This window comes from Bradyrhizobium sp. RD5-C2 (assembly GCF_019972155.1).
Classification (GTDB): Bacteria; Pseudomonadota; Alphaproteobacteria; order Rhizobiales; family Xanthobacteraceae; genus Bradyrhizobium.
Window position 1 is genome coordinate 253,174 of the sequence record NZ_BOVL01000011.1, and the last position, 56,728, is coordinate 309,901.

49 protein-coding genes and 1 pseudogene (2 of these 50 running past the window's edge) are annotated in these 56,728 nt (G+C 64.1%); 29 read left to right on the plus strand and 21 right to left on the minus strand.

Annotated features, from left to right (window positions below):
• From asnB to BraRD5C2_RS13960, 5 genes are all read left to right on the plus strand, one after another.
• A protein-coding gene (gene asnB / locus BraRD5C2_RS13940; RefSeq protein ID WP_223969184.1) for an asparagine synthase (glutamine-hydrolyzing) crosses the window boundary here: on the plus strand, positions 1-1,102 show its 3' portion. It extends 761 nt beyond the left edge of the window; 1,102 of the gene's 1,863 nt are visible here — the last part of the coding sequence; its start codon lies beyond the left edge, outside the window; its stop codon occupies positions 1,100-1,102.
• Positions 1,063-2,250, plus strand: coding sequence for a class I SAM-dependent methyltransferase (locus BraRD5C2_RS13945; RefSeq protein WP_223969185.1), 1,188 nt, complete (start codon positions 1,063-1,065; stop codon positions 2,248-2,250). The genes asnB and BraRD5C2_RS13945 overlap by 40 nt, the downstream gene beginning before the upstream one ends.
• A 7-nt stretch (positions 2,251-2,257) precedes the next feature.
• Complete coding sequence (locus tag BraRD5C2_RS13950; RefSeq protein WP_223969187.1) at positions 2,258-3,169, plus strand: NAD-dependent epimerase/dehydratase family protein; 912 nt, start codon at positions 2,258-2,260, stop codon at positions 3,167-3,169.
• Between the two features lie 8 nt (positions 3,170-3,177).
• Complete coding sequence (wecB, locus tag BraRD5C2_RS13955; protein WP_263009976.1) at positions 3,178-4,227, plus strand: non-hydrolyzing UDP-N-acetylglucosamine 2-epimerase; 1,050 nt, start codon at positions 3,178-3,180, stop codon at positions 4,225-4,227.
• Positions 4,228-4,433: 206 nt separating this feature from the next.
• A complete protein-coding gene (locus BraRD5C2_RS13960) occupies positions 4,434-5,738 on the plus strand; it encodes a nucleotide sugar dehydrogenase (protein WP_223969189.1) in 1,305 nt (434 codons plus the stop codon).
• A gap of 34 nt (positions 5,739-5,772) precedes the next feature.
• Here the strand turns inward: BraRD5C2_RS13960 and BraRD5C2_RS13965 are convergent, their stop codons facing one another.
• Positions 5,773-7,134, minus strand: a complete 1,362-nt coding sequence (locus BraRD5C2_RS13965; RefSeq protein WP_223969190.1) for a hypothetical protein — start codon at positions 7,132-7,134, stop codon at positions 5,773-5,775.
• A 364-nt stretch (positions 7,135-7,498) separates the two neighbouring features.
• Here BraRD5C2_RS13965 and BraRD5C2_RS13970 point away from each other — a divergent pair, with 364 nt between their 5' ends.
• The 3 genes from BraRD5C2_RS13970 to BraRD5C2_RS13980 are packed head-to-tail and all read left to right on the plus strand — an operon-like array spanning position 7,499 to position 10,132.
• The gene (locus BraRD5C2_RS13970; RefSeq protein ID WP_223969192.1) at positions 7,499-8,560 is read left to right on the plus strand and encodes a Gfo/Idh/MocA family protein; all 1,062 of its coding nucleotides are present in this window, start codon (positions 7,499-7,501) and stop codon (positions 8,558-8,560) included.
• Complete coding sequence (locus BraRD5C2_RS13975) at positions 8,557-9,024, plus strand: acyltransferase (RefSeq protein ID WP_223969194.1); 468 nt, start codon at positions 8,557-8,559, stop codon at positions 9,022-9,024. The genes BraRD5C2_RS13970 and BraRD5C2_RS13975 overlap by 4 nt, the downstream gene beginning before the upstream one ends.
• 10 nt (positions 9,025-9,034) lie before the next feature.
• Positions 9,035-10,132, plus strand: a complete 1,098-nt coding sequence (locus tag BraRD5C2_RS13980; protein WP_223969195.1) for a DegT/DnrJ/EryC1/StrS family aminotransferase — start codon at positions 9,035-9,037, stop codon at positions 10,130-10,132.
• 32 nt (positions 10,133-10,164) lie between these two features.
• Here BraRD5C2_RS13980 and BraRD5C2_RS13985 read toward each other — a convergent pair whose 3' ends face one another.
• Both BraRD5C2_RS13985 and BraRD5C2_RS13990 read right to left on the minus strand, forming a co-directional pair.
• Positions 10,165-10,695: an HAD family hydrolase gene (locus BraRD5C2_RS13985; RefSeq protein WP_223969197.1), complete on the minus strand. Its 531-nt coding sequence runs from the start codon at positions 10,693-10,695 to the stop codon at positions 10,165-10,167.
• Positions 10,696-10,793: 98 nt separating this feature from the next.
• Entirely contained in the window at positions 10,794-12,020 is a 1,227-nt protein-coding gene (locus tag BraRD5C2_RS13990; protein WP_223969198.1) for a phenylacetate--CoA ligase family protein, read from the minus strand.
• A 95-nt stretch (positions 12,021-12,115) separates the two neighbouring features.
• Here BraRD5C2_RS13990 and BraRD5C2_RS13995 point away from each other — a divergent pair, with 95 nt between their 5' ends.
• On the plus strand, positions 12,116-13,264 hold the full coding sequence (locus BraRD5C2_RS13995) for an AGE family epimerase/isomerase (protein WP_223969200.1): 1,149 nt from the start codon (positions 12,116-12,118) through the stop codon (positions 13,262-13,264).
• Between the two features lie 64 nt (positions 13,265-13,328).
• Here BraRD5C2_RS13995 and BraRD5C2_RS14000 read toward each other — a convergent pair whose 3' ends face one another.
• From BraRD5C2_RS14000 to BraRD5C2_RS14025, 6 genes are all read right to left on the minus strand, one after another.
• Complete coding sequence (locus BraRD5C2_RS14000; protein ID WP_223969202.1) at positions 13,329-14,168, minus strand: ABC transporter ATP-binding protein; 840 nt, start codon at positions 14,166-14,168, stop codon at positions 13,329-13,331.
• Positions 14,169-14,307: 139 nt separating this feature from the next.
• Positions 14,308-15,591: an ABC transporter substrate-binding protein gene (locus BraRD5C2_RS14005; protein WP_223969203.1), complete on the minus strand. Its 1,284-nt coding sequence runs from the start codon at positions 15,589-15,591 to the stop codon at positions 14,308-14,310.
• 53 nt (positions 15,592-15,644) lie between these two features.
• A complete protein-coding gene (locus BraRD5C2_RS14010) occupies positions 15,645-16,718 on the minus strand; it encodes a branched-chain amino acid ABC transporter permease (RefSeq protein ID WP_223969205.1) in 1,074 nt (357 codons plus the stop codon).
• Positions 16,719-16,721: 3 nt separating this feature from the next.
• Positions 16,722-17,615, minus strand: coding sequence for a branched-chain amino acid ABC transporter permease (locus tag BraRD5C2_RS14015; protein ID WP_223969207.1), 894 nt, complete (start codon positions 17,613-17,615; stop codon positions 16,722-16,724).
• Between the two features lie 136 nt (positions 17,616-17,751).
• Positions 17,752-19,680, minus strand: a complete 1,929-nt coding sequence (locus BraRD5C2_RS14020; protein ID WP_223969209.1) for a long-chain fatty acid--CoA ligase — start codon at positions 19,678-19,680, stop codon at positions 17,752-17,754.
• Positions 19,677-20,498, minus strand: coding sequence for an ABC transporter ATP-binding protein (locus tag BraRD5C2_RS14025; RefSeq protein ID WP_223969211.1), 822 nt, complete (start codon positions 20,496-20,498; stop codon positions 19,677-19,679). Before BraRD5C2_RS14025 ends, BraRD5C2_RS14020 begins: the two co-directional genes overlap by 4 nt.
• Before the next feature lie 427 nt (positions 20,499-20,925).
• On the opposite strand from BraRD5C2_RS14025, the gene BraRD5C2_RS14030 reads away from it, so the two are divergent.
• From BraRD5C2_RS14030 to fcl, 3 genes are all read left to right on the plus strand, one after another.
• The gene (locus BraRD5C2_RS14030; protein WP_223969213.1) at positions 20,926-21,600 is read left to right on the plus strand and encodes a Crp/Fnr family transcriptional regulator; all 675 of its coding nucleotides are present in this window, start codon (positions 20,926-20,928) and stop codon (positions 21,598-21,600) included.
• 142 nt (positions 21,601-21,742) lie between these two features.
• Positions 21,743-22,843 (plus strand): GDP-mannose 4,6-dehydratase, encoded by a 1,101-nt coding sequence (gene gmd / locus BraRD5C2_RS14035; RefSeq protein ID WP_223969215.1) that lies wholly within the window; start codon positions 21,743-21,745, stop codon positions 22,841-22,843.
• Positions 22,824-23,780, plus strand: coding sequence for a GDP-L-fucose synthase (gene fcl / locus BraRD5C2_RS14040; protein ID WP_275945288.1), 957 nt, complete (start codon positions 22,824-22,826; stop codon positions 23,778-23,780). Before gmd ends, fcl begins: the two co-directional genes overlap by 20 nt.
• Positions 23,781-23,789: 9 nt before the next feature.
• On the opposite strand, the gene BraRD5C2_RS14045 is transcribed toward fcl, so the two are convergent.
• Positions 23,790-24,632: a uroporphyrinogen-III synthase gene (locus BraRD5C2_RS14045; protein WP_223969217.1), complete on the minus strand. Its 843-nt coding sequence runs from the start codon at positions 24,630-24,632 to the stop codon at positions 23,790-23,792.
• Between the two features lie 135 nt (positions 24,633-24,767).
• Between BraRD5C2_RS14045 and purU the strand changes: the two genes are divergently transcribed.
• Positions 24,768-25,631, plus strand: coding sequence for a formyltetrahydrofolate deformylase (gene purU, locus BraRD5C2_RS14050; protein WP_223969219.1), 864 nt, complete (start codon positions 24,768-24,770; stop codon positions 25,629-25,631).
• Between the two features lie 61 nt (positions 25,632-25,692).
• Positions 25,693-26,583: a metallophosphoesterase gene (locus tag BraRD5C2_RS14055; protein WP_223969220.1), complete on the plus strand. Its 891-nt coding sequence runs from the start codon at positions 25,693-25,695 to the stop codon at positions 26,581-26,583.
• Here BraRD5C2_RS14055 and BraRD5C2_RS14060 read toward each other — a convergent pair.
• Positions 26,483-26,767: a hypothetical protein gene (locus BraRD5C2_RS14060; protein WP_223969304.1), complete on the minus strand. Its 285-nt coding sequence runs from the start codon at positions 26,765-26,767 to the stop codon at positions 26,483-26,485. The genes BraRD5C2_RS14055 and BraRD5C2_RS14060 overlap by 101 nt on opposite strands.
• Positions 26,768-27,145: 378 nt before the next feature.
• Between BraRD5C2_RS14060 and BraRD5C2_RS14065 the strand changes: the two genes are divergently transcribed.
• The 7 genes and pseudogenes from BraRD5C2_RS14065 to BraRD5C2_RS14095 all read left to right on the plus strand — a co-directional run.
• Positions 27,146-28,327 carry an ABC transporter substrate-binding protein gene (locus BraRD5C2_RS14065; protein ID WP_223969222.1) on the plus strand — a complete coding sequence of 394 codons (1,182 nt, stop codon included), beginning with the start codon at positions 27,146-27,148 and terminating at the stop codon, positions 28,325-28,327.
• 103 nt (positions 28,328-28,430) lie between these two features.
• Positions 28,431-29,300, plus strand: coding sequence for a branched-chain amino acid ABC transporter permease (locus BraRD5C2_RS14070; RefSeq protein WP_223969224.1), 870 nt, complete (start codon positions 28,431-28,433; stop codon positions 29,298-29,300).
• Positions 29,301-29,307: 7 nt separating this feature from the next.
• Positions 29,308-30,339 carry a branched-chain amino acid ABC transporter permease gene (locus BraRD5C2_RS14075; protein WP_223969226.1) on the plus strand — a complete coding sequence of 344 codons (1,032 nt, stop codon included), beginning with the start codon at positions 29,308-29,310 and terminating at the stop codon, positions 30,337-30,339.
• Complete coding sequence (locus BraRD5C2_RS14080) at positions 30,336-31,088, plus strand: ABC transporter ATP-binding protein (RefSeq protein ID WP_223969228.1); 753 nt, start codon at positions 30,336-30,338, stop codon at positions 31,086-31,088. Before BraRD5C2_RS14075 ends, BraRD5C2_RS14080 begins: the two co-directional genes overlap by 4 nt.
• Positions 31,081-31,797 (plus strand): ABC transporter ATP-binding protein, encoded by a 717-nt coding sequence (locus BraRD5C2_RS14085; RefSeq protein ID WP_223969230.1) that lies wholly within the window; start codon positions 31,081-31,083, stop codon positions 31,795-31,797. Before BraRD5C2_RS14080 ends, BraRD5C2_RS14085 begins: the two co-directional genes overlap by 8 nt.
• Before the next feature lie 19 nt (positions 31,798-31,816).
• Positions 31,817-32,935, plus strand: a complete 1,119-nt coding sequence (locus BraRD5C2_RS14090; protein ID WP_223969232.1) for a cobalamin-independent methionine synthase II family protein — start codon at positions 31,817-31,819, stop codon at positions 32,933-32,935.
• Between the two features lie 258 nt (positions 32,936-33,193).
• Positions 33,194-34,615 (plus strand): annotated as a pseudogene (locus BraRD5C2_RS14095) (serine hydrolase); the annotation flags it as partial.
• Positions 34,616-34,970: 355 nt separating this feature from the next.
• Here the strand turns inward: BraRD5C2_RS14095 and BraRD5C2_RS14100 are convergent.
• A complete protein-coding gene (locus tag BraRD5C2_RS14100; RefSeq protein WP_223969234.1) occupies positions 34,971-36,695 on the minus strand; it encodes a caspase family protein in 1,725 nt (574 codons plus the stop codon).
• 182 nt (positions 36,696-36,877) lie between these two features.
• Here BraRD5C2_RS14100 and BraRD5C2_RS14105 point away from each other — a divergent pair, with 182 nt between their 5' ends.
• The 3 genes from BraRD5C2_RS14105 to ahcY all read left to right on the plus strand — a co-directional run bounded on the left by BraRD5C2_RS14105 (position 36,878) and on the right by ahcY (position 41,044).
• Positions 36,878-38,233 (plus strand): hypothetical protein, encoded by a 1,356-nt coding sequence (locus BraRD5C2_RS14105; protein ID WP_223969236.1) that lies wholly within the window; start codon positions 36,878-36,880, stop codon positions 38,231-38,233.
• Positions 38,234-38,293: 60 nt separating this feature from the next.
• A complete protein-coding gene (gene metK, locus BraRD5C2_RS14110; protein WP_223969238.1) occupies positions 38,294-39,490 on the plus strand; it encodes a methionine adenosyltransferase in 1,197 nt (398 codons plus the stop codon).
• A 126-nt stretch (positions 39,491-39,616) separates the two neighbouring features.
• A complete protein-coding gene (gene ahcY, locus BraRD5C2_RS14115) occupies positions 39,617-41,044 on the plus strand; it encodes an adenosylhomocysteinase (RefSeq protein WP_223969239.1) in 1,428 nt (475 codons plus the stop codon).
• 415 nt (positions 41,045-41,459) lie between these two features.
• Here ahcY and BraRD5C2_RS14120 read toward each other — a convergent pair whose 3' ends face one another.
• From BraRD5C2_RS14120 to BraRD5C2_RS14135, 4 genes are read right to left on the minus strand one after another with little or no spacing between them, the layout of a single operon-like run.
• A complete protein-coding gene (locus BraRD5C2_RS14120; RefSeq protein WP_223969241.1) occupies positions 41,460-42,254 on the minus strand; it encodes an IclR family transcriptional regulator in 795 nt (264 codons plus the stop codon).
• Between the two features lie 29 nt (positions 42,255-42,283).
• Complete coding sequence (locus BraRD5C2_RS14125; RefSeq protein WP_223969243.1) at positions 42,284-43,048, minus strand: SDR family NAD(P)-dependent oxidoreductase; 765 nt, start codon at positions 43,046-43,048, stop codon at positions 42,284-42,286.
• Positions 43,045-44,772 carry an FAD-dependent oxidoreductase gene (locus BraRD5C2_RS14130; protein ID WP_223969245.1) on the minus strand — a complete coding sequence of 576 codons (1,728 nt, stop codon included), beginning with the start codon at positions 44,770-44,772 and terminating at the stop codon, positions 43,045-43,047. Before BraRD5C2_RS14130 ends, BraRD5C2_RS14125 begins: the two co-directional genes overlap by 4 nt.
• Positions 44,773-44,782: 10 nt before the next feature.
• Positions 44,783-45,985, minus strand: a complete 1,203-nt coding sequence (locus BraRD5C2_RS14135) for an ABC transporter substrate-binding protein (RefSeq protein ID WP_374707991.1) — start codon at positions 45,983-45,985, stop codon at positions 44,783-44,785.
• A gap of 357 nt (positions 45,986-46,342) precedes the next feature.
• On the opposite strand from BraRD5C2_RS14135, the gene BraRD5C2_RS14140 reads away from it, so the two are divergent.
• Positions 46,343-47,272 carry an aspartyl/asparaginyl beta-hydroxylase domain-containing protein gene (locus BraRD5C2_RS14140; protein ID WP_223969249.1) on the plus strand — a complete coding sequence of 310 codons (930 nt, stop codon included), beginning with the start codon at positions 46,343-46,345 and terminating at the stop codon, positions 47,270-47,272.
• A 361-nt stretch (positions 47,273-47,633) separates the two neighbouring features.
• Here BraRD5C2_RS14140 and BraRD5C2_RS14145 read toward each other — a convergent pair whose 3' ends face one another.
• Entirely contained in the window at positions 47,634-47,789 is a 156-nt protein-coding gene (locus tag BraRD5C2_RS14145) for a hypothetical protein (protein WP_198964751.1), read from the minus strand.
• Between the two features lie 497 nt (positions 47,790-48,286).
• Here BraRD5C2_RS14145 and BraRD5C2_RS14150 point away from each other — a divergent pair, with 497 nt between their 5' ends.
• Entirely contained in the window at positions 48,287-49,990 is a 1,704-nt protein-coding gene (locus BraRD5C2_RS14150) for an NAD-dependent malic enzyme (protein ID WP_223969252.1), read from the plus strand.
• 36 nt (positions 49,991-50,026) lie between these two features.
• Here BraRD5C2_RS14150 and BraRD5C2_RS14155 read toward each other — a convergent pair whose 3' ends face one another.
• Positions 50,027-50,455 carry a hypothetical protein gene (locus tag BraRD5C2_RS14155; RefSeq protein ID WP_223969254.1) on the minus strand — a complete coding sequence of 143 codons (429 nt, stop codon included), beginning with the start codon at positions 50,453-50,455 and terminating at the stop codon, positions 50,027-50,029.
• Between the two features lie 50 nt (positions 50,456-50,505).
• Here BraRD5C2_RS14155 and BraRD5C2_RS14160 point away from each other — a divergent pair, with 50 nt between their 5' ends.
• The gene (locus BraRD5C2_RS14160; RefSeq protein WP_097674796.1) at positions 50,506-50,739 is read left to right on the plus strand and encodes a hypothetical protein; all 234 of its coding nucleotides are present in this window, start codon (positions 50,506-50,508) and stop codon (positions 50,737-50,739) included.
• A 69-nt stretch (positions 50,740-50,808) separates the two neighbouring features.
• On the opposite strand, the gene BraRD5C2_RS14165 is transcribed toward BraRD5C2_RS14160, so the two are convergent.
• Positions 50,809-51,510 carry a fumarylacetoacetate hydrolase family protein gene (locus BraRD5C2_RS14165; RefSeq protein WP_223969256.1) on the minus strand — a complete coding sequence of 234 codons (702 nt, stop codon included), beginning with the start codon at positions 51,508-51,510 and terminating at the stop codon, positions 50,809-50,811.
• Positions 51,511-51,663: 153 nt separating this feature from the next.
• On the opposite strand from BraRD5C2_RS14165, the gene BraRD5C2_RS14170 reads away from it, so the two are divergent.
• Positions 51,664-52,842 (plus strand): dipeptidase, encoded by a 1,179-nt coding sequence (locus BraRD5C2_RS14170; protein WP_223969257.1) that lies wholly within the window; start codon positions 51,664-51,666, stop codon positions 52,840-52,842.
• Between the two features lie 3 nt (positions 52,843-52,845).
• On the opposite strand, the gene BraRD5C2_RS14175 is transcribed toward BraRD5C2_RS14170, so the two are convergent.
• Positions 52,846-54,657, minus strand: coding sequence for an ABC transporter ATP-binding protein (locus BraRD5C2_RS14175; protein ID WP_223969259.1), 1,812 nt, complete (start codon positions 54,655-54,657; stop codon positions 52,846-52,848).
• Positions 54,658-54,765: 108 nt separating this feature from the next.
• Entirely contained in the window at positions 54,766-55,779 is a 1,014-nt protein-coding gene (gene galE / locus BraRD5C2_RS14180) for a UDP-glucose 4-epimerase GalE (protein WP_223969261.1), read from the minus strand.
• Positions 55,780-55,916: 137 nt separating this feature from the next.
• Between galE and BraRD5C2_RS14185 the strand changes: the two genes are divergently transcribed.
• A protein-coding gene (locus BraRD5C2_RS14185; protein WP_223969306.1) for a glycosyltransferase family 4 protein crosses the window boundary here: on the plus strand, positions 55,917-56,728 show its 5' portion. 229 nt of this gene lie beyond the right edge of the window; the window shows 812 of its 1,041 coding nt (coding positions 1-812); it begins with the start codon at positions 55,917-55,919; the stop codon falls past the right edge of the window.

Sequence of the window (56,728 nt, forward strand, 5' to 3'; positions counted from 1 at the left end):
TGCGGACGTGCCTGTCATGGCGTATCTGTCGGGCGGGATCGACAGTTCGGCGATCACGGCGGGTGCGCACCAGATCGATCCGGTCGTGCGCGCGTATTCGTGCATCTTCGATCTTGAGAATGTCGGTGTCGACAAGTTCGTCGACGAGCGCGAGTTCTCCCGTGAGGTCGCAAAGCAGCTCAACATCGAGCGTGTCGAGCTCATGGTGCCGCAGGATGCCTTGGCGCGTCATCTCGATGCAACCGTTGGCGCGATTGAATATCCTCGCATGGGAATGGCCTATGTGAACTATCTGATCGCGCAGCGGGTCGCTCAGGACGCCAAGGTCGTCCTGTCGGGCACGGGCGGCGACGAAGTCACCGGAGGGTATGTCGGCAGATACGCCATCGTGCCGAGGGCGGCTCCGGCTTCCCTGATGCAGCGTGTGATGCAGCGGTTTCGCGCCGCGGCGGGAGATCCGGCAGCCTCGCGGGATCCGTTTGCCCTCTACCGGGCCAGCCTCAACGTCCCGGTATCGGCCGACAAGATCGGCGATGCCTTTACGCCGGAATTTCTGCGCGCCGCAGGTGGTTTCGATCCGCTCGCTGCGATCGGAGATGCGATCGGGTCGGTTCCGTCGCGGGATCCCTGGGACGCCGTCATGCACGTCGACTTGACGACCTATCTTCCAGGTCTTCTGTTGCTGGAAGACAAGCTGTCCATGGCGCATTCCCTTGAGACCAGGGTGCCGCTTCTGGATAACGAGCTGGTCGACTATCTGCTCGGCGTGGATTGGGGCCTGCTGTCCGACGGCTCCACGGGCAAGATCCTGTTTCGCGAAGCCGTCCGGCCGCTGGTCCCCGACACCATTTACCGGAAACCGAAGATGGGATTTGGTCCTCCGGACGCGTCTTGGTACAGAGGGATTCTGCGCTCATGGATCGAGGAGCAACTCCCGGAATCCCGCATTAGGCAGCGGGGCGTATTCCAACACGATTTCGTACGCCGGATTCTGGACGAGCATTTCGAGCAAAAGGCAAACCATGTCGCGTTGATCTGGTGTTTGCTCAGCTTCGAGTCCTGGTGCAAGCAACATGGTGCCTATGGCGGCGCCCTCCATTAGTTGCAGTTGTAGGAGCTAGATTTATGCGAACCGTTGCGTCTTCACGTCTCCGTCCGAACGGAATGGAGCTTCAGCTAGAGGCTTTCACGCAACAGGATGGCCAGGTCATCGAAGGCGTGCTTCGGACGCCCGATGCATCGCTATGGTATCCGATTTTGCACGGGGTTCCCTGCTTCCTGAGCGGCCCGATGCAGCCTGACCTGACCGATTTCTGTTCACGCTACGGCTTGCCGAAGCCGGCGACCGCGCAGAGCCGGCCGGAAGCCCATGAGCAGGCCAAGACAAATCAGACCTTCTCGGACAAGTGGCGCCGCTTCAAGCAGTATGGGCTGCAACCCGAGCACAAGGAATTCCTGTTCGGTTGGTATTGCAAGAAGCTCGGGCTGCCCGATCTGGACGCCTTGAAGGCTTTCTACCGGTCCAAGCAGCGCGTGCTCGAGGTCGGTCCGGGGTCGGGCTTCAACACGAGGTTCATCGCCGAGAACTGTCCGGGCGAGGTGTTCGCGCTCGACGTTTCTGATGCAGCGTTGACGACGTTCGAGAACACTCGTGATCTCGAGAATTGCTCGGTCGTCCAGGCCGATTTGATGGAAGCTCCTTTCCCCGATGACACGTTCGACTTCATCATCGCGGACGGAGTGCTGCATCACACGCCCAACACCAGGGCGGCGGTGGAGGCCCTGTACCGCAAGGTCAGGCCCGGCGGCCAGTTCTTCTTCTACGTCTATCGGAAGATGGGCGCCGTGCGCGTCTTCGCCGACGACCATGTCCGCCAGAATTTCATGCCGCTCTCCGCGGAGGAATGCTACGCGGCGTGCGAAGGGATCACGGAGTTGGGCCGGGAGCTTTCCCGGCTGAATGCCACGATCACGCTTGAGAAGCCGATCCCGGTGCTCGGGATTCCCGCAGGAACGCACAACGTCCAGCGATTGCTGTACTATAATTTCCTGAAATGCTTCTGGAATGAGGCGTTCGACTATGAAACAAACAACATGGTCAACTTCGATTGGTATCATCCGCACAACGCCTGGCAGCACAGTGACGACGAGGTTGCGGGCTGGATGAAGGAGCTCGGAGTGAAGGATTATGCCTTCAATGACTCCAATCCGAACGGGATTTCAGTCTTGCTGACGAAGCCAACGGTCTGACACGCGCATGCGGATATTATTGACGGGCTGTAGCGGTTTCGTCGGCTCTGCTCTCGGCCCTCGGTTGGTGGCTGAGGGGCATGAGCTTTTCTGCGTCTGCCGGCCGGGCACGTCGGTTGCCTTCGGAACGAAGGTGGTTTGGGATGGAGCGGCTTCGATCGAAGCTTCGAGCTTCCCCAAGACGATCGATGCGGTTGTTCATGCCGCTCAGTCGCGACGTTATCGCGACTTCCCCGCGGATTCGCGCGAGATGTTCGACGTCAACGTCGGCATGACGATGCGATTGCTGGATTGGGCGGCGCAGGCCGCGGTCAAGCACTTTTGCCTACTCTCGTCAGGCGCGGTCTATGAGCCGTTCGCGGCAGCGCTGAGAGAGGACGCCGGCCTGGCGCCCCCCGGCTTCCTCGGCGCGAGCAAGTTTGCTTCCGAAGTCGTTGCGAAGCCGTTCTCCAGCATTTTTTCCCTGAGCATTCTGCGGTTGTTCTTTCCGTACGGACCGGGCCAGCGCGACCGGCTCATTCCGCAATTGGTACGCAGGATCCAGGACGGCGGGGCGATCCAGCTCTCCGGTGGCACGGAGGGGATCCGCCTCGCTCCCACCTATATCGACGACATCGTCGAAGTCGTCCTTGCGAGCATTGCGTCGTCCTGGACGGATACGCTCAACGTAGCTGCCTCCGAGACGCTCTCGATCCGACAGATCTCGAACACGATAGGTCAGCAGCTCGGTATCGAACCGAAGTTCGAGTTCGTGAACCCGAACACTCCCTCCGTCGACATTGTTCCTGATCTGAGCCGCCTTGCATCTCGTTTGGACTTGCGACGCTTTGTGCAGTTCAAGGAAGGAATCCAAAGGACGATCTCGGCGAGCCCTGTCGGTGCATCGGATCATCGCCTGGCTGAATCGCAACACCGTTAGTAGAGCCCATGACGCTGAAGATACTGACCATCGTTGGTGCCCGGCCGCAGTTCATCAAAGCCGCGGCCGTCAGTCGCGCGATCCGGGAGACCGACGGGCTTTCGGAAGTGATGGTGCATACCGGCCAGCATTTCGATCCGAACATGTCCGACGTCTTCTTCGAAGAGCTCGACATTCCCAAACCGCGACATCATCTCGACATCAACGGCGGCGGCCATGGCGACATGACGGGACGCATGCTAATGGCGATCGAGCCGATCCTGCTCGAGGAAAAGCCCGACTGGGTGGTCGTCTACGGCGACACCAATTCGACGCTGGCCGGCGCTCTTGCGGCGTCGAAGCTGCACATTCCGGTCGCGCATGTCGAGGCGGGACTTCGATCGTTCAACCGCCGCATGCCGGAGGAGATCAACCGGGTCGTGACCGACCATCTCTCCGCGCTGCAGCTCTGTCCGACGACGACCGCTGTCACCAATCTGGCCGCCGAAGGCGTCACGGCCGGCGTCCATCACGTCGGGGACGTGATGTACGATGCGACCCTGTTCGTGACCGACAAGGCAGAGAAGAGCTCGGCAATATTGAGTAATCTCGGGCTGGCCTCGAAGACATATGCGCTCGCGACGATCCATCGCGCCGAGAACACCGGCGATCGGCAGCAGCTTCTCGCGGTCGTGCAGTTCCTGCAGGATCAGTCGCGCAAATTTCCCGTTGTCCTCCCGCTGCACCCACGCACCCGACAGGCTGCGTTGGCGATGGGGGTCGATCTGGATGGCTTGAAGGTCATCGATCCAGTCGGCTACCTCGATATGGCGAAGCTTCTGCACAACGCCCTCGAAGTCTATACGGACTCGGGAGGGGTGCAGAAGGAGGCCTATTTCCATCGTGTGCCGTGCATCACGCTGCGCGACGAGACCGAGTGGACGGAGACCATCACGCACGGGTGGAACCGGCTCTGGAAGCAGCCGGCGCAGGCCGTTCGGCGCGATATCGACGAGTATGGGACCGGTCGCGCCGCCTACGATGTCGCGCGCCTGTTGAGCTCGGGCGGCCCGCGGTAGCCTTGCCGCCGGGAATTTGACCAGGCGCTCCGTCCGGAGCTGCCGCCAGTTGTGGCAAGTGCTCCCATTCGGTTTCCTGCCGCGGCGCTTGAGGAGGCCTCCAGCAGGCCTTCCAGGGTTGTGGCTTTGCCGCTATGGCGCTATCAGAGGCCCAGTTAGATGGTTTTCAGGCCGATTGTCCGTAACAACCCCGTACGAGTGATGAAATGAATTCCGAATTGATCGCGAAGCTCAACGACAGAACGGCCAAGATCGGCATCGTCGGTTTGGGCTATGTCGGCCTGCCTCTGATGCTTCGCTATTGCGAGGTCGGCTACAAGGTGATCGGCTTTGATATCGACCAGACCAAGGTCGACGCGCTTCGCGCCGGCCGCTCCTATATCGAGCATATCTCGAGCGCCAGCATCAAGAATGCGACGGAGCTTGGGTTCGAGCCGACGACCGATTTCTCGCGCGCCCGCGAGGTCGATGCGCTGATCCTTTGCGTTCCGACGCCGCTCAACAAGTACCGCGAGCCCGATCTCAGCTTCGTGCTGAACACCACGGAGTCGCTGCTGCCGTATCTCCACCAGGGAATGGTGATGTCGCTGGAAAGCACCACCTATCCCGGTACGACCGAGGAGGAACTGAAGCCGCGCATCGAAAAGTGCGGCTTCACCGTCGGCAAGGACGTCTTCCTCGTCTTCTCGCCGGAACGCGAAGATCCCGGCAACCAGAATTTCACCACGCGTTCGATCCCGAAAGTCTGCGGCGGCTGCACGCCGGCATGTCTCGAGGCCGGCATCGCGCTCTATCGTCAGGTGATCGACAAGGTCGTTCCGGTGAGCTCGACGCAGGCCGCCGAGCTGACGAAGCTCCTGGAGAATATCCATCGCTCGGTGAACATCGGTCTCGTCAACGAGATGAAGATGGTTGCCGACAAGATGGGGATCGACATTCACGAGGTGATCCGCGCGGCGGCAACCAAGCCGTTCGGCTTCGTTCCGTACTACCCCGGTCCCGGCATCGGCGGTCACTGCATTCCGATCGACCCGTTCTACCTGACGTGGAAAGCGCGGGAATACGGCATGCACACACGCTTCATCGAGCTCGCCGGAGAGATCAATTCCTCGATGCCGGACTACGTGGTGTCAAAGATCTCGCTGGCGCTCAATCAGAGGCACAAGTCGATCAGCGGCAGCTCGATCCTGGTTCTCGGCATCGCCTACAAGAAGAATGTCGACGACGTCCGCGAATCGCCGTCGGTGGCGCTGATGGAGCGGCTTCGCGATCTCGGCGCCAAGGTGTCCTACAGCGATCCGCACGTCCCCGCGTTCCCGAAGATGCGGGCGCATTCGTTCGATCTGTCGAGCGTCGCGCTCACCGAGGGCAGTTTGCGGCAATTCGATTGCGTCCTGCTTGCGACCGACCACGACAAGTTCGACTATCAACTGCTCGGCGCGCACGCGCCGCTGCTGGTCGATTGCCGTGGAAAGTTTCCTCAGCCGGCGGATAATATCATTCGCGCCTAGGCGACCGCGCAGGCGCTCGCCCAGAACCGAAGCTCTAGGCGGCCTCAGCATTTGATCGACGGTCGCTTACCGCGGCCGTCGAGGCTGCCGTCTGGTCGAAGGCCGACCGCGGCGCAATGTACCAGAGCAGGAAGAGCAGCCCGGTGCCGTTCGTGAGCAGGGCTGTCGAAAGCGGCACGTTAAGAAGAACTTGCGGAAGAAGGCCCGCGGATAGCAGCACGAATTGCGGCGGCAACCCGGACGAGAGGCGATTGCCGAGGGCAATGATCAGGCCGCAGCCCAGCGCGGACACCGGGGCGAGCACGAGGCCGACCGAAGCGATGCCTTCGGTGGCAAACAGCGAAGCGTTGAAAGCACCGAGATCATAGGACCTGGCCATGACGGCCCATATCGGCTCGTTGTAGGCGCACGCGACCACAAGCTTCACGGCGTTGATCTGGCAGAAATGGGTCAGCGGATGTGCCGAGAAGTAGTTGTTGTAGATTTCGAGGGCGAGCGACGGGATCGCAACCATCCTGGTGTTGACGGTGCCGAAATAGACCAGTCCGGGGGTCAGTGGAAACAAGTCGGTCTTGACCAGCACGAACAGGATCATGCCGATCAGGACCGGCAGGAAAAACGACAGGATCGTTGCAACCCTGGCCTCTACCAGCTTGCAGACGAGCGCGAGAAACAGCAGCCAGACCGGCGCGAACAGCGCCATCTTGGTCAGCATGATTGGGTAGATCAGGAGCATCAGAACGAGCGCGATCCCGGCCTGCCAGAACCGCTTGCTGGTGACGAAGCAGGCAAAGGCGAGCGGCAACAGGGCGTTTGAGACGATCCAGACCGCATATCGCAGGATGCCCGGCAGCGCGACCTCCGCGCGATATTTGTACATCTCGTTGAGATCGACCAGCTTGAGGTTGTAGAGGGCGCCGATGCCGATGATCGCAGCCGAGGCGATCAGGATGGCGGAAGGCATCATGTGAAAGGCGCGGGCCGGCATGACGACGACCTGCCGCATTGGCGAGGTAATAAACAGCGTGGGGACAAGGAAGGCGAACGCCGAAAGCACGATCGAGATGAGCGCCAGGCGGTGATCATAGTCGAGCAGCGAGAACTCGATCAGCCAGAGATATCCCAGAACCATGATGTAGAAGTAGAAGCCGACGAGATAGCCGAAGCTGAAGCGGCTGAATGCGAACAGGATGACGACGGGACTGAATACCAGAACGTTCAGGATTGCCGATGTCAGGTGCGATTTGTCGAAGCCGATGACGCCGGGGAAGGAATCCGTGATCGTGATGCAGTACAGCGAAATGCAGCAAATCGCGACGTGCGCATAGGCGAGCAGGGCAAGCCTGGCTTGGCGCCGGCCCAAATCCGGCTCCAGTTGCATGACGCGATGGTTCATTCTCATTTGCCGCCGTACCGGGCCATGCGTTTGGACTGTCTCGTTGGTGATCGTATTCGGGCAGGCTGGGCCCGAACAATCGCCCCGCGATGACGCCTCCTGGGCCCCACGACATGGCACGGCACCGGTAGGACGACAAGGATAGGCTGGTGCTTCGTGCTGCTTTTCCTGCCCCGGTGATGCAGCGGCGTCGCCTTGTGCAACAAATCCGCCGCGGGCCGTGTTGCCCGATCGGGGCAAGGCCTTGCCTTATCCCGAGTTTTCTGGGTAATGGACGCTATGCTGCGGCTCGCAAGGCCGCTTGTTCCCTCGGCTCTTCGGCTGGCTGCAATGGCTGGTCACGAGACAAGACAGGGCCTGTTGCATGATCAGATTTGGCCTGCTCGGGTGCGGGCGTATCGCCAAGCGCCATTCCGATCTCCTGGGTGGCAATCACATCGCGGGAGCGAGCCTGGTTGCCGTTTGCGATCCGCTTCGTGCGCGTGCCGATGCGATTGCCGGGAAGTTCGGCGTTCCCGCCCATTACGACATGGACGAATTCCTCGCCCGCAAGGATATCGACGCCGTTGCCGTGCTGACGCCGAGCGGACTACATCCAGCGCATGTGATCGCCTGTGCCAGGGCCGGCAAGCACGTCGTGGTCGAGAAACCGATGGCGCTGCGCTTGCAAGACGCCGACGACATGATCCGGGCCTGCGACGAAGCCGGCATCAAGATGTTCATCGTCAAGCAGAACCGCTTCAACGTGCCGGTGGTCAAGGCGCGCGAGGCGCTCGATGCCGGCCGCTTCGGCAAGCTCATCCTGGGGACGGTGCGCGTCCGCTGGTGCCGCGACCAGGCCTATTACGACCAGGACGATTGGCGCGGCACCTGGGCCTATGACGGCGGCGTGCTGACCAATCAGGCGAGCCACCATGTCGATATGCTGGAATGGTTCTTCGGCGACGTGGTGAGCGTGCATGCGCGCGCGACGACGGCGCTGGCCAACATCGAAACCGAGGACACCGCCGTCGCGACGTTGAAGTTCCGCAACGGCGCGCTCGGAATCATCGAGGCGACCACCGCGGCGCGCCCGACCGATCTCGAAGGTTCGCTCTCGATCCTGGGCGAAAAGGGCACCGTTGAAATTTCCGGTTTCGCGGTCAACCAGATTCGGCACTGGCGTTTCGTCAACGAACTGCCGTCGGACAAGGACGTCGTGGAGAAGTTCTCGGTCAACCCGCCCAACGTCTACGGCTTCGGCCATCAGGCCTACTATCATCACGTGGTCGATTGCCTGGAGAACCAGCGCGCGGCGCTGGTCGACGGGCTCGAGGGCCGCAAGAGCTTGGAGCTGATCTCGGCCCTCTATGAGTCGATCGAGACCGGAGAGGAAGTTGCGCTGCGCTTCACGCCGCGGCTGAGCCGGCTGGGTGTCGTTTCGTGAATCGGCCGGAAGTGCATCAGGCCAGCGTGCGCGACGTGACGTTCGGTGAACGCGTCAAGATCGTCGAGCCCTGCAACCTCTATGGCTGCACGCTGGGCGACGACTGCTTCATCGGACCTTTCACCGAAATCCAGAATGGCGTGGTCGTCGGAGCCCGCACCCGCGTGCAATCGCATGCCTTCGTGTGCGAGCTCGTCACCATCGGCGAGGACTGCTTCGTCGGGCACGGCGTGATGTTCGTCAACGACACGTTCTCCACCGGCGGCCCGGCGCGCGGACGCAAGGAGCTGTGGCGCGAGACGGTTATCGGCAACCGGGTGTCGATCGGCTCCAACGCCACGATCATGCCGGTCAGGATCACTGATGACGTCGTCATCGGCGCAGGGGCTGTCGTGACCAAGGACATCACGATATCAGGCACCTATGCCGGTAATCCGGCGCGCCGGCTGCTGGCGAGCCAATAGGGGACTATCGATGCCGGTGCCGTTTGCCGACCTGCAGCTGCAATACCAGTCCATCAAAAGCGAGATCGACGCGGCGATCGCCGGTGTGATCCGCGACAACGCCTTCATCCGCGGCAGCTATGTCGACGCCTTCGAGCGCGAATTCGCCGCGGCCGCGGAGGTGGCTCATTGCGTATCCTGCGCCAACGGCACCGATGCGCTTTACCTCGCGATGCGGGCGCTGAAGGTGAAGCCGGGCGACGAGGTGATCACGACGGCGCATTCCTGGATCTCGACGGCGGCGATGATCACCCACTCCGGCGCCACCGTCGTGTTCTGCGACACCGACGACGCGACGTTCACGATCGATCCGGCGGCAATCGAGGCCGCGATCACGCCGCGCACGGTCGGCATCATCCCGGTGCATCTGTACGGACAGCCCGCCGACATGGACGCCATCATGGCGATCGCGCAGAAGCACAAGCTCTGGGTGATCGAGGACTGCGCCCAGGCCCATCTCGCGCGCTACAAGGGCCGCATGGTCGGCACGTTCGGCGAGGCCGCGACCTATTCATTCTATCCCGGCAAGAATCTCGGCGCGATGGGCGATGCCGGCGCGGTCGTCACCAATGATGCGGCGCTCGCCGAGCAGATGGCGATGCTGGCGCGCCATGGCGGGCTGGTGAAGCACCAGCACCATATCGAGGGCGTCAACAGTCGGCTCGACGGCATGCAGGCTGCGATCCTCTCGGCCAAGCTGCCGCATCTCCCCGCATGGACCGAGGCCCGGCAGGCCGCGGCGGAGGTCTACGACACCGGCCTCAACCAGATCGAGGACGTCGTGGTGCCCGAAGTGGCGCCGGCGCGCAGCCACGTCTACCACCTCTATACGATCAGGCATCCGCGCCGCGACGCGCTCGCCGCGCATCTCAACGCCAACGGCGTGCAGACCGCGATCAACTACCCCACCGCGCTGCCCTTCCTGCCGGCCTATGCCCGGTTTGCCCACCGGCCGGAGCAATTCCCCAACGCCCATCGCGATCAGGGCCAGATTCTCTCGCTGCCGATCTTCGCCGAGATCACGCGCCCGCAGCAGGATGAGGTGATCGAGCTGGTTCGCAAGTTCTGATCGCGATGGCGGCCCCGCGTCATGGGCGGGGCTCAGCTTCGCTGCAGCAGCGGCTTCAGGAACGCTTCCAGATTGGGGCCTGAGAACAGGTAGCCCTTCAGGCCAGCCGCGTGCGCAGCCTCGAGATCGGTCGGCTGATCACCGACCAGAAAGCTTCGTTCGACGTCGACCGGAAAGCGCGCCAGCAGATCGGTGATCATGCCCGGCGACGGCTTGCGCCGGGGGCTGACCTGCCGATATCGCTCAACGGTTCCCTCAGGATGGAACGGGCAATACTCGAAGGCATCGATATGCGCGCCGATCTTGCCGAGCTCGGCGGCCATCCAGTCGTGGAGCTGCTGGATTTGCGCCTCCTCATAGAGGCCTCTCGCAACACCTGACTGGTTGGTCACGACGAACGCAAGATAGCCCATGTCGTTGACGGCCTTCACCGCCTCGCGCGCGCCGTCGATCCAGATCAACCTGTGGCTCTCGAACAGGTAACCGATGTCGTGGTTCAGGACGCCGTCCCGATCGAAGAAAACCGCCGGCCGTCGCGGCTTACTTTCGGAAGCGCTGCTCATGAGATGATGATCCGTACGTGTCCACGAGGCATGGGCCAGCTCAATAGTTCACAATGCCGCGCGCGACAATGTGGATTGGACCATACGGGGTGGGCGGCTCATCGCTCGTCTGCAATCACCTTGCCATCGTTCGGCAGCGAGCCTGCGCCGACCAGCTCCACGGCGCCGCCCAGTTTTGTCACTGCACGCAGCGTGGCCGCGACTTCGTTCAGCAGGGCGTCCGGCGCTGAAGCACATTCGGCTTTCAGCGTCATCGCGTCAGCCTCGCCGGCGCGCGTGACCACGAGGCGCAGCCGTCCGAGCTCGGGATGGCGCTTGGCAATTTCCGCGATCTGCTCGGGGCGCACGAACATGCCCTTGACCTTGGTGGTCTGGTCGGCGCGGCCCATCCAGCCCTTGATGCGCATGTTGGTGCGTCCGCACGGGCTCGCGCCGGGCAGCAGGGCGGCGGTCAGGTCGCCGAGCGCGAGGCGGATCCAGGGATGATGCGGATCGAGCGAGGTCACCACGATCTCGCCGACGTCCCCCGGCGCAACCGGATCGCCGGTGCCGGGCTTGACGATCTCCAGGATCAAATCCTCATTGACCGTCATCCCCTCGCGCGCCGGCGTCTCGAACGCGATCAGGCCGAGATCGGCGGTGCCGAACGCCTGGTAGGCCTCGACGCCGCGCGATTTCATCTCCTCCTGCAACGATTTCGGAAAGGCGGCGCCCGAGACCAGAGCGCGCTTGATCGAGGACACGTCGCGGCCATCAGCTGCGGCGGCGTCGAGCAGGATCTTCAGGAAATCGGGTGTGCCGCTATAGCCGACCGGGCGATAGGCCTCGATCAGCTCGAATTGCTGCTCGGTATTCCCTGGGCCAGCCGGGATCACCGCGCAGCCGAGCGCTCGCGCGGAGGTGTCGAAGATGAAGCCGCCGGGAGTGAGGTGATAGCTGAACGTGTTGAGCACCACGTCCCCCTCGCGAAAGCCCGCCGCAAACAGCGCCCGCGCGCCGCGCCAGGGGTCCGCCTGACGGCCTTCGGGCTCGAAGATCGGCCCGGGCGAGGTGAACAGCCGGGCGAACGCGCCGGGCTTGTCGGCCACGAAACCGCCAAAGGGCGGCGCTGCCTTGTGCAGGGCCGGCAGTTCCGATTTGCGCAGCACCGGCAGCCCCGCCAGCGCCTTCCGGCTGGCGATGGAGGCGGGATCGATGCCCCTCAGCAGGTTGGCGTAGGCGGGCGCCGCCATCGCCTTGCGCAGCACGTCCGGCAGCCGGGCGAACAGGGCGGCCTCGCGCTGGGCCGGATCGCGCGTTTCAAGGGCATCGTAATGATCGGTCATGGCAGGTCCTTGAGAGGATTTGCGCAGGTGGCGTGCCCGTCCGCCCGTGCTATCAAACGATGAGCGCTGACATGGGGACGGTTCCAGGGAGCACGATGGCTGAGGCAGAGAGCGTTGCGGCGGACGGGGCCGCCGACGTCGTCGCGAGGTTGAAGCGCCGCATCATCGACCACGCCTTGCCGCTGTGGTCGACGGTCGGCTGGGACGCCACGGCCGGCGGCTTTGTCGACCGGCTGCACCAGGATGGGACAGCCGACAACGCCGCGCCGCGCCGCCTGCTTGTGCAGGCGCGCCAGATTTATTGCTACGCCAAGGCGGCCCAAATGGGCTGGTATCCCGAAGGCCGCGCGATCGCGCTGAAGGGGCTGGAATATTTGCTGGCCAAGGCCAAGGCGCCGGATGGCCGGCCGGGCTTCGTGTTCAGCCTGACGCAGGATGGCGCCGTGCATGACCCGCTGCGCGACACCTACGGCCATGCCTTCGTGCTGCTCGCGCTGGCGACCGCCTACGGTCTCGACCAAGACGTCCAGATCCGCGCCGAGATCGACGCGCTGCTGTCGTTCCTCGACACCCAGCTGCGCTCGCCCCATGGCGGCTTCCAGGAAGGCCTGCCGCCGTCGATGCCGCGCCGGCAGAACCCGCAGATGCATCTGTTCGAGGCGATGATCGCCTGCTTCGACGCGACGCATGATTTGTCGTTCCAGAACCGCGCCGGCGATTTCTTCGCGCTGTTCCTGGCCAACCTCTACGACAAGCAGACGCACACGCTCGGCGAATATTTCGAGGAGGACTGGTCGAGGATCCCGCCGGTCAGCGTCGAGCCCGGGCATCTCGCGGAATGGGTCTGGCTGCTGAAGGGATTTGAGCGGATCACCGGCTGCCCCACGGGACGCCCGCGCGGCGAGCTGCTGGCCTCTGCGCTGCGCTATCGCGACGCCACCGGCTGCCTGATCGACGAGGGCGATACCGAGGGCAACATCCGCCGCCACAGCAGGCGGCTGTGGCCGCAGAGCGAGCTGGCGAAGGCCTGGATCGCGCAGGCGGAGTCGGGCGAAGTCGGTGCGGCGGACGAAGCCCGCGCGGCGCTGGTGCTGCTGGAGCGGCACTATCTCAGCCATCCCGTGGCCGGCGGCTGGTACGACCAGTTCGATCGCGACGGTAGCTCGCTGGTCGCCACGATCCCGGCGTCGTCGTTCTACCATGTGCTCTGCGCGGTCACCGAAGCCGAGCAGGTGCTCGGATAGAACCGCCTTCCTGGTCTGATGCGTTTTCTGCACACGCAACTCCGCCCGAAAACCCCCGATATCCTCACAGCCAGCGCTTGCGCCGCTTGAAGCTCTTCAGGTTCTTGAAGCTCTTGCGCTGGTCGCCGGCGCCGCCGAGGTAGAATTCCTTGACGTCCTCATTGTCGCGCAGCTCGTCGGCGGAGCCGTCGAGCACCACCTTGCCCTGCTCCATGATGTAGCCATGGCTCGCGACCGACAGCGCGGCGCGGGCATTCTGCTCGACCAGCAGGATCGTGACGCCGAGATCGCGGTTGATCTCCTTGATGATCGCGAACACTTCCTTGACGAGCAGGGGCGACAGCCCCATCGAGGGCTCGTCCATCAGGATCATCTTCGGGCGCGCCATCAGCGCACGGCCGATCGCGAGCATCTGTTGCTCGCCGCCGGAGAGATAGCCGGCCAGGCCCGTGCGCTCCTTCAAGCGTGGGAAATATTTGAACACCATGTCGATGTCGGACGAGACCTCGCCGTCGCGCCGGGTGAAGGCGCCGAGCCGCAGATTCTCAAGCGAGGTCATGTCGGCGACGATGCGGCGGCCCTCCATCACCTGGAAGATGCCGCGGCGGACGATCTTGTCCGGATCGATGCCGTTGATGCGTTGGCCCTCGAACAGGATCTCGCCGCGGGTGACTTCGCCGTCCTCGGTTTTGAGCAGGCCGGAGATCGCCTTCAGCGTCGTCGACTTGCCGGCGCCGTTGGCGCCGAGCAGCGCCACGATCGCGCCCTTCGGCACCTCGAGGCTGAGGCCGCGCAGCACCAGGATGACGTCGTCATAGACGACCTCGATATTGTTGACGCTGAGCAGTGGCGGCGGCGGGACGGCCGTCGGCACCGGGCGGGTGGCTTCGAGGGTTTCGTTCATGGTCTTGATCACTCTCCACTGTCGTCACCCGCGAAAGCGGGTGACCCAGTATTCCAGAGGCGCCAGCGATCAATCGACAGGCCGCGGCGTACTGGATCCCCCGCTTTCGCGGGGGATGACGACTTCCTGAGTTACAACCTCACCAGCCAAACCATTCCGGCTTGCGCGGCAGTTCGACGGTCTTCACCTTCTCAAGCTTGATCGTGCCCTTGCCCATCAGGTCGTTGATGTCGCCATCGGTCGCCCCGGAAACCTTGGCGCGATAGAGGTCGACCTTCGTCGTCGGGCGATGATCCTTCTCGGTCCAGGTCGAGGGATTGCAGACGCCGTCCATGCCGGCCGGCACCCAGTCCTTCTTCTGGTAGTAGCCCTTGGCGACGTTCTCGCCGGTGGCGCCGCCGTTCTTGGCGGCCCAATCCAGCGCTTCCTTCATGTAGAGCGCGCTGCAGACTGCGGCGATGTAGTGCACCGGGCGATAGACCTTGCCCGCCGGATCGGACATCTTCGAGATTTCCATCACCGTCTTCATGCCGGGCGCATTGCCGCCCCAGCCGACCGCCGTGCGCAGCGGGAAGATCACGCCGTCGGCGGCATCGCCCGCGGTCTTGGCGGCATTCTCATCCATGCCCCACACGTTGCTGAGGAACTGGACGTCGACGCCGGCGGTCTTGCAGGCCTTCATGACCGAGATGTTGGAGGCCGCGGTGTTGCCGAGATAGGCGTAGTTGGCGCCGGAGCTCTTCAGGCTCAGGCACTGCGCCGAGTAGTCGCCGGGCGACAGTGCGAACACCAGCGGCGGCAGCACCTCGAAGCCGAGCTCGGTCGCGAGCGCTTCGCCTGCGGCCTTCGGCGCGTTCGGATAGGGGTGGTTGGCGCCCATGTGGACGAACTTCGGCTTGCCGGGCTTGCCCTTCGCCTTCCAGTCCTCGGCCGCCCAGGTCAGTTCGGCGCGCAGCGCATCCGAGTAGCTCGGGCCGTAGAAGAAATTGTACGGCGCGGGCTTGGCCTTGCCGCTGGTGCCTTCGGGATCGGTCAGTGCGGCGGCGTAGGAGCCCGACATGTCGGGGATCTTGTCCTGCGCGAGGAAGCCGGTCAGCGCCTCGGTGTCCGCCGTGCCCCAGCCCATGATCGCCGCGACCTTGGCGTCGGACGCCGACCACTTCTTGTACAGCGCGATCGCGCGCGGCACCTGATAGCCGTAGTCGTTGCTGTCGACGCTGAGCTGCTTGCCGCCGACGCCGCCGTTCTTGTTGACCCAGGCGAAGGTGTCGGCGACGCCCTGGCCATAGGGCGTGCCGACGTCGGAGGTGCCGCCCGAGAGGTCCTGCAGATGGCCGATGGCGATCTGCGCCTGCGCGGTGGCGGCCGCGCTGCTGATCAGCAGCGCAAGTGAGACCGAGCTCAAAAGGGATCTAATCGTCATTGTTGTTTCCTCCTGCTTTTATTCGTTGAACCGAATTTGAGTTGTTCCAAGCGTCAGTGCGAGAACGGATAGAGCTTCCAGTAGGCCTTGATCTGCCTCCAGCGATGCGCGAGGCCATCAGGCTCGAACATCAGGAAGCCGATGATGATCAGGCCGATCGCGATTTCGCGCAGGAAGGTGATGTTGTTGTTGAGCTGCAGCGCCTTGTCGATGGCGCTGCCCTTCAGCCAGGCGCTCAGCCATTCCATCGATTCCGGCAGCAGCACCACGAAGGCCGTGCCCATCAGCGTGCCCATCACCGATCCGGTGCCGCCGATGATCACCATCGCGAGGAACAGCACCGAGCGCTCGATGCCAAAGCCTTCCTGGGAGACCACCAGCTGATAGTGCGCGTAGAGCGCGCCGGCGACGCCGGCGAAGAAGGCGGCGAGTCCGAACGACAGCGTCCGGTACTTGGTCAGGTTGATGCCCATGATCTCGGCGGAGAGATAGTGGTCGCGGATCGCGACCAGCGCGCGGCCGTCGCGGGTGCGCATCAGATTGGTGACCAGTAGGTAGCTGATCACCATGTAGGCGAGCACGACGTAGAAATACTGTTTGTCGCCCCGCAGCGTGTAGCCGAAGATCGAGAACGGATTGGCGCTGGCCGGCACTGAGCCGCCAGAGAACCAGTCGGCGCGCGAGAAGAAGTCGAGCAGGATGTACTGCGCGGCGAGCGTTGCGATGACGAGGTAGAGCCCTTTCAGCCGTGCCGCCGGCACGCCGAACACCAGGCCGACCAGCGCCGTGATCACGCCGGCGAGGGGAATCGCGAAGAAGACCGGGATCGGTGCGTTGTTGGAGATGTAGGCCGAGGTGAAGGCACCGAACAGGAAGAACGCGGCATGGCCGATCGAGATCTGGCCGGTGAATCCGACCAGGACATTGAGACCGAGCGCTGCGATCGCGAAGATGCCGATCTGGATCGCGATCGAGAGTAGGTAGTTGGACAGCAGCATCGGCGCGCAGCAGGCGAGCGCGATGCCCAGAATCGCGAAGTTGCGGCTGGTCGCGGTCGGGAAGATCGTGGTGTCGGCCGCGTAGCTGGTGCGGAAATCGCCCGACGGAATGAGGGTGCTCGTTGCCATTGATCAGACCCGCTCGATGTCCTTGGTGCCGAACAGCCCGTACGGCTTGATCATCAGGATGATGATCAGGACGTAGAACGGCGCGATCTCGTACAGATTGCCCCAGTGCAGATATTCGCTGTCGACATACTGGGCGACGTTTTCCAGCAGCCCGATGATGATGCCGCCGAGCACGGCGCCGCCGACCGAGTCGAGCCCGCCGAGGATCGCAGCCGGAAACACCTTGATGCCGTAGGCGGAGAGGCCGGACGACACGCCGTTGACCACGGCGACCACGACGCCGGCGACCGCCGAGACGGTGGCCGAGATCGCCCACGCCATCGCAAACACGTTCTTCACGGAAATGCCGAGCGACTGCGCGACCTGCTGGTTGAAGGCGGTGGCGCGCATCGCCAGGCCGTATTTGGAGGCGCGGAAGAACCAGGCCATGCCGACCATCATGGCGAGCGAGACCACGAGGCTCATGACATAGACGGTCTGGATCTGCAGTCCGAACAGGCTGACCGACTGGCTCTGGAATACGCGCGGGAACGGCTGCGGGTTGACGCCGAAGATCCACTTCAGCGCGGCCTGGAACACGGTCGAGAGGCCGATCGTCACCATGATCACGGAGATGATCGGTTCGCCGATCATCGGCCGCAGGATCACGACCTGGATCGCGATGCCGAAGATGAACATGAACACCAGGGTGATCGGCATGCCCACCCAGAACGGCACCTGGTATTTCGTCAGCAGCGCCCAGCATACCCAGGCGCCTACCAGCAGCAATTCGCCTTGCGCGAAGTTCACGACCTGCGTCGCCTTGTAGATCAGCACGAACGACATTGCGACAACGCCGTACAGCGTGCCGACCACGAGGCCATTGACGATCAGCTGGATCAGGAACTGGATGTTCATGGGGTGTTGCCAACCTTGCAGATCGTCATCGCCGGGCTTGACCCGGCGATCAATCGCGAATGAAGACCCTTGCGAAGGGGATGGATGCGCGGGTCAAGCCCGCGCATGGCGACCGAATTCCCTGTGACCAGATGTCTCATTCCGCGGCCTCCGCGATCGCGGCGCGGCCGAGATCGACGACCTCGAGCGTGGTGCGGACGCGCTGCGTGGTGCCGTCCTGGAAGCGGATCACGGTGTCCACCGGAATGTTGGCCTTGCCGCGGTAGATCGCCTCGATGATGTCGGCGTATTTCTCGTTGATGACGCCGCGGCGGACCTTTCGGGTCCGCGTCAGTTCGCCGTCGTCGGCATCGAGCTCCTTGTAGAGCAGCAGGAAGCGCGAAATGCGTTGCGCCGGCGGCAGGGTGGTATTGACGGTCTCGACCTCTTTCTTCAGCAGCGCGTAGACTTCGGGCCGCGAGGACAGGTCGGTATAGGTCGTGAACGAGATCCGGTTCTTCTCCGCCCATTTCGAGATGATCGAATAGCGGATGCAGATCATCGCAGCCAGCGCGTCGCGGCCGGCGCCGAGCACGACCGCTTCGGCGACATAGGGCGAGAACTTCAGCTTGTTCTCGATATATTGCGGCGAGAAGCGCTCACCGCGCGAGGTCTCGGCGAGATCCTTGATGCGGTCGATCACGACAAGCTGCCGATTGTCGTTGTAGTAGCCGGCATCGCCCGAGTGCATCCAGCCGTCCTTGATGTCGGCGACCGATGCTTCGGGGTTCTTGTAGTAGCCGTGGAACATGTTCGGGTGCCGCACCACGATCTCACCGACGCCGTTGACGTCGGCATTGTCGATGCGGATCTCGATGTCATCCGCCATCGGAACGCCCGTGGTATCGGGATCGACCTTGCCTTCGGGATGCAGCGTGTAGGCGCCGAGCAACTCGGTCTGGCCGTAGAGCGTGCGCAGCGGCACGCCCATGGCCTGGAAGAACTTGAAGGTATCCGGCCCGAGCGCTGCGCCGCCGGTTGCCGCCGAGCGCAGCCGCGTGAAGCCGAGCCGGTCGCGCAGCGCACGGAACAAGACCTTGTCGGCGAACATCGAGCGCTTGCCGTCGGCGAGCGCCGCAAGCCCGGTCTTCATGCCGAGATCGTAGAGCCGCTGCTTGAACGGCGAGGCGTCCATCACGCCGGCGCGGACGTCGGCCGCGATCGATTCCCAGACCCGCGGCGCGAACAGCACGAAGGTCGGCGCGATCTCGCGGAAGTCGTTCATCATGGTGTCGGGCTCTTCAACGAAGTTGACCTTCATCCGGGAGAGCAGCGCTTTGCCCAGCGCGTAGATCTGTTCCATGATCCAGGGCAGCGGCAGCACCGAGACGTATTCGTCGTCCGGCCCCTTCGGATCGAAGGCGAGATAGGTCGCGCAGTGCCGCAACACACGTCCGGCCGAGAGCATCGCAAGCTTCGGATTGGCTGTCGTGCCCGAGGTCGTGCAGAGGATCGCGACGTCTTCGCCATCAGTGGCATCGATCAGCCGGTCATACAGTCCGGGCTCGCGCGCGGCGCGGTCGCGGCCCAGCGTGACGAGCTTGCTCGCCTCCATCAGCCGCGGATCGTCGTATTTCCGCATACCCCGCGGGTCGGAATAGACGATGTGCTTGAGATTGGGCACGCGGTCGGCAAGGCCGAGCAGCTTGTCGACCTGCTCCTCGTCCTCGGCGAAGACCAGCTTGGCCTCGCCATAAATCAGGAGATAGGAAGCTTCCTCGTCCAGCACGTCGCGGTAGAGGCCGAGGCTCATCGCGCCGATCGCGTGGGCCGCGATCTCGGCCGCGACCCAGTCCGGCCGGTTGTCGCCGATGATGCCGATCACGTCGCCGCGGCCGAGGCCGAGCTCGACCATGCCGAGCGCGAAATCATGGGTGCGGGTCTGGTAGTCGCTCCAGGTGAATTCGCGCCACAGCCCTAAATCCTTCTCGCGCAGCGCGATCTCGCCGCCGTGCTCCCTCGCGTTGAGGCGCAGCATCTTGGGAAAGGTGTCGGCCTGCGCGGCGCGACCGGCATAGTCCATCATGCCGCGCTCTCCCGCACCGCCGGCTTGTCGTCGGGATCGACCAGCACCTCGTCCTCTTCGCCGAGATAGGCGCGCTTGACATGCGGATCGGCGAGCACGGCGGCCGGATCGCCCTCGGCGATCTTGCGGCCGAAATCCAGCACCATGACGCGGTGGGAGATGTCCATCACGACGCCCATGTCGTGCTCGATCATCATCACCGTCATGCCGAACTCTTCGTTGAGATCGACGATGTAGCGCGCCATATCTTCCTTCTCTTCGAAGTTCATGCCGGCCATCGGCTCGTCGAGCAGGATCAGCTGCGGCTCCAGCGCCATCGCGCGGGCGAGCTCGACGCGCTTGCGCAAGCCGTAGGGCAGGGTGCCGGCGGTCGCCTTGCGCACCGACTGCAGATCGAGGAAGTCGATGATCTCCTCGACCTTGCGGCGGTGCTCCAGCTCCTCGCGGGGCGCGCCGGTCAGCCAGTACAGCGATCCCGTGATGAAGTTGTTCTTCAAGAGATGATGGCGGCCGACCATGATGTTGTCGAGCACGCTCATATGGTGGAACAGCGCGAGATTCTGGAAGGTCCGGCCGATGCCGAGACGGGGCCGCGCATTCGGGGTGAGGGCGGTGATGTCCTGGCCGCGATAGAACAGCTGGCCTTCGGTCGGCCGGTACCGGCCGGAGATGCAGTTGACGATCGAGGTCTTGCCGGCGCCGTTCGGGCCGATGATGGAGAACAGCTCTCCCTCGTTGACGCCGAAGCTGACTTCGGTCAGCGCGCGGACGCCGCCAAAGCGCAATGAGACTCCGCGCACCTCGAGACTGTTGGCCACCCTGTTCCCTCCAGATAGGGGCGCTTTGGCGCGCTCTTTATCTTCGCTTCGATCTTACACTTCGATCTTACATGGGCCACCGGAGGGAGACCATCCGACTAATGAAGCCGGCGTTCGGGAGCATCGCTCGCCCCCGATCGCCTGCGTCATGCGCGGTAACGCCGCACCCCGCCTGCAAGCCCGTCTCTCGCGTCGTCCGGTCAGCGATCCATCAAGGCGCTGCACGCGGCGTTACGCGAGGTGGCTCTGAATACGAGAAAGCGATAGGTTGAATTGTCATGTGCCCGACAATTGGTCAGGAATTTTCGTTGGCATTCCAGGAAGCGGGTTCCTGGCTTCGCTCACGGCGTTGCTGCGGTGCAATATCGTGCCAGTATCTTGGTCAGTATCTTTGGTCAGTATCTTGGGTTGGGATGCCGTCGCTAGAATGATTGCTGCTGATTACCTGAAGCGCATCGCGGCCTGGTCGCGCGAGCTGAGCGAGCAAGAGATCGAAATCGCGCGCGCCGGCATTTCCGAGAAGGCCTACCGCGCCAACGAATTCATCTTCATGCGCGGCGACAATTTCCAGTACTGGACCGGCATCGTCACCGGGCTGGCGCGGATGGGCATCGTCTCGCGCGGCGGCAAGGCGGCGAGCTTCGCAGGCCTCACCGCCGGCGCCTGGTTCGGCGAGGGCACCGTGCTCAAGAACGAGCTGCGGCGCTACGACGTGGTCGCGCTGCGCGACACGCGGCTGGCGATGATGGATCGCCGGACTTTCGTCTGGCTGTTCGAGAACAGCGTCGGCTTCAACCGCTTCCTGGTGGGACAACTCAACGAGCGGCTTGGCCAGTTCATCGCGCTGCTCGAATACGGCCGCACGCTGGACGCCACCGCGCGGCTGGCGCGCTCGATCGCCTCGCTGTTCAATCCGATTCTCTATCCCGAACTCACCTTGCACCTGGAGATCACCCAGGAGGAGATCGGGGCGCTGTCGGGTATCTCGCGGCAGAACGCCAACCAGTGCCTGAAGCGGCTCGAGCGCGAGGGCCTGCTGCGGCTCGAATATGGCGGGGTGACGATCATCGAGCTCGACCGGCTGCGTCATTACGGGGAGTGACCGGCGCCAGACCGCACCCGGCTATTTCGCGATGCTCTAAAGCGCTGATTTCAAACGATTATGCCATTAGACTCAAAGCAGGCCGGATGCTACAGACCGGCCTCGTCGGGACCGCGCGGTTTTCGCGCTCTCTGGAGATGACATGGCGGTTAAGGATTCGGCGGCTCAGGACTCAAAGCGGCGCGTTGCGCTGATCACTGGCATCACCGGGCAGGACGGCGCGTACCTCGCCGAATATCTGCTCGGCCTCGGCTATACCGTGCACGGGATCAAGCGCCGGTCCTCCTCGTTCAATACCGCGCGCGTTGACCATCTCTACCAGGATCCGCACGCCGGCAACGTGCCGTTCCTGATGCACTACGGCGACATGACTGATTCGACCAATCTGATCCGGCTGGTACAGCAGATCCGGCCGACCGAGATCTACAACCTCGCCGCCCAGAGCCACGTCCAGGTCAGTTTCGAGAGCCCGGAATACACCGCCAACGCAGATGCCATCGGCGTGCTGCGCCTGCTGGAGGCGATCCGCATCCTCGGCATGGAAAAGGAGACCCGGTTCTACCAGGCCTCGACCTCGGAGCTCTACGGCCTCGTGCAGGAGGTGCCGCAGAAGGAGACCACGCCGTTCTATCCGCGCTCGCCCTATGGCGTCGCCAAGCTCTACGGCTACTGGATCACGGTGAACTACCGTGAGGCCTACGGCATGTTCGCCAGCAACGGCATCCTGTTCAACCATGAGAGCCCGATCCGCGGCGAGACCTTCGTGACGCGCAAGATCACCCGCGCCGTCGCCCGCATCGAGGTCGGCCTGGAGAACAAGCTCTTTCTCGGCAATCTCGATGCCAAGCGCGACTGGGGCCACGCCCGCGACTATGTCGAGGGTATGCACAAGATCCTGCAGGTGGACGAGCCCGGCGACTTCGTGCTCGCGACCGGCGAGACGCGCTCGGTCCGCGAATTCGTCGAACTGGCATTTGCGGAAGTCGGCCGCGGCATCGAATGGCGCGGCAAGGGCATCGAAGAGATCGGCGTCGACAAGGCGACCGGCAACACCCTGGTGCAGATCGACCCGGTCTATTTCCGTCCGACCGAGGTCGATCTTCTGATCGGCGACGCCAGCAAGGCGCGCGCCAAGCTCGGCTGGGCACCGAAGACGCCGTTCGCGCAGCTGGTGAAGGAAATGGTCGCCAGCGATCTCGTCGAGGCCAGGCAGGATGCGGCCAATGGCAAGCACGGCGTTTGAACTGAAGGGCAAGACGGTCTTCGTCGCCGGCCATCGCGGCATGGTCGGCTCGGCGCTGATGCGCCGGCTGGCGCGCGAAGGGGCCGAGCTGCTGACGGTGTCGCGCGGCGAGGTTGATCTGCGCGACCAGGCCGCGGTGAATGCCTGGTTTGCCGCGAAGCGGCCGCAGGCCGTGTTCCTCGCTGCCGCCAAGGTCGGCGGCATCGTCGCCAACAACACGCTGCGGGCCGAATTCCTGTACGACAATCTGGCGATCTCGAGCAACGTGATCCAGGCGGCTCATGCTAATGGGTGCGAGAAGCTGATGTTCTTCGGCTCGTCCTGCATCTATCCGCGCCTGGCGCCGCAGCCGTTGCGCGAGGATTCGATGCTGACCGGCCCGCTGGAGCCGACCAACGAGCCCTATGCCATCGCCAAGATCGCCGGCATCAAGATGGCCGAGGCCTATCGCAGCCAATACGGCGCCGATTTCATCAGCGTGATGCCGACCAACCTCTACGGTCCCGGCGACAATTATCATCCCGAATACAGCCACGTCGTCGCCGCGCTGATCCGCCGTTTCCACGAGGCCAAAGTCTCCGGTGCCGGCAGTGTCGTGGTGTGGGGCACCGGCACGCCGCGCCGCGAATTCCTCTATGTCGACGACCTCGCCGACGCCTGCATCCATCTGATGAAGACCTATTCCTCACCGGAGCTGGTCAATATCGGCACCGGCGAGGACATCACCATTGCCGAATTCGCCCGCGTGGTCGCTGCTACCGTCGGCTATCGCGGTGAGATCAGTTTCGACACCTCGCGCCCCGACGGCACACCGCGCAAGCTGCTCGACGTCAGCCGGCTCGCAAAGCTCGGCTGGCGTGCCACAACCTCGCTCGAGGATGGCATCAAGCTCGCCTACCAGGCCTATCTGAACGAGACCAAGCAGGCTGCTGAGTAGCGCCGAGCGTCACTTCGCCGTCGCGCGCGGCGGAGCCTTCGACAACGCCGTCGCCATCGCCGAGATCAGCGGCTTCATGAAGAACGCGTCGTTCGTCGGGTAGATGTCGGTGCGCAAGCCGTAGGTCTTCAACTCGTCCGACACCACGGGCCCGACGGAGGCGATCGGGGTCTGCTGCAGGCCCTCGCGCAATTGCGCCTCGCATTTGTGCGCCTGCGCCACCTCGAGCAGGCGGCGAACCTGGCCGGAGCTCGTCAGCGCGATGGCGTCGATTCGGCCCCGCGCCATCTCCTCGATCGCGGTCACGATGTTGGCGTCGGCGGCCTGCGCGTCATAGACATAGGGCAGTACCGTATCGACCTCGGCGCCCTGCGCCTTGATCGCGCCGATCAGGGTGGCGTGATCCTTGTCCGGATAGAGCTGCAGGCCGAGCCGATGGCCGCTCAGGTCGAGCTTCGACAGCATCTCGGCGACGCCTTCCGAGGTCGGCTTCTCCGTCGTCATTTGTGGCTCCAGGGCGATCTCGCGCAGCGCGCGGCCGGGCTTTGGGCCGCGGGCGAATTTGCGCGCCTTGCCGAGGCTCGTGATAAACTCCGGCTCGACCCCGATCCGGCGCACCACCTTCATCAGCCGGCGCAGGCCTTCGCCGGTCATCAGCACGAGGTCGTCGAGCGGCCGCTCGATGGTGCGGCGAATCCAGGCCTCGATCGGCGCCGGATCCGGCGCGTCGTGGATGGTGAACATCGGGCATTGCAGCACGTCGGCGCCTTGCTCGGCGAGCAGGCGGGAAAACTGCGCCTCCTCGCGCGTCTCGAGGATCAGAATGCGGTAGCCGTTCAGCCGGTCAGCCATGATTGTCCCTAACAAACATTGTCGTCATTTGGTCGATTTGACCCCCGCGCCGGGATTGGCGCAAGGCCGCCTGCGGTGTAGACGAGGGCCGAAAATGAACGTTCCACGCATCTGCTCAAGCTTTGGTCAATTGGCATGCCCGACCATCAATTCGTTCTGACCCTGTCCTGTCCGGATCGCCCCGGGATCGTCTCCGCGGTCTCGACCTTCCTGGCGCATAATGGGCAGAACATCCTGGACGCCCAGCAGTTCGACGACATCGAGACCGGCAAGTTCTTCATGCGCGTGGTGTTCACCGCGGCCGATCTTGCGGTGGAGCTGGCTGCGCTGCAAACCGGCTTTACCGCGATCGCCGAACGCTTCGCCATGGAATGGCAGATGCGCGATCGCGCCAGCCGCCGCCGGGTGATGCTATTGGTGTCCAAGTCCGATCACTGCCTGGTCGACATCCTCTATCGCTGGCGCACCGGCGAGCTCGAAATGATCCCGACCGCCATCGTCTCCAACCATCCGCGCGAGAGCTACGGTTCGCTCGATTTCGGCGATATTCCGTTCCACCATCTGCCGGTGACCAAAGAGACCAAGCGGCAGCAGGAAGACGCGGTGTGGAAGCTTGCCCAGGACACCAACACCGATCTCGTGGTGCTGGCCCGCTACATGCAGATCCTGTCGGACGAGATGTCGGCGCGGCTGTCGGGCCGCTGCATCAACATCCATCATTCCTTCCTGCCGGGCTTCAAGGGCGCCAAGCCCTACCACCAGGCGCATGAGCGCGGCGTCAAGCTGATCGGCGCCACCGCGCATTATGTCACCAGCGATCTCGACGAGGGGCCGATCATCGATCAGGACGTCGAGCGCATCAGCCATCGCGACACGCCCGAGGATCTCGTGCGCAAGGGCCGCGACATCGAGCGCCGCGTGCTGGCGCGGGCAATCCGCTACCATCTCGCCGACCGCGTCATCCTCAACGGGCGCAAGACCGTGGTGTTCGTGGACTGATCCGCCGTTCACCCGATTGTCGTGCTGAAGGCCGTGGTGTCGCCCTGCATCGAGGTGCTGCATGAAACTCATCCACATGAGCGACATCCATCTGACGGCGCCGGGGCGGACGATCTTCGGCCGTGATCCTCTGCTGAACTTCGAGCGTTCCCTCGATCAGGTGCTTGCCGATCATCGTGATGCCGAGCTCATGGTGATCTCGGGTGATCTTTCCGATCTCGGCGAGCTCGCCGATTACCAATTGCTGCGCGAGCGCCTGAGCCGGTTTCCGATCCCTGTGCGGCTTTGTATCGGCAACCACGACCATCGCGAGACGTTTCTCGGCGTGTTTCCCGAATGCGCCGACGCGGACGGGTTCGCTCAAGGTGCGCACGACGCCTCGTTCGGCCGCTGCCTGCTCCTCGACACCTATGAGCCGCAGACCGCCGCCGGCAGTTTCTGCGAGAGGCGGCAGGCCTGGCTGGAGCGGGAGCTATCGCAGCATGACGGTCCGTTCTTCCTGTTCATGCATCACAATCCATTCCCGACGCATATCGCCCCGGTCGACCGGATCGGCCTGCTCGACGATGCCGCGTTCCGCTCGATCGTCGCGAAGCACCGGAGCAAGATCCGGCATATCTTCTTCGGTCACTGCCACATGGTGCTGAGTGGTTCGGTTGCCGGTGTCCCCTCGACCTCGCTGCGCGGAACGAACCACGCCAGCTACCCCGTGTTCGCGGAGGTTCTGACCGTCGCCGATCTGCCGGAGTCCTACGGCGTGGCGTTCATCGGCGCGGACTATGTCACCGTGCATATGGTGGAGTTCGGTTACCGCGGCGAAATCCTCAGCGAGGATTGGCCGGGCAAGGCAGTCATTGGGTCGGGTTCTGCGCGGGCGCCGCCGCGGCCGGCTTGGAGCCATCGCCGCGCTCCGCCGCCGGCATCAGGCGCTTGCGTTCCCGCTCCTGCATGAACTTGTCGTATTCCGGGGTGCCCGCCCGCGGTGGCGCGTCTGCGGGCAGACCGCCGGCCCAGGCCGGAATGTAGTCGGCCATGCCGGCCGAGACCTTTTGGTTCACGGTGCTGCATCCACCGAGCGCGCAGGCCGCGAGCGCGAGGGCAGTCAGGACAGGGATGTGGCGTGTGAGGATCGGCATTGGCGGCAGCATACAGCCCTGGTCTTTATGGATGATGATCTCAGGCGCGACCGTTCGGCTGCAATTGTGCTTGTTTGTTGACATTGCTGCTTGATTTGTACGATCGTACAAATGAATTCAGCTGGCGGCCGCCTGAGTGAGCGACATCGGTACTTGTGGGGGCGTTGAGTTTCGGGGGCGGATTCTGGTATCCTGATACTTGCTTCTGCGGCTGGGCCAAATCGCGGCGCGCGCGACACACGTCCATCGTCCGATTGACAGAGGGCGCGGGGAAACGCCTTGTCGCGTTACGGCTCGGCCGTGACTTGGTTGGGCTAAGGTAAGGCAAGGGCCGGGGACTCGGCTCGACGCAGAACAATGGAAGGGGGAGGGATGTCGATGTTCAATCGTCGCAAAATGTTGCTGTGGGGCGCCGCTTCGGCCGTGCTTCCGGGTTTGTGCGCCAGCATGCCGGCGCGGGCGGACGACGCCGTCAAGATCGGCCTGATCCTGCCGATGACCGGCGGCCAGGCCTCGACCGGCAAGCAGATCGATAACGCCATCAAGCTCTACATGCAGCAGAAGGGCGACACCGTCGCCGGCAAGAAGATCGAAATCATCCTGAAGGACGACGCCGCGGTGCCCGACAACACCAAGCGGCTTTCGCAGGAACTGATCGTCAACGACAAGGTCAATTTCATCGCCGGCTTCGGCGTGACGCCGGCGGCGCTGGCCGCGGCACCGCTGGCGACGCAGGCCAAGATCCCGGAAGTCGTGATGGCCGCCGGCACCTCGATCATCACCGAGCGCTCGCCCTATATCGTGCGCACCAGCTTCACGCTGGCGCAGTCCTCCACCATCATCGGCGACTGGGCGGTCAAGAACGGCATCAAGAAGGTCGCGACGCTGACCTCGGACTACGCGCCGGGCAACGACGCGCTGACCTTCTTCAAGCAGCACTTCACCGCCGGCGGCGGCGAGATCGTGGAAGAGATCAAGGTCCCGCTCGCCAATCCCGACTTCGCGCCGTTCCTGCAGCGTATGAAGGATGCCAAGCCCGACGCGATGTTCGTGTTCGTGCCGGCCGGGCAGGGCGGCAACTTCATGAAGCAATATGCCGAGCGCGGGCTCGACAAGAGCGGCATCAAGGTGATCGGCCCCGGCGACGTGATGGACGACGACCTGCTCAACAACATGGGCGATGCCGCGCTTGGCGCGGTGACCGCGCATCTCTACTCGGCAGCGCATCCGTCCGCGATGAACAAGGATTTCGTCGCCGCCTACAAGAAGGCATACGGCAACCGTCCGGGCTTCATGGCGGTGAGCGGTTATGACGGCATCCATCTGATCTACGAGGCGCTGAAGAAGACCAATGGTGCGACCGACGGCGACAAGCTGATCGAGGCGATGAAGGGCATGAAGTGGGAGAGCCCGCGCGGCCCGATCTCGATCGATCCGGAAACCCGTGACATCGTGCAGAACATCTATATCCGCGAGGTCGAGAAGGTCGATGGCGAGCTCTACAACGTCGAGTTCGCGACCTTCGAGGCCGTCAAGGATTCCGGCAAGACCAAGAAGTGACGCGCGAAAGCTCCGCTCGCTGCACATCATGGCCGGGACGAGTCCGGCCATGACGATCCTGTTGACGTGGTGTCGTTTGCGCCCTCTCGCTTAAGCTGACTTCATGGCCTCAATCCTCACCAATTTGTTCGACGGCGTCGCCTACGGCATGCTGCTGTTCGTGCTGGCCTGCGGGCTTGCGGTGACGCTCGGACTGATGAACTTCGTCAACCTCGCGCATGGCGCCTTCGCCATGGCCGGCGGCTACATCTGCGCCGTGCTGGTCAACAATTCCGGCTGGCCGTTCTTCACAGCGTTGCCGCTTGCCTTTGTCGGGAGTGCCGTGATCGGTGTCGCGCTGGAGCGCACGCTGTACCGCCATCTCTATGCCCGCAGCCATCTCGATCAGGTACTGTTCTCGATCGGTTTGGTGTTCATGTCGGTCGCGGCGGTCGACTACATCATGGGATCGTCGCGGGTCTTCATCAAATTGCCGGCGGCCCTGGAAGGGCAGATCGATCTGTTCGGCGTCGGCATCGGGCGTTATCGGCTGATGATCGTCGTGATCTGCGGCCTGCTCACACTGGCGCTGCAACTGATCCTGGCGAAGACCCGGTTCGGCAGCCGCCTGCGCGCCGCGGTCGACGATCCGCGCGCCGCGATCGGGCTCGGCATCAACGTGCCGCAGGTGTTCGCGTTCACCTTCGCCTTCGGCTGCGGCCTCGCCGGGCTCGGCGGCGCGCTGAGCGCGGAGATCCTCGGGCTCGATCCGTACTTCCCGCTCAAGTTCATGATCTACTTCCTGATCGTCGTCACCGTCGGCGGCTCTTCCTCGATCACGGGGCCATTCCTTGCCTCGCTGCTGCTCGGCATCGCCGACGTCGCCGGCAAATACTACGTGCCCAAGGTCGGCCCCTTCGTGATCTACACTGTCATGATCGTGATCCTGCTCTGGCGCCCGAACGGTCTGTTCGGCCGCACCGCGGCGCGGTGAGGCTGATATGACCGCGCTGTCCGACGTCTCCACTCACGCGATGGCCAGCGCGCGCTGGCGGATCAGCGAGGTCGCGTTCTGGGTGCTGGCGCTGGCCTGCGCCTTCCTGTTCCCGTCGCGCTATCTGATCATGACCGACATCGTGCGGCTCGGCCTGTTCGCGCTCTCGCTCGACCTGATCCTCGGTTATGCCGGCATCGTCTCGCTCGGCCATGCGGCGTTCTTCGGCGTCGGTGCGTATTCGGCCGGCTTGCTGGCGCTGCACGGCATCATCAACGAGCCGGTCATTGCGCTGGTCGCCGCCGGTCTCGTTGCGGCGGTGCTCGGCTTTCTGACCAGCTTCCTCGTCATCCGCGGCGTCGACCTGACCCGGCTGATGGTCACGCTCGGCATCGCGCTGCTGCTGGAAGCGCTCGCCGAACGCTTCTCGGATATCACCGGCGGCACTGACGGCCTTCAGGGCATCGAGATGCAGCCGATCCTCGGGCTGTTCGCCTTCGACATGTTCGGCAAGACCGGGCTGTTCTACTCGCTGATCGTGCTGTTCATCCTGTTCCTGTTTGCCCGTCGCGTGGTGCATTCCCCGTTCGGCCTGTCGCTGCGCGCGATCAGGAACAATCCGCTGCGCGCGGCCGCAATCGGCATACCGGTCAACCGCCGCCTGATCGCGGTCTATGCGCTCGCCGCCTTCTATGCCGGGATCGCCGGCGCGCTGTTCACCCAGACCACGGCGCTGGCCTCGCTCGACGTGTTTTCCTTTGAGCGCTCCGCCGATTTGATGCTGGTGCTCGTGATCGGCGGCACCGGCTATCTCTATGGCGGCCTGATCGGCGCGGTCGTGTTCAAGATGCTGCAGGAGCTGTTTCAGAGCATCACGCCGCAATACTGGCTGTTCTGGATCGGCCTCGTGCTGGTCGTGATCGTCATGGTCGGCCGCGCGCGCATCCACCGCTGGGTGCTGTTCGTGCCGAACCTGATCATCCGCCAGTTCGCCGGCCGCAGGGCCGCCGTTGCAATGCCCGAGGGCGACGCGCCATGACCATCGCGCTCGAAACCCGCGGCCTCGAAAAGTCCTTCGGCGGCCTTCGCGCCACCCGCGACCTCTCGCTGAAGGTGATGCAGGGCGCCCGCCACGCGCTGATCGGTCCGAACGGCGCCGGCAAGACCACGGTCATCAATCAGCTCACCGGCGTGCTGGCGCCGAATCGCGGACGAATCCTGCTCGAAGGCAGCGACATCACCGGCCTCGCCGTGCACAAGCGGGTACTGCGCGGGCTGTCGCGCACCTTCCAGATCAACCAGCTCTATGCCGACCTGACTCCGCTCGAGACCATCGGGCTTGCGGTCTCCGAACGGATGGGCCGCGGCGGCGACTGGTGGCGGCGGATGGGAACGCGTAGCGACGTCAATGCCGAGATCGCAGAGATCCTGTCGCGCTTCCATCTGCTCGACGTAATGACCGAGCTCACCTCGACATTGCCCTACGGCAAGCAGCGCCTGCTCGAGATCGCGGTCGCAATCGCCGCCAGGCCGCGGGTGCTGCTGCTCGACGAGCCGGCGGCTGGTGTGCCCGAGAGCGAGCGCCACGATATCCTGGCGGCGGTCGCGGCGCTGCCGCGCGACGTCACGGTGCTGCTGATCGAGCACGATATGGATCTGGTGTTCTCCTTCGCCGACCGCATCTCGGTGCTGGTCAATGGCGGCCTGCTCACCGAGGGTGCGCCCGACGAGGTGGCGCGCGATCCGCAGGTGAGGGCGGTCTATCTCGGCGAGGCCGCCGATGCCTGACCTGCTCTCCATCAAGGGCTTGCGCGCCGGATATGGCGAGGCGGTGGTGCTGCCCGACATGTCGCTGGCGCTTGCCGAGGGGCAGGTGCTCGCGCTGCTCGGTCGCAACGGCACCGGCAAGACCACGCTGATCAATTCGATCGTCGGCATCGTTAGGCGCCTCAGTGGCAGCGTCGTACTTGCGGGCCAAGACATCACGGCATTGCGGCCCGACCAGCGCGCCCGCGCCGGGATCGGCTGGGTGCCGCAGGAGCGCAACATCTTCCGCTCGCTGACGGTGGAAGAGAACATGACCGCGGTGGCGCAGCCCGGGCCGTGGACGGTCGAGCGGGTGTATGAGATGTTTCCGCGGCTGAAGGAGCGGCGCGGCAATTTCGGCAACCAGCTGTCCGGCGGCGAGCAGCAGATGCTGGCGATTGGTCGCGCGCTGACGTTGAACCCGAAAGTGCTGCTGCTCGACGAGCCGACCGAAGGCCTCGCGCCGATCATCGTTGAGGAATTGTTAAAGGCGATCGGAACCATCACGCGCTCGGGTGGCATCTGCTCGATCATCGTCGAGCAGAATGCACAAAAGATTCTCGGGCTCGCCGACCGCGTTGTGATATTGGAACGCGGGACGATTGTGCACGATGCGGCAAGCAGCGCGCTGAAGGCCGATCCCGCTGTCCTCGAGCGCCATCTCGGCGTTGCCGGGACCAAAAAACACTGACGCCCTCAGGGAGTTCACCATGCAGCGAACCAAGCCACCGTTCCGCGCCGACGAGGTCGGTAGCCTGTTGCGTCCGCCGAAGATCAAGGAAGCGCGCGCCAGGCTGGAGAAGGGCGAGATCTCGGCCGACGAGCTGCGCAAGATCGAGGACATGGAGATCGAGAAGGTCGTGCACAAGCAGGCTTCGGTCGGCCTCAAGCTTGCGACCGACGGCGAGTTCCGCCGCTCTTGGTGGCACTTCGATTTCCTCAGTCATCTGACCGGCTGCGAGCTGTTCCACCCCGACATGGGCATCCAGTTCGCGGGTGTGCAGACCCGGCACGACGCCATCCGGGTGATCGGCAAGCTCGACTTCTCCGATCGTCACCCGATGCTCGATCACTTCAGGTTCCTGAAGAAGTACGCCGACCAGGCGCATGTCACCCCGAAGATGACGATCCCGTCGCCGGCGGTGCTGCACTTCCGCGGCGGCCGCAAGCTGATCTCGAAGGAGGTCTATCCGGACCTTGAGGAGTTCTATCAGGACCTCGGCAAGACCTATCGCGAGGCAGTGAAGGCGTTCTACGACGCCGGCTGCCGTTACCTGCAATTCGACGACACGGTGTGGGCCTATCTGTGCTCGCAGGAGGAATTGCAGAAGTCGCGCGACCGCGGCGACAATCCCGATGGGCTGCAGGAGATCTATGCCCGCGTCATCAATTACGCGATCGCCGATCGTCCATCCGACATGGTGGTCACGACGCATGTCTGCCGCGGCAATTTCCGTTCGACCTGGATTTCCTCCGGTGGCTACGAGCCGGTCGCCGAGACCATGCTGGCCGGCACCAATTACGATGGCTATTTCCTCGAATATGATTCCGATCGTGCCGGCGGCTTCGAGCCGCTGCGCTTCCTGCCGAAAGGCAACAAGGTCGTGGTGGTCGGCGTCATCACCTCGAAGTTCGGCGAGCTCGAGAAGAAGGACGACATCAAGCGGCGGTTGGAGGAGGCATCGAAGTTCGCCCCGATCGAGCAGCTCGCAGTGTCGCCGCAATGCGGTTTCGCCTCGACCGAGGAGGGCAACATCCTCTCCGAGGAGGAGCAGTGGGCCAAGCTGCGGCTCGCTGTCGAGGTCGCGAACGAGGTGTGGGGGAAGTAGGTTTCGCTCGCCGTTCCGGGTTCGCAGTTTCTAGGTGCAGGAATGAAGGCGCATACCGCGTCAGCTTGTGCGGCTGGACAGTCGTTCTTGCCGCATGATAGCTTTGGTCTATTGAGGATGATCCAACGATGTTGATCGCTTTCGAGCTTAGCCAGCACTGACGAACGGTTGGCCGGTCGAATGACCGGGTTGCCGTAACGCCGCCGCGCCTCGCTTTGGTGAGGCGCCGTCTGTTGCTGTTGAAGCCGAGAGGCCATCATGCCCCAATCGTCCGACGCGTCCAGTGCGCAAATTGCATCCTATATTCCCGAGCTCGATCGTCTCGCCGCCGACGTCATGGCCGACTGGAAGGTGCCGGGCGTCGCGCTCGCCGTGGTGCAGGACGACAAGGTCGTGCTCACACGCGCCTACGGCCAGCGCGATGTCGAGGCGAATTTGCCGGTTACGCCGGCGACGCAGTTCGCGATCTGCTCGATCACCAAATCCTTCACCGCCACTGCGATCGCGCTGCTGCACGATGGGGGGCGGCTCGATTGGGCCAAACCGGTACGCGACTATATCCCCGAGTTTCGTCTCAGCGATCCGGTGGCGACAGAGCGCGTCACCGTGCTCGATCTGTTGTGTCATCATACCGGGCTGCCACGCCATGACTGGGTGCACGAGCCCGGCGATCTCGCGCCGGCCGACATGCTCGGCCTGATGCGGCATCTGGAACTGAACCGCGATATCCGGAGCGCATTTCAATACAACAACCTCTGCTACAATGTTGTGGGCTTGTTGATTGAGCGCCTGAGCGGGCAAAGCTATCAGGCGTTCATCCGCGCGCGCCTGACCGACCGGCTCGGCATGAATGTCGGCTTCAACCTCGATGATCTCGAAGCGTCCAGCGAGCCGGCGCGGCCCTACAAGATCTACGAAGACACGCGGCTGCCCGCGTTCCGTCTGCCGATCACGACCACCGCGTCTGGTGCGATGACCACCTCGGTCGCGGATTTCGCGAGCTGGATGCGGCTGCATCTCGGTCAGGGCGCGTTCGATGGTGAGCGCATATTGCCGGCAGCGCTGATCGGTGAGCTGCATGCGCCGCGTGTCTACAACACGTTGCCGGGCTATGCGGAGTTCGGCCAGGCGCATTACGGCCTTGGCTTCCAGTGCAACAGCTACCGCGGCGACCGACTGGTCGAGCACGGCGGCGGCTGGATTGGCTGGAATACGCAGATGACGCTGCTACCGGATTTCGGCATCGGCATTGCCGTCTTCACCAATCGCAGTCCGAACCAGGTGCCGTGGACGCTGACCTTGCAGATCATCGACCGGCTGCGCGGCCGCGAGCCGATCGAATGGCGCGAGCGTTTCCGGAAGCGGCGTGTCGAAGCCCTTGAGCAGATCCAGGTCGACAAGGGCATGCGGGAGAAGGGCCGCCGCGCCAACACACACCCGGCGCACGAGCTTGCGGCCTACGCCGGCGATTATGAACACCCTGCTTACGGCGTGATGTCGATTAGGGAGCTGGAGGGCATCCTGCATTGGTCCTGGCGCGGCCTGTTTGCGGCTTTGGTGCACCGTCACTTTGAGACGTTCGAAACGCCCGAGGTGCCGGACCGCTACGTGCCGGACTCGCTTCCGATCACGTTCCTGACCAATCGCGACGGCAACATAGTCAGCCTTTCGGCGCCGCTCGAACCGGCAGTCGCTGATATCGTGTTCGTGCGCCTGGCGGCCGGCGACTGCACCGACGTCGCGTTCCGCACGCGCTGTGTCGGCAGCTTCAAGTGGCGGGCGATCACGCACCGCGTCGCGCTGGATAGCGAGGGGGTGCTCGAATTGAAGTCCGACTACCAGCCGGCCTATCGCCTCGCGCCGGAGCAAGGCAGGAGGTTTCGCATTGCCGGGCAGGCCGGCTTCGTCGAGTTTTGCGGTGATGAGGCGATCGTCGACGAGATGATCGTTTACCAGCCGGGTGGCACCTTCGTGGCGCGGCGAACAGATGTGCCTCGTCGCCGACGCGCCCCGATGGTGTTTCTCGAGCACGCCGTCACTGCTCCGCCAGATAGACCTCCCCGAGCAGCGAGGAGTTCGACCACGGCACCTGCTTGCCCTTGGTCGCGGCGACGACTTCGGCGCGGACCCGCGTCAGCATCTGCTGCACTTCGAGGCCGGGCGTGCCGACATGGCGTGACAACGCCGCCGAGAACGGGCTGTTGGCGCCTTCGCCGTCGAGCGCGACCTGGCCCGGTGCGGTCGCGAACGCGATCAACGTGCCCGCGCCGAGCGTCGAGCCCGATCCGAGCGACGCGGGCGCGGCAAGGCCTGAGCCGGCTTCGATACCGCGGCTCGGCCCTGCGGACGCCACCTGCGGCGCCATCGGATTGTTGCGGCAGGCATCGAGGATCAAAATGTTGGTACGGATCTGATCGTCGAGGCCGGCCATGATGGTGTCCATGTCGACCATCGCGTCGGTCATACGAGCTCCCGCCTTGAACGCGATATCGACCGGCACGAGGTAGTTGCGGCCGTCGATCTGCACGCCGTGACCGGCGTAATAGACCACAGCGATCTGCGACCGCGCCGCCTCGCGCAGGAAGTCATGGATCGTCGTCTGCATCGTGTCGCGATCGAGATCGAGACCCTCGGAGACGGTGAAGCCGATGTCGCGCAGGCTCTTGGCGATGGCGCGGGCATCGTTCGGTGGATTGGGCAGCGCCTTGACATGCGCATAGGCGCCGTTGCCGATCACCAGCGCCACGCGCCGGCCGGTGGCCGCGGCCTGCACACGCGCCGCTGGTGCTGCAGGAGCTGCTGCCGCGGGCGGTGCGGGCGCAGGGCTGCTTTCGGCGGCAGGCGCTGCAGTGGTCTTGCGCGGCGCCGCGTCGGCCTCCTTCAGCAGCGCGAGCCGCACCTTGGCGGTGGCCTGGTTGGCCTTGCTGCCGGCGTCGGACGCCACGCCCTCGAGCGCTGACGCGTAATCTTCCTTGGCGCGCGCAGCATCGCCGTTCGCCTCATAGGCGAGGCCGCGCTGGGTGTAGGCCGAGATCAGCACGCTGCCGGGCGGCGTCATGATGTTGACCGGCGCTTTCGCCTTCGCGAGCCGGATCGCTTCCGTCGTGTCCGCAATCGCGCGCGCGATGTCACCCTTGGCGCGCCAGATCACGGCGCGGCTGATCAGCGGCTGCGGCAGCGACGGATCGATCCTGACCGCCTCGTTGATGTCGGCGAGCGCGCCGTCGAGATCGCCGAGCGCCTGCTTCGAGGCGCCTCGGTTCTGATAGGAGAACGCCGATTTCGGGCCGGCCTTGATCGCGGCATCGTAGTCGGCGATCGCCTTGGCGTAGTCGCCCTTGCCGCGATAGGCATTGCCGCGGTTGTGAAAGATGATGCCGCCCGGCGGCCCCATGCGCAGCGCGTCGTTGAAGTCGGCAATCGCGATGTCGTACTCGCCCTTGTCGTAATAGGCCGAGCCGCGCAGATTGTAGACGGGGGTGCTGGGCTTCAGATGCAGCGCCTCGGTGGCGTCAGCGATCACCTGCGCGTAGTTGCCCTTCTTGTTCCAGCCCACTGCGCGCCAGAAATAGATCGTCGCAAGCTTCTCGCCGGAAAACACCTTCAACGCGATGATCTTGGTGCAGGCGTCGATCATCTGGTCGGCCGGTGTGGTGTCGGTCGTGCAGAGTGGGCCTAGCTGGGAGCGCGCCTGCGCGAAGCAGGGGGCCGACCACAGGATGGCCGCGAGCAGGCAGGGTATCAGGAGCAGGCGGCGCATTGGTCATCCAGGGGTAAGGGCATCATGGTGGTCGGCGGCGAGGCGGTCCGGGAGATTGTCCATGACTGTTTGGTGATTGGCCGTGGAGGGGGGTTCAACTGGTGGGAAAATGGTGATAAGACCTCGTCGCACACTATCTCTGCCCACTTTTGTCCCACTGGCCGCTGCCCACTCCAGGCACCATGAAGAACGACGAAATCCTCAGGCAGATCACGGATTTCTGCCGTCACTCCGACATGGCGGAGACGACGTTCGGCCGCCGTGCCGTCAACGACGGCAAGCTGGTGCACCGGCTGCGCGAGGGCAAGCGCATCACCATCGATACGCTCGACCGCATCAACGCCTTCATCGCAACCTCGACGCCGGGGGGCGTCGCGCCGCCGCGCGGCCTCGTGGTGCCACCGGAAAAGCGCGATCCGAGGGGCAATTTCCGGTTTTTCGAGAACCGGCAGCGCTATCTGCTGTTCGTGCACACCTGCAGCGAGAAGCGGGTGATCGCCGACCGGGTCGCGCTCGAATTGGCCGCGATCCACCCGCGGCCGCCGGCGCTGCGGGTGTTCGATGCCGGGATGGGCGACGGTACGGTGCTGGCGCGGGTCCTGCGTGCCATGCATGGCCGCTTCCCACATATGCCGTTCTATGTCGCCGGCAAGGAACTGAGCCTGGAGGACGTCCGCCTCACCCTCGACAAGGTCCCCGACCGCCTGTTCGAGCACCCGGCGAGCGTCTTCGTGTTCACCAACATGTATTACGCCGAGGCGCCCTGGCTGACGCCCAAGAACTCGGCGGCGGCCGCCAGCATGATCTGGCACGAGGTGGCCCTGCGGGGCGCGTCCTCGGGGGAATTCGAGACCCAGATCGCGGAACTCGGACCCTTCCTGGAGCAGAACTGGCGGGCCAATCTCAGCCCCGGCAATGCGATGCCGATCTATGAGCGCCCGGTAGCGCTGGTGCTGTACCGCGACGATCACCGGTTCCTGCTCGATTCCATCATTCCCCGCGCCGGCCGGACCGAGGCCAATTTCGACCTGGTGATCGCCTCGCAGCCCTATCGCGCCAAATCCTCGGTGAATTTCCGCGCCAAGCGGATCATCGCGCCGCTGGCCCGGGCGCTGCGCGGCGGTGGGCGGCTGATAGGAATCCACTCCCACGGAAGCGATCCCGGACTTGAAATCATTCAAGCCGTCTGGCCCGGAGAAAATCCTTTCGCCGTCAGCCGTCATGAGATACTGCGCGCGGTGAAATACGAGCTGGGCTCGGCCGGCCGCGAGCTGAATTTCAATGCCTACGCCGATAACCGTTCGATCTTCCGATATGATATGGAAGCGCTGCCTAATGAGGTGACCGGCTCGATCGGAACCTCGACCGCCTTCGCCGCCTGGAACGCAGCAGTGTACGTCGCGCAGATCGAAGATGAGCGGTTGACTGAAACGACCGAAAACGGACGAGCTCTCGAGGCCACACGCGAGGTTCTCCGTAAACACAACGGGCTGTGGTTTTACGACGAATCCTACGTCATCTCGCGGCGACGAGACTGACATTCCGGGGACATATTCACCAACCAACGTCGGACTTCGACGAAACAAGGGGTTTGCTTGATGCGCGCGTCTTATCTCTTCACCAGCGAGTCGGTCTCGGAAGGCCATCCGGACAAGGTCTGCGATCGCATCTCGGATGAGATCGTCGATCTGTTCTATCGCGAGGGGCCGAAGGCGGGCATCGACCCGTGGCAGATCCGCGCGGCGTGCGAAACGCTCGCGACCACCAACAAGGTGGTGATCGCCGGCGAAACCCGCGGTCCGGCTTCCGTCACCAACGAGCAGATCGAGGGCGTGGTTCGCTCTGCGATCAAGGACATCGGCTACGAGCAGGACGGCTTCCACTGGAACACCTGCGACATCGAGATCCTGCTGCATCCGCAGTCGGCCGATATCGCGCAGGGCGTCGACGCGCTGCAGCCGGGCGAGGTCAAGGAAGAGGGTGCCGGCGACCAGGGCATCATGTTCGGTTACGCCACCAATGAGACGCCGGACCTGATGCCGGCGCCGATCTTCTACGCCCACAAGATCCTGCGGCTGATCTCCGAAGCGCGCCACTCCGGCAAGGAGAAGGTACTGGGTCCGGACTCCAAGAGCCAGGTCACGGTGCAGTACGAGAACGGCAAGCCGGTCGGCGTTCGCGAGATCGTGGTGTCGCATCAGCATCTGGTCGAGGACCTCTCGTCCAGCCAGATCCGCGACATCGTCGAGCCGTATGTGCGCGAGGCGCTGCCGAAGGAGTGGATCAACGGCAAGACGATCTGGCACATCAATCCGACCGGCAAGTTCTTCATCGGCGGTCCCGATGGCGACTCCGGCCTGACCGGCCGCAAGATCATCGTCGACACCTATGGTGGCGCGGCTCCGCATGGGGGCGGCGCGTTCTCCGGCAAGGATCCGACCAAGGTCGACCGCTCGGCCGCCTACGCCGCGCGCTATGTCGCCAAGAACATCGTTGCGGCCGGTCTCGCCGATCGCTGCACGTTGCAGCTCGCCTACGCAATCGGCGTGGCGCGTCCGCTGTCGATCTACATCGACACCCACGGCACCGGTAAGGTGTCCGAGGATGAGCTCGAGAAGGCGGCAGCCAAGGCGATGGATCTGACGCCGCGCGGCATCCGCACCCATCTCGACCTCAACCGTCCGATCTACGCGCGCACCTCGGCCTACGGCCATTTCGGCCGCACGCCCGACAATGAGGGCGGCTTCTCCTGGGAGAAGACCGATCTCGTCGAGCCGCTGAAGCGCGCGCTCTGACACTTGCGTCATTCCGGGGAGCTCGTGCGAGCGAGCGAACCCGGAATCCCTTTTCATCAATTCGAGATTCCGGGTTCGCCGCTGCGCGGCGCCCCGGAATGACCAGTTCAACAATAGGACGCTCAAATGAACGCCCCCACGAAGCCCGGCTTCACCGACTACATCGTCAAGGACATTGCGCTCGCCGATTTCGGCCGCAAGGAAATCTCGCTGGCCGAGAGCGAGATGCCCGGCCTGATGGCCACCCGCGAGGAGTACGGCCCCAACCAGCCGCTGAAGGGAGCGCGCATTGCGGGCTCGCTGCACATGACGATTCAGACCGCCGTGCTGATCGAGACGCTGGCCGCGCTCGGCGCTGACATCCGCTGGGTCTCCTGCAACATCTATTCGACCCAGGATCACGCAGCTGCCGCGATCGCCGCCGCCGGCATTCCGGTGTTCGCGATCAAGGGCGAGACCCTGACCGAGTACTGGGACTACACGGCCAAGCTGTTCGACTGGCATGGCGGCGGCACGCCCAACATGATCCTCGATGACGGCGGCGACGCCACCATGCTGGTGCATGCCGGCTATCGCGCCGAGCAGGGCGACACCGCCTTCCTCGACAAGCCGACCTCCGAGGAAGAGGAGATCTTCTACGCGCTGGTCAAGCGCCTGCTGAAGGAGAAGCCGAAGGGCTACTTCGCGGAGATCGCCAAGAACATCCAGGGCGTCTCGGAAGAGACCACCACGGGCGTGCATCGTCTCTACGAGATGGCGAACAAGGGCATGCTGCTGTTCCCTGCGATCAACGTCAACGACAGCGTCACCAAGTCGAAATTCGACAACCTCTATGGCTGCCGTGAATCGCTGGTCGACGGCATCCGTCGCGGCACCGACGTGATGATGTCGGGCAAGCTAGCGATGGTCGCGGGCTTCGGCGACGTCGGCAAGGGCTCGGCGGCCTCGCTGCGCCAGGCCGGCTGCCGCGTCATGGTCTCCGAAATCGATCCGATCTGCGCGCTGCAGGCGATGATGGAAGGTTATGAGGTCGTGACCATGGAAGATGCGGCGCCGCGCGCCGACATCTTCGTGACCGCGACCGGCAACAAGGACATCATCACCATCGAGCACATGCGCGCGATGAAGGATCGCGCCATCGTCTGCAACATCGGCCACTTCGACAACGAGATCCAGGTCGCGACCTTGAAGAACCTGAAGTGGACCAACATCAAGCCGCAGGTCGACGAGATCGAATTCCCCGACAAGCACCGCATCATCCTGCTGTCGGAAGGACGCCTCGTGAACCTCGGTAACGCGATGGGCCACCCGTCGTTCGTGATGTCGGCGTCGTTCACCAACCAGACGCTGGCGCAGATCGAACTCTGGGCCAACAACAAGAGCGGCAAGTACGAGAAGAAGGTCTACGTGCTGCCGAAGACGCTCGACGAGAAGGTTGCCCGCCTGCACCTCGCCAAGGTCGGCGCCAAGCTGACCGAGCTGCGCAAGGATCAGGCCGACTACATCGGCGTCAAGCAGGAGGGCCCGTTCAAGTCGGACCACTACCGCTACTGATCTGCGCTCGCAGCAATCGATCACGTGAAGAGCCCCGGCGTCGTCCGGGGCTTTTTGCTGTGCTGACTTGCAGCGGCTCTCTCCATTCGTCGTCCTGGCGAAAGCCAGGACCCATAACCACCGCACTTGATTGTGAAGGGGATCGCGGCCCCAGCATCGCGCAACAATTGGGATTTGGGGTAATGGGTCCTGGCTTTCGTCAGGACGACGATGAAGATGAGGCGCAATTCAAGATGTCAAACAGTGCGGTGTCATCACCCGCGCATGCGGGTGATCCAGTATTCCAGAGACGCCTGTGCTTGAGCCGAGAGGCCGCGGCGTACTGGATCGCCCGGTCGAGCCGGGCGATGACAGATGGGTGCTGGGACGCAGCTTCGCATTCGCACCGAGGAATAACGGCGGAAACGCTGGAGTATCACCCCGGCACCCGCACCGAGCCGTGCCCGAGTTGCCGCGAGATGTCGTTCGCACAATCGCGTAGTGCGGCTGCGATCGCGCTGTCCCAGCCGGCGTCGAAGGTGCCCTCCGGTCCCATCGCCGTGATGACCAGCGCGACGTGGCCGGCGTGGTCAAACACCGGCGCGGCGAAGGCGTTGACGCCGGGCAGGGGATCGCCGATCGCGCGCGCGAGCCCGCGGTTCTGCACCTCGGCAAGCATCTCCGTGGTCTTCGCGGTGATGGTCTCGCGTTTCGGATTGTAGCCGACGCCGAGGCGATCGAGGCCGCTCTCGAGCGCCGTCTTGACGGCGTTCGGCGGCATGAAGGCGGCGAAAGCGCGGCCGGTCGCGGTCTCGAGCAGCGCCACCACCGATCCGACGCGCATCGCGATATGCACGGGATGGCTCGGCTCCTCGAGCCGCACCACGGTCGCGCCGTGGGTGCCCCACACCGACAGCGACACCGCATGATTGATGCTGTCGGCGAGTGTTGCGATCCGCGGCGTTGCGATCCGCACGGCGGACTGCCGGCGCAGGCTGATCAGGCCGAGCTCGAGCGCCAGCGCCCCGATCTCATAGCGGCCGGTGGTCTCGTCCTGCTCGATCAGGCCGATGCGGGAAAAGCTGACAAGGTAGGGATGCGCCTTGGCCGGCGGCATGCCGGCCTCGCGGGCGAGATCGCGCAGCATCATCGGCTCGCCGCTGCGGGCGAGCGCGCGGAGCAATTCTCCGCCGACCTCGATCGATTGGATGCCGCGGCTTTCTCTCGTCATGTCGTCCTGTCAGTTCTTCGACAATGTGCTTATACGGCGAGAAACCCTCCGTCGACCGGCAGGGTCACGCCGTTCACATAAGATGCCAGCTCCGACGCCAGGAACACCACCGGGCCGACCAGCTCCTCCGGCTGTCCGACGCGGCCGAGCGGCGTGCGGCCCAGAAAGCCGGCGAGCCGGGCAGGGTCGTTGCGGGTTGCTTCGGTCATCGCGGTTTCAATTACTCCGGGCGCGATCGCATTGACGCGAATGCCGTCCGCGGCAAGCTCGCGGGCCAGCGCCTGGGTGAGGAGCTTTACGCCGCCCTTGGACGGCGCGTAGCCCAGCGTATCGGCAACGCCGAGGAAGGAGGCGATCGAGCCGAGATTGATGATCGCGCCGCGTGTTTCGCGCAGCGCCGGCAGGAACGCATGGGTGACGTTGAAGGTGCCATTCAAATTGACGTCGAGTACCCGCCGCCAGTTCTCCTGCGCGCGCGGGGATGAGATGCTCTCACGGATGATGATGCCGGCATTGTTGACCAGGATCGCGATCGGCCCGACCTCGCGTGCCACACGCTGCGCCAGGGCGGCGCAGGCCTCGGCATCGGTCACGTCGAGCTCGAACGGCCACGCCGCGCGGCCGCGCTGGCGAATGTCGGCAGCGGTCTGCTCGGCGCCGGCGCGATCGATGTCGGCGACCACGATTTCGGCGCCGTGCGCTGCGAGGCCGAGCGCGATGGCGCGTCCGTTGCCGTGCGCGGCGCCGGTCACCAATGCGCGCTTGCCCGCCAGCAGCGTCGCCATCGTGCTCATGCCGCGCTGCTTTCGGCCGCCGCGCCGGCGATGTGCTTGCCCGCGATGTAGCCGAAGGTGAGAGCAGGGCCGAGCGTGATGCCGGCGCCGGGATAGTTGCCGCCCATGATGCTCGCCATGTCGTTGCCGGCGGCATAGAGGCCGGCAATCGGCTGCCCGTCGGCGTCGAGCGCGCGGGCATTGGCGTCGGTGCGGATGCCGGCATAGGTGCCGAGATCGCCGACCACCATCTTGATGGCGTAGAACGGCCCGTGCTGGATCGGCGCGATGCACGGATTGGGGCCGTGCAGCGCATCGCCCTGGTAGCGGTTATAGGCGCGCGAGCCCTTGCCGAAGGCGGGGTCGCGGCCCTCTGCCGCAGTCGTGTTGAACGCCGCGACGGTCGCCTCGAGCGCTTTCGCATCGATGCCGGTCTGCGCGGCAAGCTCGGACAGCGTCGCGCCGCGCTTGAGATAGCCGGTCTTCAGATGGTGGCCGAGCGGCATCGGGCGCGGCGGCACGCAGCCGAGGCCATATTTGCGCAGTGTCTCGTGATCGCAGACGAGATAGGCCGCGATCTCCTCGCCCGGCTTCGCCGCCTTGATCATCTCCTGCACGAAGTCGTGGTAGGAATTGCCCTCATTGGCAAAGCGCTTGCCGTCGCGCATCACCGCGATCACGCCGGGTTTGGCGCGGTCGATGAAATGCGGCATCACGCCCTTCGAGCCGTCCTTGCGGGTGGTGACCGAGACCGGCACCCAGGCCGCGGCATTCGGCAGCGAGTCCTCGACGCGGCCGCCGGCCGACTCCGCGAGCCGCAGACCGTCGCCGGTGTTGCCGACAGGACCCGGCGAATAGTGTTCCTTGCCGGTTGGCGCATGCGGAAACATCTTCTGCCGCCGCGCGATGTCATGCGGGAAGCCGCCGCAGGCGAGCACCACGCCGCGCGTCGCGTTGACGCGGATGGTGCGGCCTTCGCGCGCGATCACCGCGCCGCGCACCACGCCGTTCTCAACGATCAATTCGCGCACCGGCGAATTGAGCCAGAGCGGAATCTTCAGGTCGAAAGCGGATTTCGCCAGCCGGCCGGCCAGCGCATTGCCGTTGGTCAGCGTCATGCCGCGGCCGTTGCGCATCACGTCGATCGCATGCTTCGACAGCCGCTTGGCGACATAGGCCGCCGAGGTCAGCGACCGCGTCGCGCGCATGAAATGCACGATCTCCTTTCCGGAGCCGAGCATCATGCCGAACACGGTGAGCTCGGGCAGGGGACTGCCAAGATCCTTGATGGCATCGCCGAGTTCGTGGCCATCGAACGGCCGCGTCACCATGGAGCGACCGCCCTGCGCGCCGCCGGGCGCTTCCGCGTGATAATCCGGGAACGTCAGCGGCATGTCGAAGCGCACGGCGGTCTTCGCCGTGAAGAAGTCGACCGCCTTCGGCCCTTCGGTCAGGAACGCATCGACGCGCGCGGCGTCAAAGCTGTTGCCGGCCTCGTGGCGCAGATAGGTTTTGGCCTGGTCGGGGCTCTCCTCGATGCCCCAGGCCTTGGCCAGCGAGGTGCCGGGAATCCACAGCCAGCCGCCGGAGCGCGCGGTGGTGCCGCCGAAGCGCGGCTCCTTCTCGACGACGAGGACCCTGAGGCCGTGATGGCCGGCGGTGACCGCCGCCGACAGCCCGGCGCAGCCGGAGCCGACGACGAGCGCGTCGCAGTTGTACGTTTCTTGCGTTTCTTCGTTGGCCACGCGATCGATCCTATTTCTTGAGCAGCGGGCATTTGGACTCGGACACCGGACGGAAGGCGTCCTCGCCCTTCACCGTCTTGATGATGTCGAGATAGTCCCACGGCTCCTTGGATTCCGAGGGCTTCTTCACCTTCGCCAGATACATGTCGCGGATGACGCGGCCGTCCTCGCGCAGCTTGCCGCCATGCACGAAGGTGTCCTCGATCGGCAGCTCGCGCATCTTGGCCATCACTTTTTGCGGATCGTCGGTGCCGGCGGCCTGGATCGCCTTGAGATAATGCAGCACCGAGCCGTAGACGCCGGTCTGGATCATGGTCGGCATCACGTTGGTGCGGGCGTAGAATTTCTTCGACCAGGCGCGGGTCTTCTCGTCCATGTTCCAGTACGACGCCGTCGTCATGTAGGTGCCTTGCGCGGCGTTGAGGCCGATCGCATGCACGTCGGTGTCGAACATCAACAGGCCAACCAGCTTCTGGCCGCCTTGCACGAGGCCGAATTCGCCGGACTGCTTGATCGAATTGTCGGTGTCCTGGCCGGCATTGGCGAACGCCACCACATCCGCTTTCGAGCTCTGCGCCTGCAGCGCGAACGAGGAGAAGTCGGCGGTGTTGGTCGGATGGCGCACGCTGCCGAGCACCTTGCCGCCCATCTCGTTGATGAAGCGGGTCGCATCCTTCTCGAGCTGCTGGCCGAAGGCGTAGTCCGCGGTGATGAAGTACCAGGACTTGCCGCCTTCCGCGATCACCGCCGAGGCCGTCACCTTCGACAGCGCGTAGGTGTCGTAGGTGAAGTGCACGGTGTTGGGGCTGCACAGCTCATCGGTCAGCGAGCTCGCGCCGGGACCGGACAGCAGCGCGATCTTGTTGCGTTCGCGCACCATGTTGTGCACGGCGATCGCAATGCCTGAGTTGGGGATGTCGGCGATCGCGTCGACCTTGCCGTTGTCGAACCAGCCGCGCGCGATCTGAACGCCGACGTCGGTCTTCATCTGGTGGTCGGCGGAGATGATCTCGATCGGCTTGCCGAGCACGGTGGGGCCGAATTCCTCGACCGCCATCTTGGCCGCTTCGACCGAGCCCGGACCGGAATTGTCGCGTCCCCAGCTCGACAGATCGGTCAGCACCCCGATGCGCACGACGTCATCGGAAATCTGGGCGTGTGCGACCGTCGTCATCGCCGCGAGAATGGCTGCCGCCAAAAAATGTCTCATCATTCCTCCCTCTGGATGTCCGCATTCTCAGGCGGAGCGTCCTTCGATTAGGAATTATCTAATAAGTTTGTCAATGGCGAATTAGACGTGTGTGAATGATGTCACACGGTTGCCCGCTCGAATGTGACGGTGCTTCACATCTGGTGAGTAGACGCTTACATGGCTCATCCGGGATGGCATCGCGGCTGGGCCTCGGGCTCGCGCCAGAATACAGCGGCAATGCCAAGTCACTATGAAACAAGGGGAATTTTCGCGGACGGCGTTGCTATTCGCCGCCGGGGCTAAGCCGCCCATCAAGGGTCCAGGCTGCTACGGGACGGTCCATGGAGAGCATCGGCGGGCCGCGATCATAGACGGATCATGTTGAGACAACTCTTCGCGCCGCAGCTCGTCATTCTCTACGTGCTGGTGGCCTCTACACTCTACGTCCACTTCCGCGGCAAGCAGCGGCTGCGGTTCGCCCGCCAACTCGGCGATCACTCGACCTATCTCGCGCCCTACAATGTGCTGATGTATGCGGGCTCCGCCGTGCCCAACACGCCGGTGATTCCGGTCGAGCAGTTTCCCGAGCTCAAGCAGCTCTCCGACAATTGGGAGACGATCCGCGACGAGGCGACGCGCCTGTTCGACGAGGGCTTCATCCGCGCCGCCTCCAGGAACAACGACTGGGGTTTCTATTCGTTCTTCAAGAGCGGCTGGAAGCGCTTCTATCTGAAATGGTACGACGACTTCCTGCCGTCGGCGCGCACGCTGTGCCCGAAGACGGTGGAGCTGTTGAACTCGATCCCGAACGTGCACGGCGCGATGTTCGCGATGCTGCCGCCCGGCGGCAAGCTCGGGGCGCATCGCGACCCCTTCGCCGGCTCGCTGCGCTATCACCTCGGCCTGGTGACGCCGAACTCGAACGCGTGCCGCATCCTCGTCGACGGCGTCGAATGCGTCTGGCGTGACGGCGAAGCCTTCATGTTCGACGAGACCTTCATCCACAGCGCCGAGAACAAGACCGACGTCAACCGCATCATCCTGTTCTGCGATGTCGAGCGCCCGATGAAGTACGGCTTCATGACCCGGATCAATCGCTGGGTCAGCCACAACATCGTCAAGGCGTCGGCCACCCAGAACGTCGACGGCGAGCATGTCGGCGCGCTGAACAAGGTGTTCGGCAAGCTCTACGAGATCCATCTCGCCAGCCGCAAGGTCAAGGAGTGGAATCGGAACGTGTACTACACGTTGAAGTATTCCGTGACGGCGCTGATCCTCGGCCTGATCGTGGTGTCGGCGCTGCGGTGATATGAATGTGGAGGGCGGATCAGCCCACCGGGTCCGCGCGAAGCGCGGCCCGTTGCTCCGCGTCATCGATAGTGAAGCATGGCGGATCAAGCCTCGCGGCTAATCCGTGCCTCGATCCCTGAATAGCGCTGGACAAGGACAAGGCCTGGAGCGAACTCCAGGCCTTGCTTCTGACGCGCATGGTTCCGGGGCTGCGGCGCGATGCGCTCAGAACCTGAGCATGGACAGTCCAGGGAGTGAAGAGCGCCGCTGCTCAGTCCAATTCGTTCGGCCGGACCGAAAGTCTGCTTCGTGCCGATGTGCGGCCGTTTCGGTGATATCGCCAGTTCCGCAAATACAAGCTGAGCCGCAATGGCTGAAATCAGTCGCGTTCGAAGACCTTGGCGCCGGGGTAGACGCGCCTGGCGTATGCGACGACCCACTCGCGGTTCTGGGTTTCCAGGAACGGAGTCCGGATCGTGCACGACCCGACGATGAGGTGCCACAGGCCATTCAGCTTCTGAATGTTGACGATCATGTGAGTGTTCCTCGAGAACCCGCGTTCCAGTCGACACTTGCTACGCGTGATAATCCTGCGATTCAGTCCTCGGGGCAGTGATCCCGATCACGGATTTCGGATCGCATTTCGCGCCGCTCAGAATTGCTATCGTTGGTCGCACCCCGGAGAGAAGTTGTGAGCTGCACATCCGTTGGAGTAGTCGCGAGTATAAAAGTCGCGCGCCATCGCTCAACTGTACGAGGGTAAGCACGGGGCATCACAAGGAATCAGAGAGGCTATACCAAGGTATGTTCTGTCCGGAGGTGCGGCGGGAGTGCGTTGCCTTGTGCGGGCGGACGCCGATGGCTCCTTAGCCAAAATTCGGCGGGGCTGCTCCGGTCTTCCACGAGGTCCATCTCGCCAGCCGCAAGGTCGGGCGCCGTTCAACTTTGTGCGGCGCGGGGCCTTCGCGCTCCGATCCGTTACACGGGCGTGATAGGGTCTCATCAGGTATTTCGCACTGAAGGGATCTTGCCATGTCGGAGACCACTGGAGCTTTTGCCACCACTGCGCTGAGCGGTTACGAGCTGTTGGCCGATCCGCAGTTCAACAAGGGCACGGCGTTCTCCGAGGCCGAGCGCGAGGCGTTCGACCTGCATGGCCTGCTGCCGCCCAATATCCTGACGCTGGACGAGCAGGTCTCACGCCGCCTCGAGGCGTTGCGCGGTTACGAGACCGACATTGAGCGTTATGCCTTTCTGCGCGAATTGCAGGACACCAACGAGACGCTGTTCTACGCGCTCCTGGTCGGCAATCTGGAAGAGCTGCTGCCGATCGTCTACACGCCGACGGTCGGCGAGGGCTGCCAGAAATTCAGCCGGCTGTTTCGCAAGCCGCGCGGGCTGTTCCTCAGCATTCCGCACCAGCACCGGATCGACCGCATTTTCGCTCATCCGCGCTTCGATCATGTCGAGGCGATCGTGGTGACCGACGGCGAGCGCATCCTCGGCCTCGGCGATCAGGGCGCCGGCGGCATGGGCATCCCGATCGGCAAGCTTTCGCTCTATACCGGCTGCGGCGGCCTGCATCCGGCAACGACGCTGCCCATCCTGCTCGACGTCGGCACCGACAATCCGGACTGCCTGGCCGATCCGCTCTATATCGGCTGGCGCAACGAGCGCGTCCGCGGTCAGGCCTATGACGACTTCATCGAGGCGTTCGTCTCGGCGGTGGTGAAGCGCTGGCCGCGCGTCCTGCTGCAATGGGAAGACTTTGCCAAGAACAACGCGACGCGCATGCTCGAGCGCTATCGCGACCGCCTCCTGACCTTCAACGACGACATCCAGGGCACGGCGGCGGTCGCGACCGGCGCCTTGCTCTCGGCCATCAACGTCACCGGCGTGCCGCTGACCGAGCAGCGCGTCGCGGTGTTCGGCGCGGGCTCCGCCGGCTGCGGCATCGCCAGCCTGATCCGCGCTGCGATGGTCGATGCCGGCCTTTCCGAGAGCGAAGCGGCGAAACGCTTCTTCATGGTCGATCGCGATGGGCTGCTGCTCGAGGGCATGAGCGGGCTCGCGCCGTTCCAGCTTCCGTTCGTGCAGAGCAAGCAGGCGATCGCGGGCTGGCCGCTCAGCCATCCCGACAAGATCGCGCTGCTCGACGTCGTGCGCAACGCCAGGCCGACCGTGCTGATCGGCGTCTCCGGCCAGGCCGGCGCGTTCTCCGAACCGATCGTCCGCGCGATGGCCGAGTGCAACAAGCGGCCGGTGATCTTCCCGCTGTCGAATCCGACCTCGCGCGAGGAGGCGACGCCTTCCGACATCGAAGCCTGGACCGAGGGACGGGCGCTGATCGGCGTCGGCAGCCCGTTCCCGCCGATCACGCGCGACGGCGCGCGCTTCAAGGTCGACCAAACCAACAACTCCTACATCTTCCCAGGCGTCGGCGTCGGCGCGCTCGCGGTCGGCGCCAGCCGGATCAGCGACGGGATGTTCATGGCGGCCGCCAAGGCGCTGGCCAGCGTCTCGCCGGCCCGCAACAACCCGAAGCACAATCTGCTGCCGCCGGTCAGCGCGCTGCGCGATGTGTCGCTGACGGTTGCCTTGGCAGTCGCACTCCAGGCGCACAAGGAAGGGCTCGCCAAGGATATTCCGATCGACCAGGTCGAGGCGCGCATCCAGGCCAAGGTCTGGACGCCGCGCTACGTTCCGTATCGGCGCACGGGAGCCGGCGCTTCCTGATCGCGGATGCAGGTTGGATTCTGCGGTGCGTGTATCCTAGCAGCCGCGGCAGATGCCCTTGATCTTGCGGTCGACGATCGCGTCTTCCTGATCGATGATCTGCTGCGATGACGCCGCCGCTGCCGGAATGTCGGCAGCGCGCGGCTGGCGATGACCGACCGGCGCTAACCATGGCCGCGTCGCGGTTTCATTTGATGCAAATACACCGGGCTCCTGCACCGTCGCCTGTGCGAAGCAAGATGTCGCCATGGCTGCGGACAGGATTGCGGCCAGGCCAAGTGCTCTGCCAAGTCGTCGAAGATCGCTCATCAGAATCTCCATACCGTCATCGCCGCGTTTGTGCGCGGCCTTGATGAAATGGAGTGGCTCTCGCGTTCCGGTATTCCCCGGTCGATCTGATGTGATCAGGCGCTCGCGGTTCGGTGATCGCGCGTGATGAAATAATTCTTCGGAATCCACACTCATTGATCACAGGAGCCGAGCTTGTCGGCTTCATCCACGTGCGGAGAAACCCAATGACCAAATTGACCTTCGTGACGCTTGCCCTGGTTGCGGCAGCTGCGTATTCGGCTCAGGCGTCCGCGGCCAGCAACAATGCTGCGGTGCGGCGCGCCCATGCTTCGATGACGACCACGACGACGACGCCGGTCAGCAGCAAGACGACCGACTGCGTGCGCGCGCCGAACGTCGGATCGTTCGCAACCGCTCCCTTCACCGAGCCGCCCTGCATGCCCGGCACGATGCGCTGACCACGCGCAGCAAAAAAGCCCCGGACCGAGGTCCGGGGCTCTTGGCTTGAGCTCAAGTCTTGAAGTCGGTTATTCCGGCTTGCCGATCGACACCTTCAGCGTACCGACGCCGTCGACGCCGCATTCGAGCTTGTCGCCGGGCTGCAGCTGCGACACGCCGGCGGGCGTGCCGGTCATGATGATGTCGCCGGCGGCGAGCTTCACCTGCTGCGAGAGCTGCCAGATGATTTCAGGCACGTTCCAGATCAGTTCGGTGAGGTCGCCCTTCTGCGCTTCCTTGCCGTTGACGGTGAGCCAGATTTTGCCCGCGGTCGGGTGGCCGATCTTCGAGGCCGGCTGGATCGCCGAGCAGGGTGCCGAATAGTCGAACGACTTGCCGATCTCCCAGGGCCGCTCCTTCTTGCGCGAGGCGATCTGCAGGTCGCGGCGGGTCAGGTCGATGCCGACCGCATAGCCGTAGACGTGCTCGAGCGCCTTGTCGGCGGGAATGTTGAGCCCGCCGCTCTTCATCGCCACCACCAGCTCGACCTCGTGGTGCAGGTCCTTGGTCAGCGGCGGGTAAGGGATCGTCGCACCGTCCGGCACCAGCATGTCGGCATGCTTGCCGAAGAAGAACGGCGGCGCACGCTCGTCATTACCCATCTCCCTGATATGCTCGAGATAGTTGCGGCCGACGCACCAGATGCGGCGGACCGGATAGGTGCCGGATTCGCCGACGACGGGAAGCGAGGGCTGCGGCGGAAGCGGAATGACGGTGGAGGCGGCGTTCATGAACGGGTCCCGGAGGGTTGAAGGAGGGAGCGCGGGCCGTATTTACGCGGTTACGGCGCTGGGGGCTAGGGGCTGCGGCTGCACCAGACGCAGACGTGAGGCCAGCTTTCCGCCGAGCGCGGCCCGCCTTGGCCGGCAAGAGCGGTGATGCCGATGCGCAGATGGCTTTCGGTCGGCCTGGCGCTGGTTGCCGCGGTCTTGTTCGCTTCCGCTGTTCGCTTTTTTGTGGTGACCCCGGAACGGATCGACCGGGGACAGAACAAGGTCCAGCGCGTGGCGCTGGATATCACACCCGCCGCGCAGGCCTTGCAGGCGACGCTCGATGTGGCGGACATGCACGCGGACAGTCTGTTGTGGAAGCGCGACCTGATCGCGCGATCCGATCGCGGCCATATCGACCTGCCGCGGCTGATCGAGGGCCGCTACGCGTTGCAGGTGTTCTCGTCGGTCACCAAGTCGCCCAAGGGCCAGAACTATGATGCCAACGCCGGCGACACCGACACGATCACGAATCTTGCAATCGTCGATCTGCAGCCGATGCGGACCTGGTTCTCGTTGCTGCAGCGCTCGCTGTGGCATGCCGAGAAATTGCACGACTTCGCCGACAAGTCCGCCGGGCGGCTTCGCGTGATCACGACATCGGCCGACATCGATCGCCTGCTGGCGGATCGCAAGAACGGCACGACGGTGGTTGGCGGAATGCTGTCGATCGAGGGTCTGCAGGATATCGAGGGCAACATCGACAATCTCGACGTGCTTTACGCCGCCGGATTCAGGATGGCCGGTCTCGCGCACTTCTTCGACAATGACGTCGCAGGCTCGATGCATGGCGTTGCGAAAGGCGGACTGACGCCGCTCGGCCGCCAGGTGGTGCAGCGGATGGAGGCGAAGGGGATGATCGTCGATCTCGCCCATGCGAGCCACGCGGCGGTCGCCGACGTGCTGGCGATGACGACGCGCCCGGTGGTCTCGAGCCATGGCGGCGTTCAGGCGACCTGCAAGGTCAACCGCAATCTCACCGATGATGAGGTCAGGGGTGTCGCGCGGACCGGCGGCGTGGTCGGGATCGGCTTCTGGCAGGGTGCGGTCTGTTCGCTCGATCCGAACAATGTGGCGCGGGCGATTGCCCATGTCCGCGACCTGGTCGGGATCGACCATGTCGGCCTCGGCTCGGATTTCGACGGCTCGACCACCACGGGATTCGATGCGAGCGGGATCGCCGCCGTGACCCAGGCGCTGATGTCGAGCGGGTTCTCCGAGGACGACATCCGCAAGGTCATGGGCGGCAATGTCCTGCGCGTGCTGCGCGCAGGTATTGCGGCCAAGGGATGAGTTTCAGCCGGTGGCGCTGATCGGCGCCAATGCCAGCGGCGACGGGTCGTGGTGATGCTGCAGGCGGAAGAACGAGGCGTAGCGGCCGCCGCGGCGCAGCAGCTCCTCGTGACGTCCGCGCTCGACGATCGTGCCGCCCTCGACCACCAGGATCGCATCGGCGTGCATGATGGTGTGCAGGCGGTGCGCGATCACGATCGTGGTGCGGCCCTGGCAGAGATGCTCGATCGCCTCCTGCACCTGTTTCTCGGACTCCGAGTCGAGTGCGGCGGTGGCCTCGTCGAGCAGGATGATCGGCGCGTTCTTGATCAGCGCGCGGGCGACCGCGATGCGCTGGCGCTGTCCGCCGGACAGTTGCGCGCCGTGCTCGCCGACCGGCGTGTCGTAGCCCAGCGGGAAGCTCATGATGAAGTCGTGCGCGCAGGCGGCCTTGGCGGCGTCGACAATCTCGGCCTCGGTGGCGCCTGGCTTGCCGAAGGCGATGTTGGCGCGGATGGTGTCGCGGAACAGGTAGACATCCTGGCCGACATAGGCGGTCTGCCGGCGCAGCGACTTGCGCGAGACCGACAGGATCGACTGTCCGTCGATCAGGATGTCGCCCTCGCGCGTCTCGTAGAAGCGCAGCAGCAAAGCGAGCACCGTCGATTTGCCGCCGCCGGACGGACCGACCAGCGCGGTGACCTTGCCGGGCTCGGCCATGAAGCTCATGCGGCTCAGCACCGGCTCACCGGGCCGATAGGCAAAGCTGACGTCGCGCAGTTCGATCCGCGCATCGGAGAGTTTGAGCGCCGGCTTGTCGTCGTCGGCCTGCTCGCTGGCGGGACTGTCGACGACCTCAAGCAGCATCCGCGCGCCGACCAGCTGGCTGTTGAGGTCGATGTTGAGCCGCGCCAGGCGCTTGGCCGGCTCGGTCGCCATCAGGAAGGCGGTCAGGAAGGTGAAGAATTGGCCCGGCGTGGAGCCGAGCGCCACAACGCTGTAGCCGCCATACATCAGGCAGCCGGCGACCGCGAAGCCGCCGAGCATCTCCATCAGCGGATTGGAGCGGTTGGCGACATGCGCCATCTTGTTGGCGTTACGCTCGACGATCGCGATGTTCTCGTCGATCCGTTGCTGCATGGCGTCTTCCAGCGTGAACGCCTTCACGGTGCGGATGCCCTGCAGCGATTCCTGCATGGTCTCCATGATGTCGGCGGTGCCGGTGAACTGGTTGTAGGCGAGGCCCTTGATCCGCTTCACCAGCTTGCGCAGCACCAGCATCGCCGGCGGCACGGCGACCAGCCCGATGAACGACATCAGCGGGTCCTGCCACACCATGACGGCGACCATGCTGATCAGCATCAGGAAGTCGCGGCCGATCGCATTGACCAGCATGTTGAGCACGTCGGTGATCGACTTGGCGCCGGCGGTGAGCCGCGCCAGGAATTCCGACGAGTGCCGCTGCGAGAAGAAGCCGATGCTTTCGCTCATCAGCTTGGCGAACAATTGCCGCTGGTTCCGCGCCAGGATGGCGTTGCTGATCTTGGACAGGATCACCATGTGGCCGTAGGTCGCCACGCCCTTGATGAACAGCAGCACAACCGTGACGCCGGCAAACATCGCGATGCCGGGGATGTTCTTGTCGACATAGGCCTGGTTGATCACCTGGCCGAGCACGTAAGTGGCGCCGGCCGTCGAGCCGGCCGCAACGGCCATCAGGGCGAACGCCGTCAGATAGCGCCGCCAGTAGGTGATCCCCTGTTCCGTGACCAGGCGGCGAATCAGGATCGCCGCGCCATAGGGATCGTCGGTAATTTTCTTTGGAAACTGAGCCATCCGCGTTCCATTGACGGCGGGCAGCGCCGGCCATCAGGGTTGCGGACCTCCTTGCCCGCTTGGCGGGGCTTTTTCAAGCATAATAACAGCGTGATAACGGCTTGATTTTTAGGCCGATTCTGCCTGTCGCGCGGAGCCCCCGCGGTCCCGGAACAGCTTCTCCTCCCAGGCCAGCGCATGGCTCGCGATGGTCTCGAGATCATCGTAGCGCGGCGTCCAGTCGAGCAGTGAGCGGATCCGGGTCGTATCGGCCACCATGGTCATGATGTCGCCGGGCCGCCGCGCGGCATAGGCGACCGCGAAATTGCGCATCGAGACCCGGCGCACCGCCTCGATGGTCTCGAGCACGGAATAGCCGCGGCCGTAACCGCAGTTCATCGTCACCGATTGCCCGCCGCCGCGCAGATAGGACAGCGCCGCGCGATGCGCCTCGACGAGGTCGCTGACATGGATGAAGTCGCGCACGCAGCTGCCGTCCTGGGTCGGATAGTCGGTGCCGAACACGTCGATCTTGGCGCGCTGGCCGGTCGCGGCCTCGACCGCGATCTTGAGCAGATGGGTGGCGCCGATGGTGGCAAGACCGACGCGGCCCTTCGGGTCGGCGCCGGCGACATTGAAATAGCGCAGCACGACGTAGCTCATGCCATGGGCGGAGGCGACATCGTGCAGCATGATCTCGGTCATCAGCTTCGACGAGCCGTAGGGCGACAGCGGACGGGTCGGTGCGATCTCCGGCACCGGCACCTGGTCCGGATTGCCGTAGACGGCCGCGGTCGAGGAGAAGATGAAGCGGTTGACGCCGCCCTTCACCGCAGCATTCAGCAGGCTGCGTGTCGTCATGGTGTTGTTGCGGTAGTAGCCGAGCGGATCGCGCATCGAGTCCGGCACTACGACAGAACCTGCGAAATGGATGATGCTGTCGATGCCGTGCTGTGCGATCACGCCCTCGACGAGGTTCTCGTCGCCGGCATCGCCAATGAACAGCGGAACACCTTCGGGCAGGAACGCGGAGAAGCCCGTGGAAAGATTGTCGACGACAACGACGCTCTCGCCGGCATCGACCAGCGCATGAACCATGTGACTTCCGATATAGCCGGCACCGCCGGTCACAAGCACGGTCATGGATAGAGCTCTCCCGATATCTTTAACCGACGATGCTAGCGGGAGTGCGGTGAAGAGGGGGTTTCGCGGCGGCCGAACTGGCCACTATGCTTAATGTTGCGTATAAGAACTGGCACGAAACGGAGACTTGCGTGCCGATCGAGAACACACCTGCCGGCGAGCTCGTGCTCATCGTGCCCAATCTGCACCGACGCTATTCGGGTGTCACCGCGACCAATCGCATGGTCGCGCCGAAGCTTGCCAAGATGTTTCGCGCAGGCTGGCTCGGCTCGCATCGGCCGGACGGCATCGACGCGATCGGATTTGTCGATCTGATGCGGCTATGGCGGCGCGCCCGACCTGTGATCTGGCACGCGCGACGCAATGACGAGATGATTGTCGGGCTTTTGCTGCGCGCGCTCGGCTGGCCGCTGAAACTGCTGTTCACATCAGCCGCGCAGCGTCATCACACCTGGCTGACGCGCTGGCTGATCGGCAACCAGGATGCGATCATCGCCACCAGCCCGCTGTCGGCCTCCTATCTGAAGCGCGACGCCACCGTGGTGATGCACGGCGTCGATACCGACCGCTATGTGCCGCCGGCCGATCGCGCGAACACCTTCGCCGAAAGCGGATTGCCGGGCCGTTATGCGATCGGCTGCTTCGGGCGGGTGCGCGCGCAGAAGGGCAGCGACGTGTTCGTCGAGGCGATGTGCAGGCTGCTGCCGCGCTATCCCGATTTCACTGCGGTGATCGTCGGCGCGGTGGTGCCGGAGCAGCTGGCCTTTGCCAATGAGCTGAAGCGGAAGATCGAGACCGCCGGCCTGCATTCGCGCATCATCATCACCGGAGAATTGCCGATCGAGGATGTCGTGCGCTGGTACCAGCGGCTGACGATCTACGCCTTCACCTCGCGCAACGAAGGTTTCGGCCTGACCTTGATCGAGGCGATGTCGGCCGGCGCGGCGCT

Excerpts from the sequence above, each read along its gene's own strand:
- BraRD5C2_RS13950 (WP_223969187.1), top strand. The coding sequence starts at position 2,258 with ATGCGGATATTATTGACGGGCTGTAGCGGTTTCGTCGGCTCTGCTCTC.
- wecB (WP_263009976.1), top strand. The coding sequence starts at position 3,178 with ATGACGCTGAAGATACTGACCATCGTTGGTGCCCGGCCGCAGTTCATC.
- BraRD5C2_RS13960 (WP_223969189.1), top strand. The coding sequence starts at position 4,434 with ATGAATTCCGAATTGATCGCGAAGCTCAACGACAGAACGGCCAAGATC.
- BraRD5C2_RS13965 (WP_223969190.1), bottom strand. The coding sequence starts at position 7,134 with ATGAACCATCGCGTCATGCAACTGGAGCCGGATTTGGGCCGGCGCCAA.
- BraRD5C2_RS13970 (WP_223969192.1), top strand. The coding sequence starts at position 7,499 with ATGATCAGATTTGGCCTGCTCGGGTGCGGGCGTATCGCCAAGCGCCAT.
- BraRD5C2_RS13980 (WP_223969195.1), top strand. The coding sequence starts at position 9,035 with ATGCCGGTGCCGTTTGCCGACCTGCAGCTGCAATACCAGTCCATCAAA.
- BraRD5C2_RS13985 (WP_223969197.1), bottom strand. The coding sequence starts at position 10,695 with ATGAGCAGCGCTTCCGAAAGTAAGCCGCGACGGCCGGCGGTTTTCTTC.
- BraRD5C2_RS13990 (WP_223969198.1), bottom strand. The coding sequence starts at position 12,020 with ATGACCGATCATTACGATGCCCTTGAAACGCGCGATCCGGCCCAGCGC.
- BraRD5C2_RS13995 (WP_223969200.1), top strand. The coding sequence starts at position 12,116 with ATGGCTGAGGCAGAGAGCGTTGCGGCGGACGGGGCCGCCGACGTCGTC.
- BraRD5C2_RS14000 (WP_223969202.1), bottom strand. The coding sequence starts at position 14,168 with ATGAACGAAACCCTCGAAGCCACCCGCCCGGTGCCGACGGCCGTCCCG.
- BraRD5C2_RS14005 (WP_223969203.1), bottom strand. The coding sequence starts at position 15,591 with ATGACGATTAGATCCCTTTTGAGCTCGGTCTCACTTGCGCTGCTGATC.
- BraRD5C2_RS14010 (WP_223969205.1), bottom strand. The coding sequence starts at position 16,718 with ATGGCAACGAGCACCCTCATTCCGTCGGGCGATTTCCGCACCAGCTAC.
- BraRD5C2_RS14015 (WP_223969207.1), bottom strand. The coding sequence starts at position 17,615 with ATGAACATCCAGTTCCTGATCCAGCTGATCGTCAATGGCCTCGTGGTC.
- BraRD5C2_RS14020 (WP_223969209.1), bottom strand. The coding sequence starts at position 19,680 with ATGATGGACTATGCCGGTCGCGCCGCGCAGGCCGACACCTTTCCCAAG.
- BraRD5C2_RS14030 (WP_223969213.1), top strand. The coding sequence starts at position 20,926 with ATGATTGCTGCTGATTACCTGAAGCGCATCGCGGCCTGGTCGCGCGAG.
- gmd (WP_223969215.1), top strand. The coding sequence starts at position 21,743 with ATGGCGGTTAAGGATTCGGCGGCTCAGGACTCAAAGCGGCGCGTTGCG.
- fcl (WP_275945288.1), top strand. The coding sequence starts at position 22,824 with ATGGCAAGCACGGCGTTTGAACTGAAGGGCAAGACGGTCTTCGTCGCC.
- BraRD5C2_RS14045 (WP_223969217.1), bottom strand. The coding sequence starts at position 24,632 with ATGGCTGACCGGCTGAACGGCTACCGCATTCTGATCCTCGAGACGCGC.
- purU (WP_223969219.1), top strand. The coding sequence starts at position 24,768 with ATGCCCGACCATCAATTCGTTCTGACCCTGTCCTGTCCGGATCGCCCC.
- BraRD5C2_RS14055 (WP_223969220.1), top strand. The coding sequence starts at position 25,693 with ATGAAACTCATCCACATGAGCGACATCCATCTGACGGCGCCGGGGCGG.
- BraRD5C2_RS14060 (WP_223969304.1), bottom strand. The coding sequence starts at position 26,767 with ATGCCGATCCTCACACGCCACATCCCTGTCCTGACTGCCCTCGCGCTC.
- BraRD5C2_RS14065 (WP_223969222.1), top strand. The coding sequence starts at position 27,146 with ATGTTCAATCGTCGCAAAATGTTGCTGTGGGGCGCCGCTTCGGCCGTG.
- BraRD5C2_RS14070 (WP_223969224.1), top strand. The coding sequence starts at position 28,431 with ATGGCCTCAATCCTCACCAATTTGTTCGACGGCGTCGCCTACGGCATG.
- BraRD5C2_RS14075 (WP_223969226.1), top strand. The coding sequence starts at position 29,308 with ATGACCGCGCTGTCCGACGTCTCCACTCACGCGATGGCCAGCGCGCGC.
- BraRD5C2_RS14080 (WP_223969228.1), top strand. The coding sequence starts at position 30,336 with ATGACCATCGCGCTCGAAACCCGCGGCCTCGAAAAGTCCTTCGGCGGC.
- BraRD5C2_RS14085 (WP_223969230.1), top strand. The coding sequence starts at position 31,081 with ATGCCTGACCTGCTCTCCATCAAGGGCTTGCGCGCCGGATATGGCGAG.
- BraRD5C2_RS14090 (WP_223969232.1), top strand. The coding sequence starts at position 31,817 with ATGCAGCGAACCAAGCCACCGTTCCGCGCCGACGAGGTCGGTAGCCTG.
- BraRD5C2_RS14100 (WP_223969234.1), bottom strand. The coding sequence starts at position 36,695 with ATGCGCCGCCTGCTCCTGATACCCTGCCTGCTCGCGGCCATCCTGTGG.
- BraRD5C2_RS14105 (WP_223969236.1), top strand. The coding sequence starts at position 36,878 with ATGAAGAACGACGAAATCCTCAGGCAGATCACGGATTTCTGCCGTCAC.
- metK (WP_223969238.1), top strand. The coding sequence starts at position 38,294 with ATGCGCGCGTCTTATCTCTTCACCAGCGAGTCGGTCTCGGAAGGCCAT.
- ahcY (WP_223969239.1), top strand. The coding sequence starts at position 39,617 with ATGAACGCCCCCACGAAGCCCGGCTTCACCGACTACATCGTCAAGGAC.
- BraRD5C2_RS14120 (WP_223969241.1), bottom strand. The coding sequence starts at position 42,254 with ATGACGAGAGAAAGCCGCGGCATCCAATCGATCGAGGTCGGCGGAGAA.
- BraRD5C2_RS14125 (WP_223969243.1), bottom strand. The coding sequence starts at position 43,048 with ATGAGCACGATGGCGACGCTGCTGGCGGGCAAGCGCGCATTGGTGACC.
- BraRD5C2_RS14135 (WP_374707991.1), bottom strand. The coding sequence starts at position 45,985 with ATGATGAGACATTTTTTGGCGGCAGCCATTCTCGCGGCGATGACGACG.
- BraRD5C2_RS14140 (WP_223969249.1), top strand. The coding sequence starts at position 46,343 with ATGTTGAGACAACTCTTCGCGCCGCAGCTCGTCATTCTCTACGTGCTG.
- BraRD5C2_RS14145 (WP_198964751.1), bottom strand. The coding sequence starts at position 47,789 with ATGATCGTCAACATTCAGAAGCTGAATGGCCTGTGGCACCTCATCGTC.
- BraRD5C2_RS14150 (WP_223969252.1), top strand. The coding sequence starts at position 48,287 with ATGTCGGAGACCACTGGAGCTTTTGCCACCACTGCGCTGAGCGGTTAC.
- BraRD5C2_RS14155 (WP_223969254.1), bottom strand. The coding sequence starts at position 50,455 with ATGAGTGTGGATTCCGAAGAATTATTTCATCACGCGCGATCACCGAAC.
- BraRD5C2_RS14160 (WP_097674796.1), top strand. The coding sequence starts at position 50,506 with ATGACCAAATTGACCTTCGTGACGCTTGCCCTGGTTGCGGCAGCTGCG.
- BraRD5C2_RS14165 (WP_223969256.1), bottom strand. The coding sequence starts at position 51,510 with ATGAACGCCGCCTCCACCGTCATTCCGCTTCCGCCGCAGCCCTCGCTT.
- BraRD5C2_RS14170 (WP_223969257.1), top strand. The coding sequence starts at position 51,664 with ATGCGCAGATGGCTTTCGGTCGGCCTGGCGCTGGTTGCCGCGGTCTTG.
- BraRD5C2_RS14175 (WP_223969259.1), bottom strand. The coding sequence starts at position 54,657 with ATGGCTCAGTTTCCAAAGAAAATTACCGACGATCCCTATGGCGCGGCG.
- galE (WP_223969261.1), bottom strand. The coding sequence starts at position 55,779 with ATGACCGTGCTTGTGACCGGCGGTGCCGGCTATATCGGAAGTCACATG.